This is a genomic window from Polaromonas sp. P1_F6 (assembly GCF_056405695.1).
Window position 1 is genome coordinate 57,672 of the sequence record NZ_JBFUBQ010000005.1, and the last position, 57,070, is coordinate 114,741.

Here is a 57,070-nt window from a genome sequence, read left to right on the forward strand (position 1 = left end):
TCGACGTGCTGACGGCGTTTGTGCCTTACTTCAAAAGCGGGCAGCTGGTGCCGCTGGCCGTGACGTCGGCCAGCCGCTCACCGCTGGTGCCGGATGTGCCCAGCGTGGTGGAGTTTGGCTACCGCAAGCTGGTTCTGGACAACTTCTTTGGCCTGAGCGGCCCGGCGCACATGCCGGCCGACGTCGTGGCACGGCTGAGCAGCGCCTGCAACGAAATACTGGCAACGGCAGAGATCAAAAAGAAGATGCTGGAGCTGGGCATCACCACCCAGCCCATGAGCCCGGCGGCGTTCACCGGCTTCGTCAAGGAGCAGGTAGCCGTACTGTCGCCCGCCGTCAAAGGAGCAGGGGTTAAGCTCTGACCGCATCCGCCCCGAGCAAGACCCCGTCTTTACCAGCTGAAGCCGCGGTCTGGCTTTGCCAGCCGCAAGGCGGGCAGCCCCGTACGAGAGAAAAGGGGCAGCGCGCCGCAGGCTCGAAGTGGGGAAGCGTGGGGGCTCAGCGAACCACGCTGAGGTAAGCGTAGGCGGCGCTGCGCAGTTCCTGGGCCTGCAGCGGATTGCGGCCGGCGCGTGCTTCGGCGCGTTCCATCAGGTTGTGGGCCACACCGTTTACAGGGGCCACGCGGGTTGCGGCGGGCAGGAAACGGGCGATCTGGGAAATCAGGCTGTACATGTCAGGGTCACCTTCATGGGGTGAAAAAGTTGCGGTGAATGAAGAATAAGGGTTTTCCCTAGGGTTTCAAGCCTAACCGAGGCCCAAACCCATGCAAAAAATGCATGTGATGCCCCGCGGCGACACATGCGGGTGATTTCTACGTGATTTCCGGGAAAAATTTCACGGAGCCGGCGGCTATGCTTGGGCTGTGGCCCATCCCCCAAATCCCTCCTCTTCCCTGCCCACGGCTGAGACCCCTGCTTCATCGCCGGACGGGGCGCTGGCGCTGCTGCGGCAGATCGCCTCAAATATTGACGCCATGCTCTGGTCCTGGGACCCGCAAACTGGCCGCATCACCTATACCAACCCGGCGTTCGAGGCGTTCTGGGGCCTGTCGGCCGACACCCTGGCAGACCGGCCCTGGCAATGGCTGGAGCATGTGGACCCGATAGACCGCGAGCGGGTGCTGAGCCTGCAGACCAGCCCCCTCAAGCGCAGCGAAGAGTACAGGGTCATACGGCCGCAGGGCGGCAACGCCCGGCTGAGCCAGCGCGCACTGCCCATGCACAGCCCTTCGGGGCAGTTGCTGCGCGTCATCCACCTGGCCAACAACATCACCTGGCAGCTCGACACCTCCAAGCAGCTGCGTGTGGAGATCGGCCGGCGCAACGACTCCGAGGCCAAGTACCGCGCGGTGGTGGAAAACGTCAGCGAGGGCATTCTTGTCACGGCGGCCGGGCGCATCCTGTATGCCAACCCCAAGGCGCTGGAGCTGACCTCGCTGGACGAGGAAACCGCCAAGTCCCGGCCCTTCATCGAATTCATCCACCCCGACGACCGCGAGAAGGTGCTGAGCAACCACATGAAGCGCCTGCGCGGCGAGCCGGTGGAGAACTACTACCAGTTTCGCGTGCAACACAGCCGCAGCGCCATACGCTGGCTGGAGATCAGCGCGGTGATGTTTGAATGGCAGGGCGCGCCCGCCACGCTCAACTTCCTGACCGATGTCACGCGCAAGCGCCAGGCAGAGGAAGACATGCGCAAGGCGCTGGCGCACGAGCGCGAGCTGTCGGAGCTGAAGTCACGGTTTGTCGCCGTGACATCGCACGAGTTCCGCACACCGCTGGCCGCCATCCTGTCGTCCGTGGAGCTGCTGGACGCCTACGGCGCCAGCTTTCCGGCCAGCGAACGCCGGGAGCTTCTGGGGCAAATCAAGACGGCGGTGGCCCGCATGAACAGCATGGTCGAGCAGGTGCTGTTGACCAGCCGCCTGGAGCTGGGCAAGTTCCAGTTCGAAGCCGCACCGCTGGCAGTGCCCGACTGGCTGGTGCAGGTGATGGGTGAGCTGGAGCGCGGCAACCCGCAGGCCGCGCGCGTGTCGCTGACCTGCGACGGCCTGGACGCGCCGCGCACGGCGGACCAGCAGTTGCTGCGGCACATCGTGGTCAACCTGCTGGGCAATGCACTGAAATATTCGGACCCGGACACGCCGGTGCAGTTTGCCGTTCGCGGCGTGGGCGACCAGATCCACCTGCGCATCACCGACCACGGCATCGGCATCCCGGAAGCCGACCTGCCGCGGCTTTTCGGCAGCTTTCACCGCGGCACCAATGTCGGCAATATTTCCGGCACCGGCATCGGCCTGCACATCGTGAAGGAATGCGTTGACCTGCACCAGGGGCAGATTGAAGTCACCAGCCGGCCCGGACAGGGCACGACATTCACCGTGCGCCTGCTGGCGCCGCTGGCCTGACGCACCCCGCCCGGCGCCGGCGGTTTTGCCGTTTCAGGGGCCTTTTTTCCGGTGGTAGGTCAGCGCTGCCTGAATGCAGAACGACAAGGCATCCCGCGGCAGTGGATCGGCCGCATCGAGCACGATGGCCCGGTTGCCCTCATAACGCAGCTCGCCCGGAAACAAGGTGCGGAAGGTGTCCACCAGCGTGGTGTTGCAATTGAAGTACAGGGCGTACTGCGACGGGCTGGACTTGACCGGCCCCAGGCGGACGGTGCTGCCGCTTTTGCTGACTGACGTGAGGTAGGCCGGCTCGCCCCACTTGAGGGTTTCCTCCAGCTCGCCCACGCCGGGTGTGGCCGATGCCGTGTCCAGGATCAGCGTGCGCAGGGCCAGCAGCTTGCGCCGCAGCGCCGGTGGGTAGGCCGCGAAGGTCTGCGCGACGGCTGCGTTTTCGATCTGCTTCACAAGCGGCTCCGGTTCATCTGCTGATGCCATGCGCAATCTAGCGCATGGGCGCAAGGCCGCGCAAGCTAAAACTCCAGCAAGGAAGAGATCGAAACATCTTCCCGCACAATGGGCGGGTGAACATCCAGCTCCTTTCCGATCTGCACCTTGAATCCAATCCCCACTTCACAGCGCAGCCCGTGCCCGGTGCCGACCTGCTGGTGCTGGCGGGCGACATCGGCTCCTACCAGAAGGGCTCGTTGCTGGACGAATTGAATATCGGCGACTTTGGCCTGGCGCGGTTTTCACCGTTGCCGGCAGAGCGCGGCGGCGCCGGCTGGCCGACGCCGGTGCTGTTTGTCCCGGGCAACCACGAATACGACGGCCTGGACTTTGATGAAACCCATGTGCGGCTGCGCGAAACCTGCGAGCGCCTGGGCATGGTCTGGCTTGAGCGTGAAACCGTGGTGCTGCAGGGTGTGCGTTTTGTGGGCAGCACGCTGTGGACCGACTTTGACGCCCTGAGCGCAGGCCAGGCCCAGGCATCGGACATTACGCCGGGCGAGCAATTGAAAGCTCGCGAAAAAGCATTCCGCGCCGCCAACTTTTACCTCCAAAAAAACCATTCCTTTCGCGATGGCCAGCCACTGCTGGCGGCCGATGTGCGCGAAGAGGGCCTCAAAAGCCAGGCCTGGTTGCGGCAGGCACTGGCCGTACCCTTTGAAGGGCCTACCGTGGCCGTGACGCATTTCGCCCCCAGCTTGCTGAGCGCCGACCCGCGCTATGGCCTGGTGCCGGGTACAGCGGGCTTTTGTAATGCGCTGGATGACCTGCTACCGCTGGCCGACCTGTGGCTGCATGGGCATCTGCATTGCGTAATTAATTACATCAGCCGCGGCTGCCGCGTAGTGGCGAACCCGCTGGGTTATGCACGCAAGCATGAACAGGACGGGTTTTTACCCGACTTGCTGATCCGCGTCGGCCAATAGCACTCAAGCACTCAGTCGTCCTCTTATGTGCGTGGTGCCGGCGTGCCGCTGGTGACTAAAGTCGTAGCGCCGCAGCGCACACGGCGGCGGCATTTTTTTGAACTTCCTGCGCATCGCGTAACCCAACCACGACCGGCAACGCGGAACCCAAGGGTCAGCACGAAGGTGATAACACTTTGTTCCAATTGTTGGTTTGCGCACTGTTCGGCTTGCATGTATCTTGCATGAAGGGTTCATGCAGGACTTCCTGTACCGCACCCGCATTGGGGAGAGCACCATGAAAAGCAACGTGTCCTATCTTGGCGCCTGGCTGGTTGCCGTCGGCCTTGCGTTTGCGTTTGCGTTCGCGTCGCCCAATGAGGCCAGCGTGATGGGGCACATGCCGGCCTTCATGGCGCAAACACTGCTGCGCCAGCCGGTCAACGTACCGGATGGCTTGCCCTCTGACCGCACCCTTGCACTGATCACCTTCCAGCGCGGCCAGCACGTCCAGGCCGAGAGCTGGATCCAGGGGCTGAACCTGCGTAACGACTCGTCCATCGCGTGGATGCGCATGCCGATCGTCAATGACCCCGGCACACCGACGGGGCGCAGCGCCGTCGAAAACAGGTTGCTCAAGCACTACACGGCCGACACCGAGCGCGCCAGGCTGGTGCCGGTGTTCACCGACCGGGCCAGTTTTGTGCGCGCGGCCGGCCTCAACGGCACGGACCAGGTCTACGCCGTGGTGGTCAACCGCCAGGGTGAAGTGCTGGCGCGGGTTGAAGGTCAGTTCGACGCAGATAAAGCGCAGACGCTGCGCGAAACTCTGCGCTCGCAGAGTTTCTAGACTAGCCCCCACGGTCGCTCACTTCGTGTAGCTCCCTGCCCCCCGAGGGGGCCGCCCGCCTGCGGCCCGGCAAAGCCGGTTCCGCGGCTCATGCTGGCTTGAAGATTCGGTGAATACGGCCAGTGATGGAGGTATTTCACCAATGGGGGCCGAGGGCCCGGCTTCGCCGGCCCCAGGCGCCGCCCCCTTGAGGGGGGAACAGGCTACACGCAGTGAGCCTGGACGGGGGTACTACAAAGTCCTCTCACCCAACGTGAAATAGAACGTGGCGCCCTGCCCCAGTGCTGACTGGGCCCAGACCTTCCCGCCATGCCGTGCCACGATGCGGTGCACCGTGGCCAGCCCAATGCCGGTGCCGGCGAACTCCGACAGCGAATGCAGGCGCTGGAACGCGCCAAACAGCTTCTCCGCATAGGCCATGTCAAAGCCGGCGCCCTTGTCCTGGACAAAATAAACCGTCTCTCCGTCTTCCCCGATCTCATGGCCGAAGGTGATTTCGGTGCGCTCCTGGTTGGCGCTGAATTTCCAGGCGTTGCCCAGCAGGTTGTCCAGCAACTGCATGAGCAGGCGCGGGTCACCCTGCCCCGTCAAACCCGCTTCAACATGGAGATCCACCGGCCTTTCGGGCTCGCGTTCACGGTAGCCATCAAGGATGCCCTGGACCAGCGCGCTGAGGTCGACCGGCTCCCAGCGCAGGCTTGAGCGCGACACCTGTGCCAGCGTCAACATCGCATCGATCAACTCCCCCATTTGCCCCACCCCGGCCCGTATGCGCGCCAGGTAATGCCGGCTGCGCTCCGACAGCGGTGTGCTGTCGGACTTGTTCATGGCACGCTGCAACAGGTCGCTGAATCCGTCGATGGCACTCAGCGGGCTGCGCAGGTCATGGGACACGGAATAGGAAAACGCTTCCAGTTGTTTGTTGGCAAATTCGAGCTGCGCGGTGCGCTGCTGCACGCGCTCTTCCAGGCTGGCGTTGAGCCGCAAAATTTCTTCACGCGCACGCCGGCGTTCTCGGATATCGGTGTTGATGCCGAGCACCCCGTTGACCTTGCCTTCTTCGTCGCGCACCACCGTCCAGCGTGCTTCGATGGCCACCGTTGAACCATCTCTGGCGTGCTGCTCCAGTTCACCGGTCCAGTCCCCTTCATTGGCCAGCGTGCGGGCCATGGCGTCCACAAGCACCTGGGGATCCTCGTACATGAACTCTTCCATCGATTTTCCCAGCACTTCTTCGGCCGTCCAGCCGTAAAGGCGTTCGGCACTCTTGTTCCAGAAACGTATGGTCCGGTCCAGGTTGCGGACCATGATGGCATCCTGGGCCCTGTCCAGCAGCGAGGCCTGTTCGCGCAGTTTGACTGCGGCCTGGCGCGCCGCCTCCTGGCTGCGCTGGCGCTCCAGCCGTTCTCTCAAGCTGACGATGCCGAATGCCAGGTTGTCGGCAAGCTCCTGCAGAAGCTTGATTTCTTCAGGGGTGAAGTGCTGCGCTTCGGCCGAATAAAGGCACAGCACACCAAAACTGCGGCCCCCTTCGCGCAAGGGCAGGCAGACCGCGCTCCGGTAGCCTCGCTTCATCGCGTCGGCATGYCAGTAGAAGTGATTTTCAGCCTGACCGATGTCGCCACTTTGCTGGGGCAGCCCCGTGCGAATGGCCTGGCCCGCGGGGCCCTGGCCCGTGACCTGGTCATCGCGCCAGGTCAAGCGGATCACCGTCAGGTAGCCACCCTCGTTACCGGCGTGCACCATGGGCTGTATGGTGCGCGCTTCGTCGTTCTGCGCATACCCGACCCATGCCATGCGGTAGCTGCCCACGTCGACGGCGACACGGCAGACCTCGGCCAACAGGGCCTCCTCGTCTTCGATCCGGTTGATGGCGATGCTGGACTGGCTCAGCATCTGCAGGGCCCGGTTGGTGTTTGCGAGCGCCAGGTCGGCAAGCTTGCGGTCGGTAATGTCGCGCGCGGTGCCCACCACACGTTCGAGCACGCCCGACGCATCGAGCACCGGATAGGAGTGGTCGTGTATCCACCGGAGCTTGCCGTCCGTGGACAGGATGCGGTATTCGATGTCGGAGGATTCGCCGGTTCGGTTGCGCTTCCTGGCGAGCTTCAGCAAAGGCTGATCCTCCGGCAGCGCCGCGTCGGCATATGACAGGGGGTTGGCATACAGGCTCTCGCGGCTGCGCCCCCACACCTTCTCATAGCCGGGGCTGATATAGAGAAGCTGGCCCGAGCGGGGATCCACGTTGTAAAAAACGTCGTTGATGTTTTCTGCAAGCTCACGAAAGCGCGCTTCGCTGCTGACCAGCGCCGCCTCGGCGCGGGCACGTACCAGCGCAATGCCGGCCAGCCGCGCCGCGGTGGCGATCAGCTCCAGGTCGTGCGCCTGGGGGGCACACGGATAGCGGTGGTAGATGGCAAACGTCGCCAGCGGCTCGCCAGTGGTAGACACCACGGGATGCGACCAACAGGCGCGCAGGTTGTGCGTGGCCAGGAGTTCGCGATAGTCTTTCATCAACGGATCCAGCTGGGTGTCTTCCACCACGACCATCTCGTTGCGAAACGCCGCGGTACCGCAGGCGCCCACCCCTTCACCAACCGGCAAGCCTTCAATGGCCTGGTTGTAGCTGTCCGGCAGGCTGGGCGCTGCACCCAGGCGCAGGTGCTGGCCATCCAGCAGCAGGATCGAGCACAGGCTGTCCGGGGAACTCGTCTCAATTAATTGCACCACGGCTTCGAGCGAGCGCTGCAGGGGCGCGCTCCCGGCAATCAGTGCCAGCACCTGTTCCTGTGCCTTCGCGAATTCTTCGGCGGCCTTGGCTTTGGTGATGTCGTTGAACACCGCGACGCCACCCACCAGCGTGCCGTCGTCACCGCGTAAGGGCCGGGTGCTCATGCGGAGCACCCGGTCTTCGGCGCCGGGCCTGCGAAATAGCAGGTCCCAGTTGTCGGTACTGACGCCGCGGGCAGCGCGTGTCAGCGGCCGTTCAGCTTCCGGCAAGTGGGTTTTGCCGTCAAGCATCAGTAGCTCATGGCTGCGCCGCCATTCCTCGACCCGCATGCCAGGGCCCGGTGTAGCCGCATTGAAGAGCTTGCGGGCCGTCGCGTTGAACACCAGGAAGCGGCCTTCGGTGTCCGCTGCGATTACACCCTCACTCATGCTGTTGAGAATGAGGTCGAGCAGGGAGCGCTCCTTGTCCACACGGCTGAGCGCGGCATCAAGCTCTTCCTGCCGCGCCTGAAGCGAGCCGGCCATGCGATTGAAAGTCTGCCCGATATCGCCAAGCTCCCCTTGGTACAACGGACCCAGCCTGACACGCGCCCCGAGATTGCCCTCTGCAACCTCATTAGCTTCTTTCAGAATCGCCTTGGCCGGGTTGACGATCAGGCGGTTGCCCATCCACCACGCACAGGCTGCGCTTGCCACGGCCACGGCGAGCAAGGCCGCCAGCTCCGAAAGCAGGTTGTCGCGGCTTTCCGCGCCGATGATTTCCTGCGGGACACTGACCGCCACAAATAGCCCATCGCGGCCTTCGACGGGAACCGGCGCAAAAGCGTAGACCCGCTGGCTTCCCTGCGCATCAGGCGCATGCAGTACGCCCAAGTGGCGAGTTTGCACTCCCTGGCGTACGGCGGAATCCGGGTGCTGCCGGCCCAGCCAGGAAGGCGCCTGCGGGGAAACAGCCAGAACCACGCCATCCCGGTCAAGCACCGTCAGCCTTGCACCCGGCATCATGGACGCGGTGGTCAAGGGTTCTGCGAGCGCCTTCAGGCCCAGGGAGGCAAAGGCCACGCCGCCCATGGCGCCGGAATCGGTGTGGACCGGTATGGCGAAGATCAGGCCCGGCAGGCCACTGCTGCGGCCAATGCCGTAAGTCCCGATGGCAAAACGCTGCCCGGCCATGATTTGCAGGAAAAATGGCCGGTCGTCTTCCTGGATACTGCCGGGAAGAAGGCCCAGTGAGCTGCAGACCAGCCGGCCGTCCGGCGCAGCAACGCCCACATGGGTGAACTCGGGGTGCTCCCGATGGATATTTTTAAGCTGTTGCCCGCACAGTCCGGGCTCGCGGCTTTTGATATGAGGCGCACTGGCCAGGCCGTTGAGAAGCTCATGGACCTTGTCCACCGTGCGCTGCTGGTGTGTGGCGAGCAGCGCGACCTGGGCCTGCAGGTCAACCTGCGCATGTTCCAGCGCAGTCCGGTGACCTTGTTCGGCGTAATACGCGAGCAAGCCGAACAGCGGGAGCAGCGCGAGCAGCACCAGCAAAACCAGACGGGTACGCAGCCCCAGCCATCCCAGCATTCGTTACCTCGTGCCTTTCACTGCAATGCAGCGCCAAGCGCGCATCAGGTCACAGTGTGCGGAAGCCGCTGCCTTTTGTAAATGGGATTACTCCCCTGCCTGTCTTTGTCAGCGAGTGAAACAGCGACACCGTACGGCCGCCCTGATGTCCCCGTCGGCCAGTCATGCGCGGCCATCACGCAATGCTCGCCTCGTGTGATCAGGTCACCAACGACTGCGCTGCAGACTGCTTGAGTGCGGCGGTGAGCGCGTCCAGCACTTCAGACTCGAGGTTCCAGCAATGCCAGTAGAGCTGGATGGGCAAGGTGTAGCTGGACGCCACGTTGACGAGCTGGCCTGTATCAATCAGTCCTTGCGCCAGCAGGCGCGGCACCACGCTGACGCCCCAGCCCGCCAGCACCGCCCTGACCATGCCTTCCGATGACGGCACAAAGAGCTGGTTGAGGGTGACGCGCTTGAGCCCGAAAGCTTTGCCGACGAAATCGACCGGCAGTTCGTCTTTGCGGTTGAACGCGATAAAAGGCACATCGCGAAAGTTGTACTGCGTCAGGGCGGCTGCATCCTGCTTCCCGCCCAGGCCAAGCCGCCTTTGCGCAAACTCCGGCGTGGCCACCGCGATGTACTGCATCGCGCCCAGCGGTTCCACCTTGCAGCCGCGCAGCGCCTGCTTGAGCGTGGTGACGCAGCCCAGCACCTGGCCTTCACGCAGCCACTCGTGGGTGAAGTTCTGGTCGTCATGGATGATCTCCATGGGCAGGCCCTGCTGCGCCAGGTCGGTCAGCGCCGGCAGGGCCCAAGTGGCAATGCTGTCGGCATTGATGGCGATGGAAATGCGCTCTTCCTCACGCGCACCACCAAGCGAGCTGGGCGCCAGCTCTTTCAGGTCGCGCTCAAGGTCGGCACGCAACAGGCGCAGCATCTTGGTGTGTTTCAGCAGCAGCTGACCGGCTGAAGTAGGTTTGAGCGGCCTGCTGCGCACGATCAGCACGGTGCCGACCTGGGCCTCCAGTGCACGCAGGCGCTGCGACACCGCCGACTGCGTGATCGACAGGCGCTGGGCCGCCCGCTCAAAGCCGCCCTCTTCCACGATGGCTGCCAGGCATTCGAGCGCATCCGGATCAAAAGTGCTCATGCAGAGCCTCCTTTGTATTAGTTGTTCTGATGTTTTCACTGATAGTTTAATTTTTCTATTAATTGAAAGCAACATCCTTCACACTTGAAAGCTGTAAAGGGGCTTGTATGAAAGTAGTGGTTTTGGGAGCGGGAATCATCGGCGTCAGCACTGCCTGGCACCTGCTGGAGCGCGGCCATGAGGTAACTGTGGTGGACCGGCAGCCCGGAGCCGCCCTGGAAACCAGTTTTGGCAATGCCGCACAGATTTCGGTCAGCTATTGCGAACCCTGGGCCAACAAGGACGCCCCCCTGAAGGCCCTGAAATGGATGTTTCGCAACGATGCGCCCCTGCTGTTCCGGCCGCAATTGCCCTTCGGCGATGGCTGGCAGCAATGGCGCTGGGGCCTGCAGTTTCTGTCGCAATGCAACGACGCCGCGTTTGAGCGCAACGTGCAGCAGCTGGTGGCCCTCGGCGCTTACAGCCATATCGCGCTCAAGGAGGTGGTCAGGGCCACCGGCATTGAATACAACCGGCTGGAGCGCGGCATCGCGCACTACTACACCGACCAGAAGTCGTTCGATACCGCCGGTGAAGCGGCGGCGCTGATGCAGAAGTACGGCGTGGCGCGCCGCGTGGTGAGCACGGCCGAGTTGCTGGGCATAGAGCCGGCCTTCAAGGCATTTGCGCACCGCATCGTGGGAGGCACTTATACCGCCAGCGACGAAAGCGGCGACGCGCGCGTCTTCACCCAGGCGCTGGCACAGCGCTGCGCCGACAAGGGCGTACGCTTTCTCTACGAACACAACATCGAAGGACTGGAAAAGTCCGGTGGAGCGGTCCAGTCGGTCGCCGTCCGGGCACGCACCGTGCCGGGCAGCAGTGAGAGTCCCGTCATGAAACTCAAGGCCGACGAGATCGTGGTGGCTTGCGGTTCGTACACGGCGCCGCTGTTGCGCTCGGTGGGCGTTGACCTGCCGATCTATCCGGGCAAAGGCTACAGCGCCACCTTCAAGCTGCTCAAGCCGGAACTTGCGCCCTTCGTCAGCACCATTGACGACGAGGTCAAATGCGCCATGAGCCGCCTCGGCGATCACTTGCGCGTGGCCGGCACCATCGAAGTCGGCGGCTACGACCTTTCGCTGGACACACCGCTGGCCAGGGCGCGCTGCAAAATGCTGGCCGACCGCATCGAAGAAGTGCTGCCGGGCGTGTGCGACACCCGCCTTGAAGAACAGGGCGGTACGCCGAATTTCTGGACCGGCCTGCGTCCCGCCACGCCCACCAACATTCCCTACATCGGCAAGACCAAAGTCGGCCGCCTGTGGGTGAATGCCGGACATGGCACACTGGGCTGGACGCACGGCGCCGGGTCGGGCAAGGCCATGGCCGAGCTGATCTGCAGGGAGGTTCCGGCCATGGATTTCGGTTTTTATGGGCTGGCCCGAGCGCGCGGCAGCCTGGAACCTGAAACCGCCTGATCCGCACCTGCCTGTTCAGGCCGCATGCTGGTCCAGCGTGCGTTGTGCGTGGTCGCGCAGCGCGGTGCGCAGCGCAGGTGGCTCCTGGATTTCGAAAGCAAATGGCAACCGCGAAAGCTGTCTGGCGAACCACGGGATGTGGTCGGTCTGGCTGTGCAGCAGCACGCCTTCGTCACTGGGCTGGAACACGCCAATGCTGTCGGGGAGTTCCATTTGCGCCGTCTGCAAATCGGTGTGCAGCAACAGGCGCACGGTGTTTGTGCGCGGCATGGTGGCCAGCCCCAGGACGAGATGCTGCGCGGCGTTGAAATCTGCCGGCGGCGTAAACACCACATTGAGCGGCCGGACTTCCTGCACACGGTCCAGGCGGAATGAGCGCAGCGCCCCGCGCAGATGGCACCAGCCCACCACGTACCAGCGGCCGCGGCGAAATGCCAGGCCGTAGGCGTCAAAGTCTCGCTCGGTGACATCGTCGTCGGCTGAACGGTACGCCATGTGCACACGCTGCCAGCCATGCGCTGCGGTGCTCAAGGCCAGCAACGCCGTGTTGTCGCCGGGGGCCACCGCATGGCGCATGTCCAGCGTCACGGTTTCACCAAGCGCACGGACGCGGTTTTTCAGCTGGTACGGCATCACGCGTTCCAGCTTGGCCTGCGCGCTTTCCGCGGCAGGCGCTGCCTCAGCCAGCCCCAGGCCGCGCGCGGCGAGCAGGCCCAGCGACAGGGCCAGCGCTTCGTCGTCGGTGAACATCATCGGCGGCAGCTTGAAGCCGGCGATCAGGCCGTAGCACCCGTAGCGGCCACGCTCAGCCACCACCGGGATGCCCAGGTCTTCCAGCTTGGCGATGTAGCGGCGCAGGGTACGGCCATCCACCTGCAGCCGCCGCGCCAGCTCGGCACCGCTCAGCCGGCCGTGGGACTGCAGCAGTTCCAGGACGGTGAGCACGCGCGTGGTGGGGGAATACATGGTGAAAAGTCTACCGCTTAATTAGGGCCGAAACAGCCCTATTACCTTTTTAGACTGGTTTTCACATATCCACTGCGGTGCCACAAGCACTTCAAGCCATGACCACCACCCTGACTCATACACCGGACCTTGCCGAGCTCGCCGACGGGCGCCACGATTTCAATTTCATCACCGGGCGCTGGCTGGTCAGCAACAAGCGTCTGCGCCGGCGACTGGAGGGCTGTACCGACTGGGAAAGTTTCGAAGCCGTGCAGGACGGCGCGCTGCTGCTGGGCGGGCTCGGCAACATGAACGACCTTGTCACCGAAAACAAGGAAACCATCGGCATGGCCTTGCGGTTTTTCAATCCGCAAACGCGGTTGTGGAGCATTTACTGGGTCAGCCACAACAACGGCCTGCTGCAGCCGCCGGTGACCGGTTCGTTTGCCGACGGCGTAGGCCGGTTTGAGGGAAACGACAGCCATGAAGGCCGGCCCGTGCGGGTTCGCTTCACCTGGTCCGGCATCACACCTACCCACGCCCGCTGGGAACAGGCCTTTTCGGAAGACGGCGGCCGCCACTGGGAAACCAATTGGGTGATGAGCCTGTCACGCCCCGCTTACCACGCGGTACACCGCTAGAAACAAACAGGCTCATTGATGGACCACTTCGCACACCTCTGGCTGTTTTTCCTCATGGTGCTGGGCATCATCATCCTGCCCGGCATGGACATGGCGTTCGTCATGGCCAGCTCATTGACCGGCGGGCGCAGGGCCGGCCTCTTCGCCGTCGCGGGCATTGTGGCGGGCGGTATTTGCCACGTCGTGGCAGGCGCGCTGGGGCTGGGCATTCTGCTGCAACTGGTTCCGGGCATGGTCAATGTCATGCTGGTGGCGGGCAGCCTGTATATCGCCTGGATCGGGTGGTCACTGATGCGCAGCACGTCTGTTTTCGGCGCTTTGCCCGACATCGAGCCGCCGTCCCCGTGGCGCACCTTCCGGCAAGCCGCACTCACCTGCCTGCTCAACCCGAAAGCCTACCTTTTCATGCTGGCCATCTTTCCGCAGTTTTTGCGGCTGGAATACGGCTCGCTCTGGGTTCAGGCTGTGGCGCTTGGATTGATCATCGCCATTACCCAAAGCGGCGTATACGGTTCGCTGGCGCTGGCTGCCGCGGGTACCCGGCGATGGCTGGCGCAGCGGCCGGGCGCCAGTGTTGCCATGGCGCGCGCCGTGGGTGCCGTGCTGATCGCCGGCGCATGCTTCACGGCGTGGCAGGGCTGGCGGCAGTTTTAGGGTTGGCGCCCTCGGGCCATGCCGGCCCCTTGAGTTCCACAGTGTTGCCTTCGGGGTCGTTGAGATAAATCGAAGGCCCTTCGCCCTCGGCGCCATAGCGCGACTCCACCTTGCCTGCCTCAACGCCGTGGGCCGCCAGGTGGCGGCGAATGGCCTCCGCGTCGAAGGGCTCGACACGAAAGCACACATGGTCGACGTTGCGGCCCTCCTTGCCTGGAGCCGCGCCGCCGGCCCGGCCCAGCGTGCCATCCACCGGCACCAGATCCACCAGCGAACGCCCGGCACGCAGTTGCACCAGGCCGATTTCGTCCTGCCGGCGTTCCAGGCTGCAGCCCAGCACCTGCTGGTAAAAGCGCAGCATGCCCTGCAGATCTGTGACCCGAAGGACGATGTGGTCGATGTCGCGAATATGGATCATGGCGAGGAAGGCTCCAGTGAGGCTGCGTTTTATCGCTTTATTCTGGCACGCGGTACCCAGACCCTGTACAAGCAAAGGCCTGCATCAGCCAGTACCATGGCCGCCATGAATCCGAACCCCCGATTTCTTTTTCTTGCCACCTCCACACGCGAGCCCGGTGCGTTGGGCAACACCGAGTGGCTGGCGCAGCAAGCCGCCGCCGCACTGCCGGCCGGCACGCCCCAGGCCTGGCATCACCTGTCCCGCATGCGGATGCCGCTGTTTGTCGATCAGCGCCACACCACGGGTCAGTACGCCATGCCGGAAGGCGACATGAAGATGCTGCTGGACGCCACGATGGACGCCACCGACATTGTGTTTGTGGCCCCGGTGTACTGGTACAGCATTCCGGCGCCGCTGAAGATTTACCTCGACCACTGGAGCGCCTGGATGCGCGTGCCCGGCCTGCCCTTCAAGGACGAGATGGCGAAAAAAACCTTGTGGCTGATTACCACCAGCGGCGACCGCGCCAAAGCGCAGCCCATGGTGGACTCAATCAGGCTCTGCGCGCAGTTCATGGCCATGAACTACGGCGGCGAACTGTGGGGCAAAGGCGGGCCACCCGACGCCGTCAAAGCCGATGCCGCCGCCACGGCACAAGCCGCGACGTTCCTGGCCGCTTGAGCCGCGCGGGCTTCGCGCAGGCAAGGTGGCCGTTTCCTACAAACGCTGCCTTTTCGGGCTGACAGCCCTGCCGGGGGGCGGGGCCGACAGTAGGTGCCATGACATCTTCCAAATCCGCTGCCGCACGGCAAAACACCCTGGAGCAACCCGTCTCGGGCAAGGGCATGCCGGCGAAAACTCCGCGCGTCCAGAGCTCACGTCCTGAGCAGGCGGGTTCGCCCAAAGACACCTCCGTCGAGGCCAGCCTGGGACTGCCTCACGAGCGCGACCAGTCCGTTGACATGACGGGCGGGCAATCCAGTGCCGAAGTCGAACAAGCAGGGCGCGATCTGCGGCGGGGGTTGAAAGACACCAGCAAGGGCCCTGAAATGGGCCGCGCCTACAAGAAGCTCAAGTCCTAGCGCAAGCCCAGATGGCCCTCCCGGTGGCGGCCCTCACCCGGGCGCATCGCTGCTTCCCAACTCACAGTCACCCTTTAGTGCTATTGTTTTAATAGCTGCTTGCGCATGACCCATGGGCGCCGCAAGCCCTATTGACTTAAACAATGACGTACTGAACCGCATCAGCCTTCCGGCGCCGAAGCCTGAAACCCCGCGCCACGACACGGCCCTCATCGCCCCCCTACAACGCATCACAGTGCCTGAATTTGATTTGAAATGATCAAAAATTTCGTTATCATGAATTGTTTTGTAAATTTATATACATCCAGTTTTACTTCCAATCCTGATGGCGACATTCCCTGGCAACCCTTCAATGGCACAGCGTATTGGGCGTTTGTTGCCAACGCTGACCCGCTCGCACCGGCAAATGGCCGACTATGTGCTGGCCCACCCTTTGCAAGCGGCCACCATGCCCATCGACGAGCTGGCCGCCACGCTGGGGGTTTCGGTGGCCACCGCCAACCGGTTCGCCCGGGCGCTGGAATTTGACGGCTATCCGCAGTTCCGCGCCGCGCTGGTGCTGGGCTTCGAAGCCACGCTGGCCCCGGTGGAGAAGCTGCGCAACAAGCTGGAGCATTCCGCCACKGTGGCCGACGTGTTTTCATCCGCCCTGGCGCAAAGCCTGCACAACATCGACCTGACACGGCAGTCGCTGGATGCCCAGAGCTGCGAGCAGGCGGTGGCGGCGATCCTGAAGGCACGGCGCATTTACATTGCCGGCTTTGGCAGCAGCAGCTGGCTGGGCGGGCTGCTGCAGCGCTCGCTGGACCCTTACTGCGACAACGTCCAGCTCCTGGCCAGCATCGAGAGCTCGTCCTACGGCGCGCGCGTGCTGGCGCGCCTCAAGCCCGAGGACCTGCTGATCGCCATTGCCTACCCGCGCTATTTCGGCGACACCATCTTGCTGGCGCGCCGCGCACGCGATGCCGGTGTGCCGGTGCTGGCGCTGACGGACCGCGTAACGTCGCCGCTGGCGCCGCTGGCCACCGTCGCGCTGTACGCCCATACCGAGAGCCAGTATTTTGCGAACTCCGAAGCCACCGTCCTGGCCTTGATCGAAGCTTTGTGCAGCGCGGTCGCCCACAGCGCCAAAGGCTCGCTCAAGGCGGCAACGCAACTGGCCGAGTCGGTGCTGCCCTGGCTGCACGGCAACCATGCCGAACGGCTGCGCCCTGATGCCGATGCTGCAGCGCCCGCCCTCCGCAAGGCCCGCACCCCACCGAAATTGCCAAAGGCTTCCAAGTGACACTGTCCAGGCCTCTTCCCCTTATTGCCATCCACGGCGGCGCCGGCACGATGAGCCGCAGCCACATCAGTGCAGAGCAAAACGCGGCTTATCACGCCGCCCTGCAGGGCATCCTGCGGCCCGCGCAGCAATTGCTGGCCGGCGGCGGCGGCGCACTGGATGCGGTCAGCCTCGCGGTGGAGCTCCTCGAAGACTGCCCGCTCTTCAATGCCGGGCATGGCGCTGTCTTCACCCACGACGAGACCCATGAACTGGACGCTGCGGTGATGGACGGCGCTACCTTGCGCGCCGGTGCGGTGGCCTGCGTTGGCCGTGTACGCCGACCGGTGCGCGCAGCGCGTGCCGTGATGGAGTGCAGCGAGCATGTGCTGCTGGTTGCGGCCGGCGCCGAAGCCTTTGCCGAAGAGCAGGGGCTGGAGATGGTTTCACCCGATTATTTTTCTACCGATGCACGCCGCGAGCAGCTGCGGCGCGCGCTCGCCACCGATAAAGCGGTGCTGGATCACGACGGTGCGGCGCTGGTGTTCCGCTCGCCCGCAGCCGGCGCTGCGCCCCTGGACGAAGGCCGCAAATTCGGCACTGTGGGCGCCGTGGCCCTGGATGCGCTTGGCAACCTGGCCGCCGCCACCTCCACCGGCGGCATGACCAACAAACGCGCCGGCCGGGTGGGCGACACGCCCCTGATAGGTGCCGGCACCTATGCCGACAACCGCACGGCCGCCATTTCCTGCACCGGCTCGGGCGAAATGTTCATACGCGCCGCAGCGGCCTATGACATCTGCGCGCGCATGGCTTATGCCGGCATGCCGCTGGATGCGGCAGCCCGGGAGGTGGTCATGAACGTGCTGCCGGCCCTAGGCGGGCGGGGTGGCCTGATTGCCGTCGATGCACAGGGCAACCTGAGCCTTCCCTTCAACACCGAAGGCATGTACCGCGGCTGGGCCCGCGTGGGCGAAGCGCCGGTGAGCGCCATTTACGCAGGCGAAGCCGACGAAAGCGCCGCATGACTGCTTTGCCCGGACTCCTGGATGACATGACGCGCGCCGGTACGGTGCCCTGCGCACAGGGCACGCCCACTGCCGGCCGCCAGCGCGTGATCGAGGTCAATGACCTCAGCGTGAGCTTTGCCAGCGAACAGCGCACCGTGCATGCGGTGCGGCGCCTCAGCTTTCACGTCGACGCCGGGGAAACGCTCGCCATCGTGGGTGAATCAGGCTCCGGCAAATCGGTGTCATCGCTAGCCCTCATGCGCCTGGTGGAGCAAGGCGGTGGCCGCCTGGGCAACGGCAGCATGTGGCTGACGCGCCGCAACGGCGAGCGCCTTGACCTGGCGCAGGCCTCGCAATCGCAGATGCGCAGCCTGCGCGGCGCCGACCTCGCCATGGTGTTCCAGGAGCCCATGACCTCGCTCAACCCGGTGTTCACGGTGGGCGAGCAGATCGCCGAATCGATACGCCTGCACCAGGGGCTTTCACGCAAGGCAGCGCTGGCCGAAGCGCTGCGCATGCTTGACCTGGTTCGCATTCCGGAAGCCAAAAACGTGCTGGGACGCCATCCGCACCAGCTGTCGGGCGGCATGCGCCAGCGCGTGGTGATTGCGATGGCGCTGGCCTGCAAGCCCACGCTGCTGATCGCCGACGAACCCACCACGGCGCTGGACGTGACCATCCAGGCGCAGATCCTCGCGCTGATCCAGCAGCTGCAGCGTGAGCTGGCGATGGCGGTGATCTTCATCACCCACGACATGGGCGTGGTGGCCGAAATTGCCGACCGCCTGCTCGTGATGTACCGCGGCGACAAGGTCGAAGAAGGCGACTGCGCCGGCCTCTTTGCCAGGCCGCAACAACCCTACACCCAGGCCCTGCTGGCAGCGGTGCCCCGGCTGGGCGCTATGCACGGGCAGGACCTGCCGGCGCGCTTTGCGGTGCCGGGTGCGCCGCAGCGCAAAGATGACGAAGGCGGCCAACCCTTCAGCGCCGCAAGCACCGTGCGCCATGACTTGCCGCCTGTCCTCAAGGTGCAGGACCTGGTCACGCGTTTTCCGCTGGCGGGCGGCCTGCTCGGGCGCGTGCGCCGGCAGGTATATGCAGTGGAGCAGCTCAGCTTCGAACTCAAGGCCGGTGAAACGCTGTCGCTGGTGGGCGAATCAGGTTGCGGAAAGTCCACCACGGGCCGCTCGCTGGCGCGGTTGCTGGAATTCAACAGCGGGCAGGTTGAGGTCGCGGGGCGCGACATCTCGGCGCTCAAGGGCCGGGCCCTGCAGGCGCTGCGCCGTGATATCCAGTTCGTGTTCCAGGACCCCTTTGCATCGCTTGACCCCCGGCTGACGGTCGGCTATTCGGTCATGGAACCCATGCTGATACACAAGCTCGCATCACCCCAGGAGGCGCAGGAACGCGTGCGCTGGCTGCTGGGCAAGGTGGGCTTGCCGGCCGAAGCGGCCCATCGCTATCCGCACGAATTCTCCGGCGGGCAACGCCAGCGCGTGGCGATTGCGCGGGCACTGGCGCTCAACCCCAAGGTGGTGATCGCCGACGAAGCGGTGTCGGCGCTGGACGTGTCGATCCGCGCGCAGATCATCAACCTGATGCTGGACCTGCAGCAGGAATTCGGCGTCGCCTTCCTGTTCATCTCGCACGACATGGCGGTGGTCGAGCGTATCAGCCACCGCGTGGCCGTGATGTACCTGGGCCAGATCGTGGAAATCGGCCCGCGCCGCGCCGTTTTCGAGAACCCGCAACACGCCTACACCCGGCGCCTGCTGGCCGCCGTGCCGGTTGCCGACCCGGCCCGCCGCAGCGCCGTGCGCGAACTCATGGCCGACGAGATTCCCAGCCCCATACGCGCCGTGGGCGACGCGCCGCAAGTGGCGCCGCTGCACCAGGTGGCGCCGGGGCATTTCGTGGCTCGGCATTCGGTGGGAGGCCCCTATTGACCCCACCCGTTGCACCGCCGCCTCTCCGTTTTGTCTTCTCGTCCCTCTTGCTTACCCCTCGTTTCCTTTCAAGGAGTTTTTCATGAACAAGCGTCTTTCCACCCTCACTGCCGCGCTGGCCGGTCTGATCGGCCTGGCAGGTCTTGCCGCCGCGCCGGCCCATGCCGCCAAAGACGTGGTCGTGGCCGTCCAGTCCAATTTCACGAGCACCGATCCGTATGACTCCAACGACACGCTGTCGCAGGCCGTGGCCAAATCTTTCTATCAGGGCCTCTACGGCTTCGACAAGGACATGAAGATGGTGCCGGTGCTGGCCGACAGCCACACGGTGAGCAAGGACGGGCTGGTCTACACCTTCAAGCTCAAGTCCGGCATCAAGTTTCATGACGGCACGCCTTTCAATGCAGAGGCCGTGAAAGTCACTTTCGAACGCGTGACCAATCCCGACAACAAGCTCAAACGCTACAACCTCTACAAGAACATTGCCAAGGTCGAGGCCGTGGACTCCACCACCGCGCGCTTTACCCTCAGGGAGCCGTTCTCGCCCTTCATCAATACGCTGGCCCACCCCTCAGGCGTGATCATTTCGCCCGCGGCATTGGCCAAGTACGGCAGCAAGGGCATTGCGCAGAACCCCGTGGGCACAGGCCCCTTCAAGTTCGTCGAATGGAAGGCCACCGACTACCTGAAAGTTGCCAAGTGGGAAGGCTACTGGAAAAAGGGCTACCCCAAGGTGGACAGCATCACCTGGCGCCCTGTGGTCGACAACAACACGCGTGCGGCCATGATGCAGACCAACGAAGCGCACTTCGCCTTCCCGATGCCGCCCGAAACGGTGGAAAGCCTGTCGAAGAAGCCGAGCCTGGAGGTGACGAGCGCGCCGTCCATCATCCATCGCTACCTCTCGATGAACACGCAGCAAAAGCCTTTCGACAACCCGAAGGTGCGTGAAGCCATCAACTACGCCATCAACAAGGAGGCGCTGGTCAAGGTGGTGTTCTCGGGCTATGCGATTCCCGCCGAAGGCGTGGTACCCCACGGTGTGGAATACGCCGCCAAGCTGGGCCCCTGGCCTTACAACCCGGCCAAGGCGCGCGAGCTGCTGAAGGAAGCCGGCTACCCCAACGGTTTCGAAAGCACCCTGTGGTCAGCCTACAACTACACCACCGCGCAGAAGGTGATCCAGTTCGTGCAGCAGCAGCTGGCCCAGGTCGGCGTCAAGGTACAGGTGCAGGCGCTGGAAGCCGGTCAGCGCGTGGAGCGCGTGGAGAGCGCGCAGGACCCCGCAACGGCTCCGGTGCGCATGTACTACGTGGGCTGGTCGTCATCCACCGGCGAAGCCGATTGGGCACTGCGCCCACTGCTGGCCTCCGAGTCCCTGCCGCCCAAGATGTTCAACACCGCCTACTACAAGAACCCTGAAGTAGACGCCGACATCGCCAGGGCGCTGGTCACCACCAGCGGCGCTGAAAAGGCGAAGCTGTACACCGACGCCCAGCAGCGCATCTGGAAAGACGCACCCTGGGCCTTCCTGGTGACGGAGAAACTGCTGTCAGTGCGTGCGCGCAACCTGGCCGGCTTTTATGTGATTCCGGACGGCAGCTTCAACTTCGACGACGTGGAACTGAAGTAACCCCGGCCGCAGCAACAGCAATCTGAAGAAACCCGCTCCTGCATGACCCTCTATCTCCTCAAGCGCCTGCTGGGCCTGCTGCCGACGCTGCTGATCGTGGCCGTGCTGGTGTTCCTGTTCGTGCACCTGCTGCCCGGCGACCCGGCACGCCTGGCCGCCGGACCCGATGCCGGCCCCGAAACCGTGGAGCTGGTAAGGCGCGACCTGGGGCTGGACCTGCCGATGCCGCAGCAGTTTGTGCGCTTTTTCAGCCACGCGCTGCAGGGTGACTTCGGTCTGTCCATCCGCACCAAGCGGCCCGTGGCCACCGAGATCTCCGAGCGTTTCGCACCCACCTTCTGGCTCACCATTGCGGCCATGAGCTGGTCGGTGCTGCTGGGGTTGGTGCTGGGCATGGTATCGGCCGTGTGGCGCAACCGCTGGCCCGACCGGCTGGGCATGTCGCTGGCGGTCTCGGGCATCTCGTTTCCGTCGTTCGCGCTGGGCATGTTGCTCATGCAACTCTTTTCGGTGCAGCTGGGCTGGCTGCCCACCGTCGGGGCCGACTCGTGGCGGCACTACATCCTGCCGTCCCTCACGCTGGGCGCGGGTGTGGCGGCCGTGATGGCGCGCTTCACGCGCAGTTCCTTCATCGACATCCTCAAGGAAGACTATGTGCGCACGGCACGCGCCAAGGGCCTGTCCGAAACCGTGGTGGTGGTCAAGCACGCGCTGCGCAATGCGCTGATCCCGGTGGTCACCATGATGGGCCTGCAGTTCGGTTTCCTGCTGGGCGGTTCCATCGTCGTCGAGGTCGTGTTCAACTGGCCCGGCATGGGCCGGCTGTTGGTGGACGCGGTAGAGATGCGGGACTACCCCGTGATCCAGGCGCTGGTGCTGTTGTTCTCGCTCGAATTCATCCTGATCAACCTGGTGGTGGACCTGCTCTACGCCATCATCAACCCGACCATCCGCTTCAAGTGACTACCACCGAACACCCACACGCTGCCATCGCAAGTGAACCTCTGCCTCCGGAAAGCGCACCTCTCGCCATGGAGCAACCCGGCGCAGAAACCGGCGTACCCATGGCCGCCCTTGCCGTGCGCACGCCTGCCTCCGAGTTCTGGCGGAAATTCAAGAACCAGCGCGTTGCCCTGGTGGCCGGCGGTTTCGTGCTGCTGCTGGTGCTGGTAGCCGTGTTCGCACCCTGGCTGACGCCTTTTGATGCGGAGAACTTCTTCGACTACGACGCGCTGAACACGCCGCCATCAGCCAAGCACTGGTTCGGCGTGGATGCGCTGGGGCGCGACATCTTCAGCCGCATCCTGATGGGCGCGCGCATCTCCCTGGCCGCGGGCCTGGTCTCGGTGGCCGTAGGCGCCGTGATCGGCACGCTGCTGGGCTTGCTGGCCGGTTACTACGAAGGCTGGTGGGACCGCATCGTCATGCGCATGTCCGACGTGCTGTTTGCCTTTCCCGGCATCTTGCTGGCCATCGGGATCGTCGCGATCCTGGGCAACGGCATGATCAACGTGATCATGGCTGTGGCTGTGTTCAGCGTGCCGGCGTTTGCGCGCCTGGTGCGCGGCAATGTGCTCTCGCTCAAGCACCAGACCTACATCGAGGCGGTGCGCTCCATAGGCGCGCCCGACTCGGTCATCATGCTGCGCCATCTGCTGCCGGGCACGGTGTCTTCGGTAGTGGTGTACCTCACCATGCGCATCGGCACCTCCATCATCACGGCGGCCAGCCTGTCTTTCCTGGGCCTGGGCGCGCAGCCGCCCACGCCGGAATGGGGCGCCATGCTCAATGAGGCGCGCGCCGACATGCTCAATGCGCCGCATATCGCGCTGTTTCCCAGCCTGGCCATTTTCCTGACCGTGCTGGCCTTCAACCTGCTGGGCGACGGCCTGCGCGATGCGCTGGACCCCAAACTTGACCGCCAGTAACCGGGGCAAGGCCGCGTCGTGACACCCCGCCATCTGCTGCCCCACATCGGCAGCCTGCCGCACGGGCAGCGCAACGCCATCACCGATGTAGCCGGCGTCACCGTGGGCCATTGCACGCTGGACGCGAACGAGGTGCAAACGGGTGTGACGGTGGTACGCCCCCATGCAGGCGACCTGTTCCGTGACCGGGTCCCGGCAGCGGCTGTCGTGCTCAACGGTTTCGGCAAGAGCGTGGGCCTGATGCAGGTCGAGGAGCTCGGCGTGCTGGAAACGCCGATTGCGCTCACCAATACCTTTTCGGCCGCCGCCGTGGCCACGGCGCAGATCCACCAGTGCGTTGCTGCCAACCCCGAAACGGGGCGCAGCCTGCCAACGGTCAACCCGCTGGTGTTTGAATGCAACGACGGCTTTCTCAACGACATCCAGCGCATGGCTGTCACCGGACAGCACTACCTGCAGGCCTGCGAACAGGCAGGTGTGGAGGTGGAGGAAGGTTCGGTCGGCGCCGGTCGCGGCATGTCGAGCTTCGGTCTCAAGGGCGGCATAGGCACGGCTTCGCGCCGCGTAGCGGCCCTTGGGGGCGGCGAGCACACCGTCGGCGCGCTGGTGCTGGCCAACTACGGCCAGCTGCCGCAACTGATTCTGGCGGGCCAGACCCTTGGCGCCCGGCTGGTGGCACATCGGGCGCAAGCGGCAGAGCCCGAAAAAGGCTCCATCATCCTGCTGATTGCTACCGACGCACCGCTTGACGCGCGCCAGCTGCGCCGGCTGGCGTTGCGCGCCGGCGCCGGGCTGGCCCGCACCGGCTCGGTGTTCGGCCACGGCAGCGGCGACATCGCCCTGGCTTTTTCCACTGCCTACACCGTGCCGCAGCAAACCGCCAGGCCCATGCCGGGCGTGGCGATGCTGCATGACGGCCTGATTGACCCGCTGTTTCAGGCCGTTGCCGACAGCACCGAGCAGGCCATCATCCATGCCCTGTGGCAGGCCCGCGCCGTGACCGGCCGCAACGGCCACCACCGGAGCGCGCTGGCCGACCTGCTGCCCGGCTGGCCCGCTTCATCCTCATTTTCATTTCCACCTTCAGCGGATCCCCCATGAAAGTCCTGATCTCCACCGACATCGAAGGCGTTGCCGGCGTTTTTCACCACGAACAGGTGCGCGCCGGCAACCCCGAGTACGAACGCGCCCGCCTGCTGATGACGCACGAGGCCAACGCCGCCATCGCCGGCGCCTTCGATGCAGGCGCCACCGAGGTGCTGGTCAACGATTCACACGGAAGTTTTCGCAACATGCCGCCCGACCTGCTGGACGCACGCGCCCAGGCCGTCATGGGCAAGCCGCGCTACCTGAGCATGATGGCCGGCGTCGAGGACGGCGTGAACGCCGTCTGCATGATCGGCTACCACTCGCGCGCGCAAGGCCGCGGCATTCTGGCGCACACCATCAACAGCTTTGCCTTTGCACGCGTGTACTTCAACGGCCTTGAACTGGGCGAAGCCGGAATTTACGGCGCGCTGGCCGGCGAGTACGGCGTGCCGGTGGTGATGGCCAGCGGCGACGATGTGTTCATCGAAGAACACCGCCCACTGTTTCCGCACGCCACCTTCGTGCAAACCAAGCGGGCAACCGGCCAGACCAGCGGCATCAGCCTTTCCCCGGCCCAGGCCTGCAGCGCCATCCGCGTTGGCGTTGCCACGGCCTTGGCGCAATACGGCTCAGCCCGCCCTTATGTGCTGAAAGGCCCTGTCGCTGTACGCATCCAGACCCAGTCGCCGGCGCTGGCGGACCTGTTTTGCCAGTGGCCGGCGCTGCAGCGGCTGGACGGGGATGAAGTCGGCTTTGACGCGCCCACGGTGGAGACCGCGGTGCGCATGGTCAACAGCCTGTCGGCCATGTCGAGCATGCTGCGCTAGGAAGCTGTTCGCGGCCCAAACGGGTTCTAAGGCACGCGCGGCGCGTGTTCCGCGCCCTGCCCCACGGCCCGCTCACTCATCCAGCGCAGCAGGTCCAGCCACATCTGGCGCATCTCGGCATCCAGCGGCGTGCGGGTGGAATTGGGCAGTTCGATGGTGACCACCGGCACGCCCTTGTGCACACCGCCATAGTTGCCCAGTGAGCCGGGAAAGATGCCCACCTGGTCAAGGTACAGGCGCCCCAGCCTGGAGGGCGGTACTGAGGGGCCGTCAAAGTCGAGCACGCCGTAAGGCGCATGAATGCTGACGATCAGGTTGGGTTTGAAGCTTTGCATCTGCTCATGCAAAAACCGCGACTCGGGCTCGGACAGCGGCTTGGGCCCAGGCCAGCGGCGCGGGTCCTTGCCGGTGCGCTTTTCCCAGTAAACCTTCGCGTCGCGCTCCCAATTGGGGGTGGGAAAGTTGCGGTTCAAATCCACACCATGTGCGTTGGTACGGCGAGGCGGCCTGGAAAGCACGCCGTCCGGATTGAGGACAGGAACGAATCGCCAGTGGATCGCCTGGGGCGAGTCCAGCGGCGGCTGGGAAGCCAGCCTGATCCAGTGCAGCGCCACGGCCCCTGAGGACAACTCGTCGCCGTGAATCGCACCGACGACCAGCACACGCAAGCCGGGCTGCTCGGGCTTGACGTCACGCACCCAGAGCACCCGGCCGTCAACCGAACGCGTCCCCGAAGCTTGCAGTTCTGCCGCCTCACACAGCTCACGCTTCACATTCGGGAGTTTGGAAGAGTAATCGGCGCAAGGTGAATCTGCACGAGCGCCAGCAGCTATTAAATAGATAGCAAAAAAACAGGCTGCAGAACGAAAAAATGGCATGGCACCCAGTTTAACTGCCGGGCCGCCAGTCCCTCGCAAGATGCGGCCTAAACCCTGACGCGGGTACGCCTGTACCGCTTCGGTTAAATTACCCTTCTATGCTGACCCCTGCCATCCCCCGCAAAGCGAGCAGCCCCAGCTTCTCCCAGCGGGAGTTCCGGGCTTCGCTGGCCATGTTTGCCACCGGGGTCACCATCGTCACCGCACGGACGCCGCAAGGCGCCTTGGTCGGGCTGACCGCCAACTCCTTCAACTCGGTATCGCTGCAGCCGCCCCTGGTGCTCTGGAGCCTGGCGCAGGCGGCCGGATCGATGGCCGCGCTCAGCACCGGATCACACTACGCCATCAGCATCCTCGCGGCTGACCAGAAAGAGCTGGCCGAGCGCTTTGCCAGCCGGCGCGAAGACCGCTGGAAAGGCGTGCTGTTTACGGAGGGTGTCGGCGGCGCGCCGTTGCTGACAGGCGCAGCCGCCACTTTCGAGTGCTTCAACCGCAGCCGGTACGAAGAAGGGGACCACGTGATCTTCGTGGGCGAAGTGGAGCGCTGCACCCACCGCGCGGGAGCCGCGCCGTTGCTGTTTCACGGCGGCAAGTTTTATACCGAGCATCCGCTGTAAACCGCACCTGCGCAGGCCGTGTTCAGCCCAGCCGGCCCAGCCGCACGGTCGTCACACCGGGCCGCAACTGCCGCACCGACGGCATGACCAGCACACAGTCGTCGTAGGGTGTCACCACCGGTTCGCCCGCATCATGCGCAATCGGCGTGCCGGCATGGCGTATGGTTTCGCCGCCGCAAAAGTCCTGCACAAAGGCAAAGTCCATTGATCGCGCAACCACGCGATGCGTCACCGTCACGGGCGGCGGCGGCGGCGCATCGGGCAGCAACCAGCCAGGCGGCACATCGCCGCGGTCAATCACACCCGCACACACCAGAAACCGCATGAGCACGTTGCGCGCCGCCTGCAGCGACGCCAGTTCCCAGTGCTGGCCGGCCTCCAGCAGCAGGGCAATGCGGTCGCCGTTTTCGTCGCCAAGCGGGCCGTAGTCCCGCATACGGACACCATCGGCGTGACCGGCATCAACGACCACCTGGCCCGAGGTACCCAGGCTTTGCGCAAAAGCAATATTGCGCGGCAGCATGCCCGTCACCAGCAAAGCGCCACCGGGCTCATGCATGGAATGCAGATCCAGCAGATGGGTGGCCCGGTCCACAAACGGCCGGATTTCGCGCGCGCGCAGCAGCTCGGTACTGCGCCGGGGGCCATCCAGAAGATCAGCGGACCACACGCGGTTGAAATCCTCGTCAACAAAACGGGAGGCGTCGGGCTTACGGGTGTCAAACCGCATGAAGGCCTCGGTGTTGCAGAACACGGCGGTGATGCGCCCCCGCCGCGGTTGCAGCCCGCTGAGAAGGAACGCGTCCAGCGCCCAGGCGCCCGAATATTCGTTGCCATGCACCAGCGCCGTCACCAGCACTTCCGGGCCGGCTTCGGTTGAAGTGCGCTCCTGCACATGCGCCACCCCTGTGGAAGAGGCCGCCCAGAATGACAACCCGGGCGGCTGAAGCTGCACCGCATGGGCTTTCCTGATCACTTCGCCAGACTTCGCTTGATCGCTTCCTGATCGTTTCATGTGTCAGTACCGCCAGAAGATTTTCTGCAACTCTTTGGTGTCCCTTGTCTTCGTCAAGGCCAAGGCCAGAAGAATTCGGGCCTTCTGGGGATTCTGGTCGTCAACAACGAGCCAGTCATTGACGTCATCCTTCACCGAATTGTTCCGAATCACTACACCGCTGCCGGTGCGGGTTGCCCGAACGACAAACACCCCCTTGGCGCGAATCTCGTTAAGCGGGCCAGCTATGTACTCAGGAACGCTTCCCGCGCCGACACCCGCATGAATGATGCCCTTGGCCCCGGATGCGACCAACGCGTCGTATGCCGCACGGTTCATGTTCTGATAGCCATAAGCAATGTCGACCTGCGGCAGAGTCTGTATCTTGTCAATGTCGAATTCACTCTGCACCGTATGAGGGCGAATCAGCGCACGGTAGAACCTGGCCTGACCTTCGATCACGAGACCGAGCGGACCGTAGGGAGATTTAAAGGTGTCAACCCGGGTGGCATTGGTTTTAGTGACATCGCGAGCGCTGTGAATCTCGTCATTCATGACCACCAAAGTCCCTTTTCCCACCGCTTCTTTACTCCCGGCGACCGCCACCGCGTTGTAGAGGTTAAGCGGCCCATCTGCGCTGAGCGCCGTGCCGGGCCGCATGGACCCGAGCATCACGACCGGCTTGCTGCTTTTGACGGTGAGGTTGAGAAAGTACGAGGTCTCTTCCAGGGTATCGGTGCCATGGGTGATCACGATGCCATCAACCTCGTCCGACCGAAGGAGTTCAGACACCCGCCGGGCCAGTTGGAGCAGGCGGTCGTTGGTGAGGTTGTGTGAGCCGACCTGAAAGATCTGCTCGCCCTTGACGTTGGCAATAGTCTGGATTTCCGGCACGGCGGCCATGATCTTGTCGACAGCAACCACAGCGGCCTGATAGGCGCCGATGTTGGTGCTCGATGCTCCGACGCCGGCAATCGTGCCGCCGGTGGCGATGAGCACCACGTTAGGTTTCTTCACTTCCTGGGCCAGCGCCGAAGCCGAAACAGCAAGCGGCAATAGCAGACCGCAGGCGAGCCCGCGCAACATTGATATGACAGATAAGTGCATGACAATTCCCTCCGTGTCGGGCTAAAAATATTGCTCGGCGTGCAGAGCCCCGCCAGTGCTCCGGAGGGGCCTGGCCAGCACGCTTCGCGATTAACAAATACAGATCATGGCGAGCCAGGGTCTTCTGTGGGCCTGCCGCCGTTGTCCCGGCCCGGCCCCCGCGGCTTCAGCTTCAACGGCACCGCATGGGTTTGGGTGAATTCCCGCTTACGACTTACGAGGTAGCGCCGGTCGCCACTGCCTTGTTGACCACGTTGCGCACGCGCTGGGTTTCAGCCCGGATAAAGGCCGTGAGCGCCTGTGGCGTGCCGCCGTCATTGGAGATGCCGGCTTTTTGGAGCTTTTGCCAAACGGCTTCTTCGCGCAGGATTTCGTTGAGCTCCTTGTTCAGGCGCGCCACCATGGGCGCCGGCAGCTTGGCGGGCCCGAAGAGGCCGAACCAGACGTTCATGTCGTAACCCTTGAGCTTGGGGTTCTCGCCGAGTGCAGGGATTTGTGGTGCAGCCCGCGAACGCGTCGGCGTGGTGACGCCCAAGGGGATCATCTTGCCGGACTCGATGTGTGGCAGCGCGGAGGAAAGCACAGAGACACTGAACTCGATATTGCCGCCCAGCAAGTCCTGCAGCTGCTGTCCTGCGCCGCGATACGGCACATGGCGGAAGGTGGTGCCAGCCATCAGGTTGATCAGCTCTCCCGACACATGCAGCGGCGTGCCTATGCCCGAAGAGGCAAAGCTCAGCTGGTTGCGTTCGCGTTTGGATTTGGCAATCGCTTCCTCCATGGTTTTGACGCCGGTCTTGGTGTTGGTCACAAAGACCATGGGCGTGACGCCTATCAGCCCGACCGGGCTCAAGTCGGTTTCACCGTTGTACTTGACCGCAGCGTTGAACAGTTTGGCAATCGAGATTTCGCTGCCCGAACCCAGCAGCAGCGTATAGCCGTCGGGCGCGGCACTGACCACTTTTTGGGCGCCTATGGTTCCACCGGCGCCGCCGATATTCTCGATCACCACGGGTGTGCCCAGGCGCTTGGCCAGCGGTTCGGCGATGATGCGCGCCACCAGGTCCACGCTTCCGCCGGCAGGGTAGCCCACCACCAGCGAAATGGGCTTGCCGGCAGGCCAGGCCTGGCCCCAGGCAGCCGGCAAACCCAACAGCCCTGCGGCGGCAAGGCAAAGTGTGCGGCTCACGCCGCGGCGATTGAGGGTAAACATTCCTGGCATGGCGCGCTCCTTGTTGATGGCGCCAGTCTAGGAGCCGCCCCTGCGCGGCCCATGCGTATCACGCATGGGCGCATGCGACCTGGATTCAGGAAGCAGCCGGCGTGCTGGCGGACCAGATGCGCTGCACCAATTCATTGCGCGGGCTGCGCGGCCGGTACAGGCGGATCTCAAACCGGACCGTCACGCCCTTGCCGTCCGCCTCGACCAGCCTTCCGCTGCGCAGGTCGCCTTCGACCAGTCCGCGCGGCAGCCAGGCCAGTCCCACGCCCTGCAAGGCCTGCTCATGCAGCGACTCGGCGAAGTCAGACTCGATCACGGTGTGCAGATGCAGCTCGCGCGCGCTGCGGCTGAGCCCGTCCTGAAGGATCTGGCCAAGCGCGAGCGTAGGCGCATAACCCAGTACCGGCACCGGCCTGCGGGCCGTACCGGGCAGGGCATGCTGCGGCTGGCCATCGGCGCGCGGTGCGCTGACGGCCACCAGTTCGTCGGTGCCCAGCGCGAGTCCTTCGAACGTCTGTTCGTCCAGCAACAGCGGCAGCCGCGGATGCGTGAACGACAGCAGGAAATCAGCAGCCCCCTGCTCCAGGGCCGTGGCGCCTTCATGGATGGAGCCTGTGAGAATGCGCAAGCGAAACTCCCCGGCCCCGCGCTTGGCGCGTGCGAGCCAGTCAGGTACGGCGCTGCGTGAGAGCGTGCGGCCTGTTGCCAACGTGACCCAGTCCAGCCCGCCCCGTGCATGGCGGATGCGGGAGCGCGCATCGTTAAGGCCCGCCGCTGCGCGGCGCGCCACCGGCAGCAGCTCTTCCCCGGCGGCCGTCAGGGCCAGAGGCATCACCGCGCGATTGATCAGGTCGGCGCCCACCCACAACTCCAGCGCGCGGATACGGCGCGAAAACTGCGGCTGCGTCACATGGCGAAGCTCTGCCGCTCTAGAAAAACTGCGTTCTCGCGCCAGTGCAATGAAATCTTCCAGCCATTTATGGTCCACAGCAGCACCTTGTCCAGGGATTTAATGCAATGGTATTCCTTGTTACCCCGGCCAGCGAGCTGCCAGGGGTCGGGCTACCATCAAGGCATGACGAAAGCCCGCAAAGCCAATCTCGATCTCCTCGCCATGTCCCTCCTGCTGGGCTGCTGCCTGTTCTGGGGCCTGCAGCAGGTCTTGATCAAGGCCACGATCAGCGAAATACCGCCGATGTTCCAGGCCTCGCTGCGGCTGGTTGGCGCCACGGCGTTGCTCTGGCTCTGGTGCCTGTGGCGCAAGATCCCTCTCTTCAGCCGCGACGATTCGCTGAAGGCCGGCCTGCTGGCGGGCGCGCTGTTCGGCGCAGAGTTCGCCTGCATTTATGTAGGCTTGCAATACACCAGCGCTTCCCGCCTCACGGTGTTTCTGTACACCTCGCCTTTCTGGGTCGCTCTGCTGGTACCGCTGTGGGTGCAGTCCGAACGCCTGCGCGGCGTGCAATGGCTGGGCCTGTTGTGCGCCTTCGCCGCCGTGGTGTTCGCGCTGCGTGAAGGTTTCACCGGTGATCATGCGTCGACGGCGCGGGGCGATCTGCTGGCACTGGCCGCCGGCATGCTGTGGGGCCTGACCACGGTGGTGATACGTGCCACCAAACTGGTCAGCATCTCCGCTGAAAAACTCCTGTTCTACCAACTGGCCGTTAGCGCCGCAGTGTTCCCGGCCCTGTCGCTCTACCTGGGCGAGCAATGGTCGTGGCATTTCAGCCCGTTTGCCATTACTTCCCTGCTGCTGCAGACCGTCATAGGCGCATTCGCCAGCTACCTGGCCTGGATGTGGATGCTGGGGCGCTACCCGGCAACCAAGATTTCGGTGTTCGTGTTTTTCACGCCGCTGTTCGCGCTGCTGTTCGGCGCGCTGTGGCTGAAAGAAAATATCACCACCGGCCTGCTGGTGGCGCTGGCCACGGTCGCGGCGGGCATTGTGCTGGTCAATCGCAAGCCGGCAGGCGCATAATTTTTCAGCATGACGCCTCATAAACGAATCCCCGGCCATCGCTTCCTCCATTCACCTGGCCCCACGCGGGTGCCTGACGAGGTCATGGATGCGATGCGGCGCCAGCCCATGGACCTGGCCGACCCGCGGCTTGATCGTGTGATCCAGGCCTGCGAGACCGGGCTCAAGGCGCTGCTGCAAACCACCGCGGCCGACGTCTTCCTGTATGCCTGCAACGGCCACGGCGCCTGGGAGGCCGTGATCGCCAACCTGCTGGCGCCCGGGCAGCAGGTGCTGATCGCCGGAACGGGGCACTTCTCCGAATCCTGGGCCATACAGGCCGAGGCCATGGGCGCAGCAGTCATCCGCACGCCCTGGCGCGAGGGTTACCCGATTGACGTGCCGGCCATAGAAGCCGCGCTGCGCGCCGACACTGCGCATGCCATCGTGGCGGTGTTTGTGGTTCATACCGACACTGCGAGCGGCATGACCAGTGACCCGGGCAAAGTCCGGCGGGTGCTGGAAGCCACGGCCCACCCCGCGCTACTGGTGGTAGATGTGGTCGCGTCGCTGGGCGCGTCGCCCTTTGCCATGGATGCGCTGGGCGCCAACGTCGTGCTGGGCGCCTCGCAAAAAGGCTTGATGGTGCCGCCCGGTCTGGCCTTTGTGGCTGCGGATGCCGCAGCGATGAAGGTAGCCGCTGCCAATCCCTCGCCGCGCTTTTACTGGGACTGGGCGCGGCGGCAAAACCCGCTCAGCTACCGCAAGTTCTGCGGCACGCCGCCGCAAAGCCTGCTGTTCGGCCTGGAGGCTGCACTGGGGCTGATCTTTCATGAGGGCGTCGAAGAGGTCATCGCCCGCCACCAGCTGATCGCCAATGCGGTGCACGCCGCTGTCGATGCCTGGAGTGAAGGCGGTGCTCTGGGCCTTTTTGTGCGCGAGCCTGCGGCGCGCTCGGTCTCCGTCACGACGGTGTCTGTCACTGCGGGCATTGATCCCGAAGCCTTGCGCACTGTTGCGCGCGAACGGTTTCAGGTGGCGATTGCAGGCGGTTTGGGCCCGCTGGCAGGAAGAACCTTTCGCATCGGCCACCTGGGTGACATGAACCCGGCCATGATCCTGGGTTGCCTGGCCGGCCTGGAAGCGGCCATGCAGGTGCAGGGCATTCCCATCGGCGGCGGCGTGCAGCATGCCGTTGCAGCCTTGGCAGGTAAACGCTAGTACCTACTGCGAGGCAGTGATGCCGCCGTCGAGGTAAAGCACCTGCCCGGTCACAAAGCGGGATGCGGGCGCCGCAAAAAAAACGGCCGCACCCGCCACGTCCTGCGGGTCGGCCACGCGACCCAGCGGAATGCGTTCCAGCACCTGCTTGCGCGTCTCAGGATTTTCGAGCCAGTGGCGCGCCATCTCCGTCTGCACCACCGTAGGTGCGATGCCGTTGACAGTGATGCCGTAGGGCGCCAGTTCACTCGCATGCTGGCGAATCAGCATGACCAGGCCGCCCTTGCTGCTGCTGTAGGCCGAATAACCACGGCCGCGCAAACCGAGCTGCGCGCGCACCGACAGCAGATGCACCTGAGCGCCGCCCCTGCCGCCTTCAATCTGTTTTTTTGCCGCAGCCTGCGCAAGAAACATGGCGGCCTTGAGGTTGACCTGCAGCACCTCGTCAAAGGCTTCTTCCGTCACCTCCAGCAAGACCTGCTCACGCTGCATGCCGACACAGTTCATCAAGATGTCGAGGGCGCCCCATTGCGCCGCCACCGCATCAACGGAAGCCTGCATCTGCGGCACCGAATGCGCGTCCATGGCCAGACCCATGGCCTCGTGCCCTGCCGCACGCAACGCGGAGGCAACGGCCTCGGCCTTGGCTTCGTCGCGCCCCGAAACTGCCACCCGTGCGCCGGCCATCGCCAGGCCCCACGCAACGGCCTCGCCAATACCACCATAGCCGCCGGGCACGTAAGCGGTTTTGCCGCGCAGGTCAAAAAGGCCTGAAAGCGCAGTGTTGAAATCAATCCGGGGTGTGATGCTCATGGATGGCGAAATTGTGGGCGCAAAGCCGGCTAGCGGCGAAAGGGCTTTCCCTCAGTCCATCAATAGCCCGCCGTTCAGGTCGATGATCTCGCCCGTGATAAAGCCCGACAGCGGCGAGGCCAGGAAGCGCACCACGTGGGCGAACTCCTCGGGCTCGCAGAAGCGGCCGACCGGGATGTCCTTGAGCAGCTTCTGGCGTTGCTCTTCATTGAGCTGTTCGGTGATCATGGGCGTTTTAACGTAAGCGGGCGCGACGGCATTGGCCGTGACGCCAAAGGGCGCGAGTTCGCGCGCCAGTGAAAAGGTCAGCGAACTCATCGCGCCCTTGGACACCGAATAGGCCGTGCCTGCTGTCAATCCACCTGTCTTGGCCGCCAGGGAGCTGGTGTTGATGATGCGGCCGAAGCGCCGCGCCTTCATTGCCGGCACCACCTGCTGCGCAAGGTAAAACGCGCCGTCGAGGTTGGCGCCCATCACGCGCCGCCATTCACCCGCTTCGGTGGCCTCGATCTTGTTGTTGGACAGGATGCCCGCGTTGTTGACCAGGATGTCGACTGGCCCGAAGGCCTTGACTATGAGCGCATGGCCGTCGCTCACGGCGGCCGCATCGCTGATGTCAAACGAGAACGGCAGGACACGCGAGCCCAACTCATGTGCGAGCGCACGGTTGCGTTCATGGCTGACATCCACCATCGCGACCTTGCAGCCGTCTTCGAGCAAGGCCTTGACAACGGCCAGGCCCATAGTCCCTGCCGCGCCGGTGACCAGCGCGACTTTGTCTTGAAGCGGTTTCATTACTTAACTTTCCATAGCGAACCAAAGAATGACTAAACCAGTAACAGCGCGGAACTGGCTTTGCCAGGCCGCAGCTGTTGCCCCCTGCAAGGGGGGATCCGGCTACACGAAGTGAGCCGAGACGGGGATGTACCAAATGTCAAGCGTCCAGGACGCTCTTCTTGCCAAACAATCCACGTGAGCGGAATGTCACGACGGCAATGAACAAGAGGTACATGGACATCAACGACCATTCGGACGCATACGAACCCGTGAGCCCGACGACCATGCCGACCATCAGCCCGGCGATCACTGCACCCCAGAGCGAACCGACGCCGCCCAGCACAATGATCAGGAATGCCGGCACCACTGCGTCTACGCCCACATGCGGGCGAATACCCCAGATCGGCGCCATGACCACGCCGGCGATGGCGGCCAACGCCACGCCCAGACCAAACACAAACAGGCGCAGGCGCGACAGGTTGATGCCCAGCGCGCGCACCATTTCGCTGTCATGCGCGCCGGCCTTGATGATGGCGCCGTACGGTGTTTTCTGCAAAAACACCCACAGCAGCACAATCATGAGGATGGCGAATCCGCTGGCGAAGAAGCGATACTTTGAATAAACCAGGTCGCCCATCAGGAAGGCGCCGGAGATGACCTCGGGCAGCATCAACTGCTTTTCCGAGGAGCCCCACACCAGGCGTATGGTTTCCTCAATGACCAGCGCCGCACCGAAGGTCAGCAGCAGGCCATAGAGCGGGTCACGGCCATAAGTGCGCCGCATGCACAGCTCCAGCAACATGCCGAAAATACCCACCAGGATGGGCGCAAGAATGAGTGCCACCAGGTAACGCGTTCCCAGCGGCAAACTCATGTACCAGGCCTGCAGATTCGGAAACATGCCCAGCTGCGGTGCGATCAGGAAAAGCGCGAAGTACATGCCCAGCGCAAACAGCGAACCGTGCGCCAGGTTGATGGTTTCCATCACCCCCACGATGAGCATGAAGCCCAGCGCGATGAGCGCGAACAACAAGCCCAGCGAGATGCCGTTGACGAGGTGCGGAATAAGCTGAAGCAAGAAGTCCATTGCGGTCTTTGGAGCTTGAAGTAAATCAGACTTCGTAGCTAGGTGTCGCGTCGTAGCTCTCAAGCTTGCAGGCGCCGCCGGCATCCTTGTCCGCCACATCCTTGGGATCGGCCTGTGTGAGGATCTTGAAGATGTCGTCCTTCTCGGCGGGCTGGTCGTTGTAGGTCGCCATGTAAATCGTCTGCTGGCACTGGTGGGTGACGGGATCCATCCACGCGTCGTAGTGCTGCAGGCGGTCGGCCGCGCTCATCTTGCGACCTTCGAGTTTTTTGATCACGGCAATGTTGTTGGTGGTGCCGGCCTCTTCCACGCAACGCAGAAGTTCGCGCGTGGCCATATAGCCGTTGTGATACACATTGCCCGGCACGCGAATCGCCATGCCAGGGAACTGCTTCTGGTAGGCCGCCACAAACTCTTTGACGCCCGGCAGGCCCAGGCGCCAGTACCAGGTGGTGCCAAAGACGCCGAAGATGGCTTCAGGGCCCAGACCGTAGACATCTGGCCAGTCCTGCTGGTTGTTGATCCACGCCATGGACTGGTTCATCTTGAGCTGCACAACTTGCTGGCGCAGCGCCTTGATGTCGTCACCGCCCACCGCCGTGGCCACCACATTGGGCTTGAGCTGTTGCAGCTTGAGCAGGTAGGACGAGAAGTCGCGGGTGTTTTGCGGCACCAGCAGCTCCTCAACGATGCGCCCGCCGTTGGCTTCCACGATCGCGCGTGTCGCCTTGGAGGTGGTGTGGCCCCACACATAGTCGTTGGTCAGCAGCACCCAGTTCTTGCCGCTGGCCTTGATGGCGTTCTTGACGATCGCGTTGGAAAAGTTGGTGCCGTTGCCGTCCCAGACGAACTTGGTGCGGTGGCAGTCCTTGCCGGCCTCGGTCGGGCTGCTGGAGTTGGTGTTAAAAAATACCGTGCCGTATTTTTGCGCAACCTGCGAGATGGCATTGGAGACGCCTGAGTGCACTGCACCGATCAGGAAGGAGGCCTCATTGCGCGTGATCATGCGTTCGGCCACGCGCGAACCGGTGGCCGGCGTCGTTTCCGTGTCGATATGGATGGCCTCAATGCGTCGGCCCAGCACACCGCCCTTGTCGTTAAATTCCTTGATGGCCATCATGGCGCCCAGGCGCTCTTCGGCGCCCGAGGCTGCGTACAGGCCCGAAGCGTCCATGGTCAGGCCAATGGTCAGCGGTTTCTTCTGGCCGGTCTGCGCCCAGGCGTGGTTGTGCTTCCACGGCCCCATGAAGGGCGCCGCGCCGTACAGGCCCGCGCCCACCAGCGCCAGGCTTGAGTGCTTGAGCAGCGCGCGGCGCGAGGTGGCCTTGCTGTCGGATTGGGATTCAGGTGTTGCGTGGTTGTTCTTGATGTCGCTCATGGTTTTGTCTCCTGCGTGTAAATGGGTCAAACGGGTTGGCTTAACGGGGAACGATCTTGACGTCGTTGAGTTTTTCCTGTGCTTCGAAAAGGGAGGCGATCAGCTTGTCGCCGAAACCGGCGTTGCTGGCCTGGATCAGGCTTTGGTGCGTGGCCTCACCCATGAAGCTGGTGACGGGCAGCATCTCGGCCAGATGGGTGTAGTAGCGCAAATCTTTTTGCGCATTGGCGATGCCGAATTTGAAGCCGGTGACGTCGCCTTCCTTGAGCGTTTTCGTTGCCATCATCTGGAAGATGCCGCAGTTCACGCCGCCGGCCGAGATCACGTCATAGAGGCGGTTGAGGTCCAGCCCGCTTTTGGCCGCCACCGCAAAGGCCTCGGCAATCGAGGCCGCAAAGCTCATGGCCATCATGTTGTTGACCAGCTTGAGCACGTGGCCGTGGCCGGGCGGGCCGACGTGGAAGATGTTTTCGCAAAAAGCCTTGAGCACGGGCTCTAGCGTTGCGAAGTCTTCGGGCTCCGCGCCCACCATGGTGTTGAGCCGGCCTTCCTCGGCTTCCTTGGGCGTGCGAGCCAGTGGCGCATCGACCAGCTTGATGCCTTTGGCCGCAAGGTCGTTGCGGATACGGGTGCTGGAGGCAGGCTCGGCCGTGGAGGTGTCAACCACGATGAGGTCTTTGCGGCCGCTGTCCAGCAGGCCATCCTTGCCGTAAACGATGTCTTCGACCTGGGGCGAACCCGTCACGCAGATGAAAACGATGTCGCTGGCCTGTGCGCATTCGGCATTGGTCCTGGCCTCTTTCGCGCCGGCGGCAATCAGGTCGGCCAGGTTGTCCCTGTTGCGGTTGACCTTGAAGGTGAGGGCGAAGCCCTTGGCCAGCAGATTCTTGGCCATGCCGTGGCCCATCATGCCGATGCCGATGAATCCGATTTTGGGTATTGTCATGTTTGTCTCCGTTTTCTTTCCCGTTGTAGCTTGTCTGTTCTGTCTGTTGCGTTTGGCGGCTTAGTTCACGGCCTCAGTGGCGGCGGCCGAAACAGTGGCCCCTGCGCCCGCCCTCGCCTGGTCCCACAGCGAGATCAGCCGCGCATAGCGCTCGGCAATGGCCTTGACCACCGCCGCGTCGTCCATGGCGCCTGAGAACCAGCCAGTTGCGGCATCGGCAAAGATCGAGCGCCCCACGGCAAAGCCGCGGCAGATGGCGTGCGGCGCTGCGATTCGAAAGCTCTGATCCAGTTTTTCCTCGCTGGCCTCCAGGCCCAGCACCAGCACACCGCGGCAATGCGGGTCGTGCTGCGCCACCACGGCCGCGATCTTTTCCCAGGCAGCCGCACTATCGGCTGGCGGCAGCTTCCACCAGTCGGGGAAGATGCCGGCCTGGTAGATTTGTTCGAGCGCCATCGGTACGGTGTCGCCATCCGCGGGCATGTCCTTGGGTGGGATCACCTCGATGAGGAACTCGTGAAAGCTGTCCACGCTGGCTCGCTGCAGGTCGGCCAATTTGGCCAGCTGGCTGTCGCGCAAGGCCGGCTTGTCATGCGGGTGGTAATACACCAGGCATTTGGCGACGTGCTCGCCGGGCCAGGTTCGCATGACCGCGCCCAGGCCGGCGCCGGCTTCGAACTGCAGCGGTCGTGAACCCGGCAGCTCGACCGGCCTTGCGACCCACCAGCCTTTGCCGGTCACCGTTGGAAGTACCTCTTCACCAAAACGTCCGTCAACGATCACACCGACGCCACCGCGCTGGCCGGCTCCGAGCCGCGCACCTTCGGCGATCAGGGATTTGAAAAGGGGGATGCGTTCGCCAGGCGCGCCATGGCGTGCCGCCACCTCTTCCAGCTGCATGCGGTGGTCGAACGCCAGGATGACCAGTTCTTCCCAGCGGCGCGTGCGCGTGCTGACACGGTGCAGGTGTTCGAGCTTCGCGTCTTCGCGCAGGCGCCGAGTGGCCGAGCCATGCACTAAAAAAAACTGCAGCTCTTCCCAGCTCGCCATGGCTGGCGCACAGCCATGGCGCGACACCACCAGAGCGCCGCAGGCGTTGGCATAGGCGCAGCAGCGCGTGAGCGGCTCCCCCGGGATCCAGCCGCGCAGAAACCCCGACATGAACGCATCGCCGGCGCCCAATACGTTGTAGACGTCCACCGGAAAGCCGGGGCCTTGCAAACCTTTTTCCAGTGAATCGGGAATCGCGCCATCGAACACCACGCAGCCCATGGGCCCGCGTTTGACCACCAGCGTGGCCTGCGTCAACTCGCGCAAGCGGCGCAGGGCTGCGAGCGTGTCGGTGCTGCCCCCCGCGATATGAACTTCTTCTTCAGTACCGACCACCAGATCGCAGTGACCGACGACGGTTTGCAGATGCGCGCTGACTTCGCCCGAAGGCACAAAGCGCTGCTCGCCCATGCCGGGACTGGTCAGGCCCCACAGCACGGGACGGTAATCAATATCGAGCACCACGCGCGTGCCCGCGGCTTTGGCCATCATCATGGCACGCTTGCAGCTTTCATAGGTGAGCGGCTGCGACAAGTGCGTGCCCGAAATCAGGAGTGCCTTGGCCGAAGCAATGAAGGCCGCATCGAAGTCGTCCGGACTGATCGCCATGTCGGCGCAGTTGTCGCGGTAGAACACCAGCGGAAAAGTGTCGCGGTCCTGGATTCCCAGAAACACCAGTGCCGTCAGGCGCTTGGGATCGGTGGCGACATGGCTCACGTCCACGCCTTCGGCCGCCAGGGTTTCGCGCACAAAACGGCCGTTATGCTCGTCACCCACACGGGTCAGCATGGCGGGCTTCAGACCCAGGCGCGCCACGCCCACCGCGGTGTTGGCCGGCGAGCCACCCAAATATTTGGTGAAGCTCTGCATGTCTTCAAGACGGCCGCCGATTTGCTCGCCATACAGGTCCACTGCGGCGCGGCCGACACAGATCAGATCCAGCGGGCGGCTCATACGGCCCCCTTGCGAGTTGGCTTGGCTGCGGCCTTGCTGTTCCTGGTTTTGGCTTTTGCTGCGCCCTGCTCAGCCAGTTGATGACCGGTGCTGACCACCAGTGCCTGTGCCAGGCACAGCGGTGCGACCAGCGAGCGGAACGGCTTGGAGGAATCGTCGGCCAGCTCCAGGCAAACCTTGGCATGCGCCTTGAGCGGCGAGAGCGGGCCGTCGGTAATGGCAATTACCAACGCTCCCAGTTTGGCGGCCTCTGCTGCAGCCGCGATGACTTCGGGCGAATAGTTGCGAAAGCTGGCGGCGATCAACACATCGCCGGGCGCAATGGAGCGCAGGCTTTCGCGCAGCATGCCGCCCGTTCCGTCGAGCAGGTGGGTGCGCAGTTCGAGCTGGCTCAGCGCATAAGCGAGGTAGCCCGCCACCGGGAAAGCGCGGCGCTGGGCCAGCACATGGATGCGCGGCGCCGAGGCCATGAGCTTGACGGCCGCTTTCAGGTCGGCCTGGGCGATGCTTTCCTCGAGGTGGCCGAGTTCGGCCACCGATTCGCCCACCAACTGGTGCAGTACACCGGCCGGTGCTCGCTCGCCGTTGAGCTGCTTGCGGCGCATCTGGTCTATGCGTTCGCGGTAGCTGTCGGAACGCTCCAGCAGGTGGCCGCGGAACACCTGCTGCATTTCGGAAAAACCGCCGTAACCCAGCGCGTTGGCGAAGCGGATCATGGCCGAAGGCTGCACTTCGGTGGCCTCGGCCACCGTCGCCACCGTGCCCAGCGCCAGGTCGTTGGGCTGCTCGAGCGCGAAGCGCGCGATGCGCTGCAGCTGCTTGGACATGTCCGGATAAGTCCGGCCAATCAGCGCCTTGAGTTCTTCGTAAGTCGTTGCAGAGTCCATATGTCGTTGCCGCCTCGGGAATGCGATGGACGGGCCGGGCCTGCGTCGCATCAAATTAGAATAAATATTCTTGCTTATTTAAATAATAGAACGTATATTCTGTTGTGTCCAGCCCTTTTTCAGCACTTATTTTTCAAGCTCCACTCATTCACCCAGAAAAACCGAAGAGACAAGGTCCCCATGCAACTCGCTTCCGGCCGCGCGCCGCTGATCCCTCTGCCGATGCTCGCCACATTGCTGGTGCTGCTGTCCACGCCGCTGTGGGTGGGCCGCGTCGGGCTGTACCAATACCTGGCCCTGGAAATCATGATCTGGGTGTTGTTTGCGATGGGCTACAACCTGCTCCTGGGTTTCACCGGCCTGCCCTCCTTCGGGCACGGTGCATTCTTTGGCACGGGCGCCTACGCCTTCGGCCTGCTGCAACTCAAGGTCTGGCCCAACCTGTGGTTCGACCTGGCCGGCGCGGTGCTGGTCACAGCCGCGCTCGGCGCGCTGGTGGCGCTGTTCATCTCGCACAGGCGCGGCATTTATTACGCATTGCTCACCATCGCATTCGGGCAGGTGTTCTGGTTCATCGCCAACAAATGGCATACCGTCACGGGCGGTGAAGACGGGCTGCTGAACATCAAGCGCCTGCCGGCCGATTTTGGTTTTGTGTCTTTCAATCTCTCCGGCAACAACGCCCTCTTCTTCTTTTGCCTCGTGCTGTTCGGGTTGGTGCTGCTGGCGCTGTGGCGGCTGATCCATTCGCCATTGGGTCGCATCTTCAGTGCCATCAAGCAGAACGAGACCCGCGCCGCCTTTGTGGGCTACAACGTGTGGCTTTACAAGTGGCTGGCCTTCACGATCTCCACCGCGGTGGCGGGCCTGGCCGGTGCGCTGTTCGCCATGGCGCAGCAGTCGGCCTACCCCAACGTCATGAGCCTGCACAACTCGGGATTCGTCGTGATGATGGTGCTGATAGGCGGCGGCCTCGTAAGCTTTTGGGGCCCCATCATCGGCGCCACTTTCTTTATTCTGGCGCGTGACCTGTTGGGCGCCTACACCGAGACCTGGCTGCTCTGGTATGGCCTCGTCTTCATGGCGATGGTGCTGTTCAAGCCCGAAGGCATTGCCGGCGCGTGGCAGGCCTGGAAGGCACGGCCGCGGCGCACTGTGGTGGCCAAACCCGTGACAACCCCCGCCGGAGGTGCACTGTGAAGCTCTTCGAGGCCAGCGGCCTGTCCAAACGCTTTGGTGCCCAGGTGGTGCTGCAAGATATCACCCTCAGCTTCAGGGAAGGTGAGCTCAATGGCATCATGGGCCCCAACGGCGCGGGCAAAACCACCTGCTTCAATGTGCTGACCGGCCGCTACAAGCCCGACCGCGGCCGTGTGACCTTTGCCGGCGAGGACATCACCGGCCTCTCGCCGCGGGAGATTGCCCGCAAGGGCGTGTCGCGCTCCTTTCAGATCATGAACCTCTTCGACAGCTACACCGCGCTTGACAACGTGCTGGTGGCCACGCCGCACGTGCGCAGACAGGGCTTCAACCCCTGGCGCGATCTGGGCGCCGACAGCACGGCGCAACAACTGGCCGCGGCCATCCTCGAGCGCGTCGGCCTCAAGGGCAAGGAGCACGTGCTGGCCAGCAGCCTGTCTTACGGCGAGCGCCGCGCGCTGGAGATCGGTGTGGCACTCGCAGCCGAGCCACGCATGCTCTTCCTCGACGAACCCACCGCCGGCCTGGGCGCCGAAGGCACGGCGCGCCTGATGGAGCTGGTGAAAGAACTCAAGCGTCAGCTCACGATTGTGATCATCGAACACGACATGAATTTCCTTTTCAAGCTCGCCGACCAGATCTCCGTCATCCACTGGGGCCAGGTCATCAGCCAGGGCACACCTGACCAGTTGCGTGAAAACGAATGGGTGCGCCGGTCCAACCTGGGGGCGCTGGCATGAGCGCGGTCCTGAAGTCCGTCATCAAAACCGTGTCGCCGCAGGCCGACATGCTGGCGGTGAACCGCATAGACACCTACTACGGCGAAACGCAGGTGCTGTTCGACGTGTCGCTGAAAGTCGGCGCCGGCGAAGTGGTGGCACTGCTGGGCCCCAACGGCGCAGGCAAGACCACGCTGCTTCGCTCCGTGCTCGGCCTCACGCCGCCACGCAAGGGCAGCATTGCCTTCGACGCGTGCGACATCACCCGTATGCCCACGCACGAGATCGCCAAGGCCGGCATGGGCTGGGTGCCGGATGACCGCCGCATCTTCCCGACGCTGACGGTAGCGCGCAATCTGGCTATCGCCCGCAAGACCACGCGCTTTCGCCCCTGGCAGGAGAAGGAGTGTTTTGAAATCTTCAGCGCGCTCGAATACCTGATGCACCGCGAGTGCGAAAACCTCTCGGGCGGCGAAATGCAGATGGTCGCAATCTCGCGTGCGCTGCTGGGCTCGCCCGGCCTGGTGCTCTTCGACGAACCCAGCCAGGGCCTGGCGCCCAAGGTGGTGCAGGACGTGATGAAAACCATCAGCCGGCTCAAGGCCGAGGGCATTGCGGTGCTGGTGGTCGAGCAAAACGTGCAGAGCGCGCTGCAGGTGGCCGACCGCGCCTATGTGATGAACCAGGGCGTGATCGTCCACGAGGGCCCTGCGGCCGAATTGCGCAACGATGCCGCCTTGTGCCGGCAACTTTTGGGAGTCTGACCCGCATGAGCCATCCACTCCATCCACTGCTACGCGTCGAGAACGTCGCCAAGCAATACCAGCGCGGCGTCTTCCGCAAGACCACGACCTTTTCATTGACCGCCGATTTCGAAGTGCACAAGCCCTGCGTGGTCGGTGTCATGGGCCCTAACGGCTCGGGCAAGACCACGCTGTTCGAGTTGATCACCGGCAGCAACCTGCCGAGCGCGGGCCGTGTGCTGGTCAACGGCCAAGACATCCACCAGGTACGCACGCGCGAGCGGGATCGCCTCGCCATTCACTACCACCAGTCCTACCAGGTGCGGTCTTTCCAGAAAACCAAACCCGACTTCATGTTGGAACACGCACAGAACGACTCGCCGCTGGTGCATCTGTTCGACGAGCCGCAGTTCAATACGCAGGACGGCTACATCGGCTTCATGCTGGACTTCTTCGCCAAACTCAGGGCCAACGGCCGCCTGGTGTTTTTATGCCTGCATCCCAACGAGCCCTACCACGTCGACATCCTGCGGCAATGCTGCGAGCGTTTCATCTTTGTACAAAAAGGTGCGGTCAGCGAAGCGCCTGACTTCGACACGCTGGCGCGCGACGAGAAGGTCAGGGCCTACCTGGGGGCGCTGGCGCCGGCAGCTTGATCCACGGCGCCGCACGCGGTTCAAATCAGGCTGTGTTTTCTGGCGCGGTAAGCCAGCTTCGCCCGCGTGGTGTTGAGCCGCCGCGCCGCCGCTGAGAGATTGCCCTGGCAGGCCGAGATGGCGCGTTCCAGCATGTCGCGCTCGGTTTGCTCCAGGGACCGCTGCGAAGCGGCGGTCCCTGCCGGCACGGGATGCGCGCCGGCCGGCGCCCCCTCGAAGTTCAAGGTGCCTGAACTGCCCTGCATCCGCAAGGTCATGACCTCGGTGCTCAAGGTCTCGCCGCCGGTGAACAGGTGGTGCACGTCGATCAAGCCGTCGGCATCGGCCATGATCACGGCGCGCTCGATCAGGTTTTGCAGTTCGCGGATGTTGCCGGGGAAGTCGTAGTTCAGCAGCGTGCGCACCGAGGCCTGCGTGAAGCCGCCGGTGTTGCAACCGTGTTTGCGCCGGTAGTGGTTCAGAAAATGGTTCATCAGCAGGGGAATGTCGTCGCGCCGCTCGCGCAGCGGCGGCAGGTGGATGGGGAACACATTGAGCCGGAAGAACAGGTCTTCGCGGAATCGGCCTTCACGCACGGCCTGGCGCAAGTCTTCATTGGTGGCGGCCACCACGCGCACGTCGACCGCGATGCCGCGCGTGCCGCCCACGCGTTCGACCTCGCCCTCCTGCAGGGCGCGTAGCAGCTTGCCCTGGGCCACAAAACTCAGCATGCCGATTTCGTCCAGGAACAGGGTGCCGCCGCTGGCCCGCTCAAAGCGGCCTGGCCGCGAATGGCTGGCCCCGGTGTAGGCGCCGCGCTCCACCCCGAACAGCTCGGACTCGATCAGGGTTTCCGGGATGGCCGCGCAGTTCACCGCGATAAACGGCAGCTCTTTGCGCGGGCTGATCCTGTGCAGCATGCTGGCAAACTTTTCTTTGCCCACGCCCGACTCGCCCGTGAACAGCACGGTGGCTGTCGTGCGCGCCACCCGGCTCAATTGATGGCAGGCCGCGTTAAAGGCCGATGAGGCCCCCACCATCGCGTCGCCGGCCGGCACGTCGCCGGTCGCCAGGTCGGCCGGGCCCGCTTCGCTGCGCGCATAGGCCGCGGTGTCGACAAACTCCCTGGCGTTCAGGTAGCGCATGTCTTCTTCGATGTTGTCCCACTTGTCGGCGGACTTGCCGACCACGCGGCATTGCGCCTGGCCCATGGACCGGCACATGGTTTCCCGGAAAACGATGAGGCGGCCGAACAGCGTGCTGACATAGCCCGTGGCGTAACCCACCTGCATCCAGCAGGCCGGGGAGCCGCCTATGCCGTAGGCGGCGATGTGTTCATCGTCTTCGCTGGAGTTGTGCCAGATGAATTCGCCTTCATAGCCGCTGGTGTCCGGGTCGTAGGTCACGCTGACCAGTTCGACCTTCACCACGCCCTCCAGCGCGTGCAGGCGCGTGCCGGCCATGGCTGCAGCCGGCGGGTCGGCGTCGGGCCAGTGCTTGCGCACCAGCTGGGCATCGCGGGCGCCGCTGACATAACCGGCGCGGGTGAACAGGCCGCGGGCTTTTTCGATGCCCAGGCTGTCAATCATTTCGCGGCGCATGGAGCCCAGCGCCTCGGTGTGCAGCAGCACCATGCGCTGGTCCTGCAGCCAGATGCGCCCGTCGCCCGGCGAGAAGAACAGGCATTCGCTGATGTCAGCGATCGTCGGGTGCGTGTCACCGCCGATGTGCGTGCTGGCAAACCCGCCCATGGCTTTGGCCACCGACGCGCTGTCGAAGCTGCCCAGCGCGACACCGGTGGCCCGGGCCACCTCGGCCAGGGAAATGCGATCGGATACGCGCATGGCTTGCTCCTCAATTTGATCAATTGGTGAAATTTGATTCAACTTTATAACCATTTGATCAGAAAAGTATGGGTGATTTCCATGTGCTGCACCGCAGCAAACATACCTAGGGTATGTCCCGGGTTTCCCAGTGAAAAAACTTTGGGTGCAGCGCAGCAAGCGGACTCTTTCGCGCGGCGCTGGTACATGCATTGCGATACAGGAGCACGACGCGCCGATGTGGCGAGCTGATCAAACAACCGTAAGGACAAAAGCAAATGGGTGTATCCGACGCGATGGCATTTCTGGATTTTTCCGCGCTGACGCAAGCGCCGCTAGGCGGCGGGAAGCGCGACGTGGTCGAGCCGGCGACCGGGAAAGTGATGTGCACGGTGGGCATCGCCAATGCGGCGGACGTGGCCGCGGCCACGCGGGCGGCGGCCAACGTGCAAAAGCCCTGGGCCGCCCTGCCCCCGCGCGAGAGGGCCGACGTCTTCCGCCGCGCCGGCGCGCTGTTCCAGCAGCACTTTGATGAACTCGCTCTGTATGCCACGCGTGAGACGGGCGGCATCCTGCCCAAGGGGCAGCATGAGATTCGCGAAGCCATCACCATCTGCCACCTGGCCGCCGCCATGCCGCTGCAGCCCCAGGGCCATGTGCTGCCCAGCGTACCGGGGCGCACCAGCATCGCCCGCCGCGTGCCGCACGGCGTGGTGGGTGTCATCTCGCCCTTCAACTTTCCGCTGATCCTGACGCTGCGCGCGGTGGCCCCGGCGCTGGCCGCGGGCAACGCCGTGGTGATCAAGCCCGACACCCGCACGCCGGTGACCGGCGGCCTGATGATCGCGCGCATTTTTGCGGAGGCCGGCCTGCCCAGGGATTTGCTGCATGTGCTGCCCGGCGACGCCGAAGCCGGCGAAGCTTTGGTCACCGACCCGCTGGTGCCCATGATCGCCTTCACCGGCTCGCCCGCGGTGGGCCGGCGCATCGGCGAGCTCGCGGGCAAGCACCTGAAGAAAGTGTCGCTGGAACTCGGCGGCGCGAACTCGCTGATCATCCTGGACGACGCCGACCTGGACATCGCCGCGAGCAACGCCGCCTGGGCCGCCTACCTGCACCAGGGCCAGATCTGTATGGCCGCCAACCGCATCCTCGTTCACCAGAGCATCGCGGCCCCGCTGCTGCAGCGCCTGGTCGCCAAGGCCACGCACCTGCCGGTCGGCGACGGCGCCACAGGCCAGGTTGCGCTCGGGCCGCTGATCGATGCGCGCCAGCGCGATCGCGTGCATGCCATCGTGCAGGACAGCATCAAGGCCGGCGCGAAGCTGGAAGCCGGCGGAAGCTACGACGGCCTGTTCTACAAGCCGACGGTGCTGTCCGGCGTCAAGCCCGGCATGCGCGTGTTCGATGAAGAGACCTTCGGCCCGGTGGCCAACATCGTCACTTTCGGCAGTGACGAGGAAGCGGTCGCGCTGGCCAACAACAACAGCGGCAGCCTGGCCTGCGCCGTCATCTCCCGCTCCGTGGGCCGCGCCATGGCCGTGGGGCAGCAGCTCAAGGCCGGCATGGTTCACATCAACGACCAGACCGTCAACGACGACTGCGTCAACCCTTTCGGCGGCCCCGGCATCGCGGGCAACGGCACCAGCGTGGGCGGCCCGTCCGACTGGGAGGAATACACGCAGTGGCAGTGGATGACCGTCAAGGACACCGCGCCCATGTTCCCGTTCTAACGGAACGCTTCGACTTTTCGGCTTTTTCGATTTTTTTGGCTCACCACATCAAGGAGACCTTCATGAATCCGCATACCCGGGAGGCTTTATGAGCCTGCAAGGCAAAACCATTGTCATCACCGGCACCTCGTCCGGCATCGGCGCCGAGGTGGCCAGGCTGGCGCGCTTCCAGGGCGCCACGGTCATCGGCATGGACCGCAACGATCCCAGCCTGACGCTGGGCGGCTTCATCAAGGCCGACCTCGGCACCGCCGCGGCCATCGATGCCGCCGTGGCCCAGTTGCCGGCGCAGGTTGACGCGCTGTGCAACATCGCCGGCGTACCCGGCACGGCTGACGGCGAGCTGGTGGCCCGCGTGAACTACCTGGGCCTGCGGCATCTGACGGAAAAGGTGCTGGCGCGCATGCCGCGCGGCGGCAGCATCGTCAACGTGGCGTCCATCCTGGGCGCCGAATGGCCGCAGCGGCTGGCCCTGCACAAGGAGCTGGCGGCAGCCAAAGGATTTGAAGCCGGCGCCGCATGGCTGCGCGGCCACCCGGTGCCGCAGGCGACCTGCTACCAGTACTTCAAGGAAGCCCTGATCGTCTGGAACGCCACGCAGTCGCAGGAGTGGTTCCTGGGCAAAGGCGTGCGCATGAACTGCGTGGCGCCCGGCCCGGTGTTCACACCCATCCTGGGCGACTTCGTGGCAATGCTGGGCCAGGAGCGCGTTCAAGCCGATGCGCATCGCATGCTGCGCCCTGGCTTTGCCGACGAAATCGCACCCGTCATCGCCTGGTTATGCAGCGACGCCGCGCGCTGGGTCAGCGGCGCCAACATTCCCGTTGATGGCGGCCTGGCCTCTACCTATATCTAACTACATCTAACGCTGACACGCCACGGGTGCGAGGGCACCCATCCCCCATTCACGTAACAACGACACATAACGAGGAGACATTCGATGAACAAGGTATTCACCCCCTTCAGGCCAGCCACGCTGGCCTTGGCCTGCGGCCTGGCTTGCGCACTGCCGGTCCACGCCCTGGAATTGGACAACGGCGACCCCGACACCAAAATCCGGCTGGACTTCACACCCAAGTACAGCCTGGCCTGGCGGCTGAAGGACCCGTCCGCACTGCTCACCTCGCCGGCCGCCCGCGGCGATGGCGGTGTGACCAATGAAAACGACGGCGACCTCAACTTCAAGAAGGGCCTGATCTCCAACCGCGCCGACCTGTTGACCGAATTTGACTACAGCCGCAGCAACTGGGGCCTGCGCATCAGTCACTCCGCCTGGTACGACTCGCAGTACCTTCGCGCCAATGCCAATGACGGCACGGCCGGCGTCAGCAACTTCGCCGGCCAGGCCGCCAACCAGTTCGTCCCGGCAACCCGGGAGCAGCATGGCCGTGGAGACGAATTCCTCGACGCCTTCGTCTGGGGCAAGGGATCCATCGGCAGCATGCCAGCCTCGATCCGCGTCGGCAAGCACGCGCTGCAGTATGGCGAGAGCGTGTTCTTCGGCCAGAACGGCATTGCCAACGCGCAAGGCCCGGTGGACATCGCAAAAATCGTCTCGGTGCCGAACTGGCAATTCAAGGAAGTACTGCTGCCGGTGGAGCAGATTTCCGGCACGCTGCAGGTGGCCGATGGCGTGACGCTGGGCGGCTACTACCAGCTCAAGTGGCGGCCCAGCAAGATTCCCGGGGTCGGCAGCTATTTTTCGAACCAGGACTACATAGGCGGCGGCCGTGTCTATCTCGGCGGGCCGGTGCTGCCCACCGACACCAGCCGCGACCAGAAGCCGGGCGACAGCGGCCAGTTCGGCGCCCAGTTGCGTTGGGCGCCGGCCGGCGGCAACTATGAGTTCGGCGTGTACGCGGCACGCTACAACGACAAGACCCCGGCCGTTCCGGTGTTCGACCTGATCAACGGCAATGTGCACAACGTCTACGCCAAGGGCATCAAGACTTTTGGTGCCAGCGTCACTTCGTCGATAGGACAGCTCAACTGGGCGTTGGAGGGCTCGGTGCGCACCGACGCGCCATTGGCCAGCGATCCCGCCGTGCTGGGCGGCGCACCCTTCATGCCACCAGTCAACTGCGACGGCTCGCCCTCCAACCCGTGCTATGCAACCGGCAAGACGGCGCACCTGAATCTGTCGGGCATTTACGTACTCAACAAGTCCAGCCTGTGGGACGGCGGCGCCCTGGTGGCCGAACTGGCCTGGAACCGGCTCATGAGCGTGACAAAAAACCCCAGCGCCGTTGGCTTTGGCGGGCTGGACCCGAACGCAACGCGGAACGCCGCGGCGTTCCGCATGATCTTTGAGCCGCAGTACTTCCAGGTGCTGCCGGGCCTGGACCTGTCCATCCCGCTGGGCCTGGGCTACAACTTCGGCGGCCGTTCCGCAGCCGTTATCAACTTTGCTGGCGGGGCCAGCCAAGCGGGCGACGTGAGCATAGGCATCAAGGGCAAATACCAGAACGTCTGGAACTTCGCCCTGAACTACACCGCCTTCTTCGGCAAGGAAAACACCCTGACCGTCACGGACCCCAGAACCCCCACCCGCATGCTGTCTTATGGGCAAACACTGAAAGACCGCAACTACGTTTCCTTCACCGCTTCCCGCACTTTCTGAAAAACATTACAGAGACAACCATCATGATGCAGACCGCAAAACTTTCATTGCTCGTGGCCGCCCTGCTGGCCGGCGCCATGTCCGCCCAGGCCGCTGTCACCGCCGAAGAGGCCGCCAAACTCAAATCCTCGCTGACGCCCATGGGCGCCGAGAAAGCCGGCAACAAGGAAGGCACCATTCCGCCGTGGGAAGGGGGCCTCGCCAAGGCCACCCCGGGCTACAAGAACGGCGACGCGCGGCCCGACCTCTACCCCAACGAAAAACCCATCCTGTCGATCAACGCCAAAAACATGGCGCAGCACGCCGACAAGCTGACCGACGGCGTGCAGGCCCTGATGAAGAAGTACCCCGACTTCCGCGTCGACGTGTACCCCACGCACCGCACCGCGGCGGCGCCGCAGTCGGTGTACGACAACACCTTCAGGAACGCCACCCGGGCCAAGACCATTGAAGGTGGCTACGGCATGGAAGGCGCTTTTGGCGGCACACCATTTCCGATTCCCAAAGACGGCTATGAAGCCATGTGGAACCAGCGCACAGCCTGGCGCGGCGGCAACTTTTCCATGCCGATGCGCGTGTGGGTGGTGACGTCCGATGGCAAGCGCACCATGGCCTCCGGCGGCACGCAAACCATACGCCAGGCCTTCTACGACAAGGACGGCACCGCCGAGAAGTTCGACGGCTATTACCAGTACGGCAAGCTGGTGGTCAACGCGCCGGGCTCCAAGGCGGGCGAAGCCATTCTCGCGCTCGACGGTGTTTCGGATGCCGCGCCGCGCGGCCTGTGGCAGTACCTGGTGGGCCAGCGCCGCGTGCGCAAAGCGCCTTCCGTGGCCTACGACACACCCGACTCGGTGACCTCCGGCATCGGTCTGTTCGACGAGGCCTTCACGCTGTTTGGCCCGATCGACAAGCACGAATTCAAGCTGGTGGGCAAGAAGGAAATCTACATTCCCTATAACAACAACCGCGCCGCCTCGGCCAAGATCGAAGACCTGGTGACGCCCAACACGCTGAACCCTGCGCAGGTACGCTGGGAGCTGCACCGGGTATGGGAAGTGGAAGCCACACTGGCTGCCGGCAAGCGCCACGTGGTGCCCAAGCGCAAGTACTACATCGACGAAGACTCCTGGCAGATCGCGCTGTTCGACGGCTGGGACGCCAAAGGCCAGCTCTGGCGCACCAACTACGCACTGATGCTGACGGCACCGGACATTCCGGCCGTGACCAACGTCGTGCTGTGGGGCGGCTATGACATGCAGACCGGCGCCTATTACCTGAACATGGCTTCCAACGAGCTGCCCAAGCAGTACGAAGTGCAGCCGCCGATTCCGCGCTCCTTCTTCAGCGCTGAATCGCTCGCCAGCGAAGGCGCTCGCTGATGACCGGAAGTGCCCAGCCTCGCGCTGCGCGGCGGGCAGCCCTGATGGGGCTGCTCGGCTGGGTGGCCTCCGCTGCACTCCCCGCGTGGGCTGCCAACGGGCCCGCCGTGTTGTCACAGCCGGCGCTGGTCACGCCCAAGGCGTCAGGCGCGGCCACATTGGCCGTGACACGGGCCGGCACCCGGCTCGTGGCGGTGGGAGAGCGCGGCACGGTGTTGCTGTCGGATGACCATGGCGCCACCTGGCGACAGGCGCAGGTGCCTGTGCAAGCCACCTTGACGGCCGTGTGTTTCGCCGATGAACGCACCGGCTGGGCCGCAGGACACCTGGGCGTGATTTTGCGCAGCGTCGACGGCGGGGCCACCTGGGAAAAGCAGCTCGATGGCATCCAGGCGGCCGAGCTGGTGAAGCAGGCTGCGCAGCGCAGTGGCGACAGCCAGGCCATGGCGCAGGCAGAGCATCTGGTTGAAGAAGGTGCAGACAAACCATTTTTTGACCTGGAATTTGTGGATGCCCGGCGCGGCTTTGCCGTCGGTGCTTACAACCTGATTTTTGCTACCGAAGACGGCGGCAAGACATGGACCGCGTGGGGGCCGCGGCTGCCCAACCCGAAAGCCCTGCATCTGTACGGCGTGCGCGCCCACGGCCGCACGCTGGTGATCGCCGGTGAGCAGGGCTTGCTGCTGCGCTCAAGTGACGGCGGGGCCAGCTTTACCGCGTTGCAGTCACCGTACAAGGGCAGCTTTTTCGGCCTGCTGCGCACCCGAGGCGGCGCGCTGGTGGCCTACGGCCTGCGCGGCTCAGCCTATCGCTCGACAGACGAGGGCGTGCACTGGGACAAGCTCGACACCGGCGTGCCCATGGCGGTGGGAGCCGGCATGGCTTTGCCGGACGGCGGTTTTGTGCTGATGAGCCAGGCGGGCGACGCCCTGATGGGCACCGCAGGCGGGCCCGGCCTGCGGCGCATCCCGGCACGCGAGCCGGTTCCGGTTTCCGGCGTTGCCCTGGCGGCCGACGGCAGCCTGGTGCTGGCAAGCCTGCGTGGCATGCGGCACTTGCCCGCACTGCCGGCTAACTGAAAACAACGAAGAGACATACGCCGCCAACAGCGAAACTTTATGCACGCCGATTCCTCCTCCTCCGCTTCCTCTTCAGATACCCAGCCCGTCGTCGCGCGGCTTGAAGACTTTGACACGCGTTCGGGCACGCTGCTTGAGCGCGCTTTTTTCAATCACCGGCCCTGGGTCATGGCGGTGTGCCTGCTGCTGACCCTCGTGCTGGGCTGGCAGGCCACCAAGCTGCAGCTCAACGCCAGTTTTGAAAAAACCATTCCGACGGGCCACCCCTACATCGTCAACTACCTGGCCCACAAGGCCGATCTCGGCGGCCAGGCCAATGCGCTGCGGCTGGTGGTGGAGGCCCGGCAGGGCACGATCTTCGACAAGGCCTACCTCGATGCGCTGCAGAAGATCAACGACGAAATCTTCCTGCTGCCCGGCGTGGACCGGCCTTTCATGAAGTCGCTGTGGACATCCAACACCCGCTGGGTGGCCGTGACCGAAGAAGGCCTGGACGGCGGGCCGGTGATCCCCGATGCCTACGACGGCTCGCCTGCCAGCCTGGCCGGGCTGCGCGCCAACGTCGAGCGCTCGGGGGAAATCGGCCAGCTGGTGGCGGGCGACTTCAAGTCCAGCATCGTGTTTGTTCCCTTGCTGGACCGCAACCCGGACACCGGCAAGGCACTGGACTATGGCGATTTGTCACGCCAGATCGAAGTCCTGCGCGCCAAGCACGGCAGCGATGCGCTGCAGATCCGCGTCACCGGTTTCGCCAAGGTGGCTGGTGACCTGATCGAGGGCCTGCATCAGGTGTTGCTATTCTTCCTGCTGGCACTTGCCATCACCACCGCGGTTCTTTTTGCCTACACCCGCTGCGCCCGCAGCACCGCGCTGGTGGTGGCGTGTTCGGTGGTGGCGGTAGTCTGGCAGTTCGGCTTGCTGGCATTGCTGGGCTATGAGCTTGACCCCTATTCGGTTCTGGTGCCCTTCCTGGTGTTTGCCATCGGCATGAGCCACGGCGCACAAAAGATGAATGGCATCATGCAGGACATAGGCCGCGGCACGCACCGTGTGGTGGCGGCCCGCTATACCTTCCGGCGCCTGTTCGTCGCAGGCCTGACCGCCCTGCTCTGCGATGCTGTGGGCTTCGCGGTGCTGGTCATCATCCAGATCAAGGTCATCCAGGACCTGGCCCTGATTGCCAGCATCGGCGTGGCGGTTCTGATCTTCACCAACCTCGTGCTGCTGCCCATCCTGTTGTCTTATGCGGGTGTGGCCCCTGCTGCGGCGGCGCGCAGCCTGCGCCAGGAAGCATCACAGGGGGCGCAACGTTCATGGCTATGGGCCTTGCTGGACCATTTCACGCAAAAGCGCTGGGCCACGGCAGCAGTGGTCGTTGCGGCGCTCATGGCCGCAGGCGGCTATGCCATCAGCCTGCACTTGAAAATCGGCGACCTCGACCCCGGCGCGTCCGAGCTGCGGCCCTGCTCGCGCTACAACCAGGACAACGCCTACCAGATCGCCCACTACGCGGCCAGCGCCGACATCCTGACTGTGATGGTGACCACACCCGCGGATAAATGCACGGCCTACGGCACGCTGGCCAAGGTGGACGCCCTGGCCTGGCAGCTTGAACAATTGCCCGGGGTGGAGTCCACCAACTCGATGGCCGCGCTGTCCAAGCTGGCCATGGTGGGCTACAACGAAGGCAACTTCAAGTGGTTTGAGCTGCTCCCCAATGAAGGCGCCCTGGGCGGGGTGCAGACGCGCGCGCCGCGCGAACTCTTTAACCAGAGCTGCTCATTCCTCGCGCTGTACGTCTACCTGAAGGACCACAAGGCCGAAACCCTGGCGCGCGTGGTGGCCGATGTGGACCGCTTCGCTGCGATCAACAACACGCAGGACGTCACCTTCAAGCTGGCCGCGGGCAGCGCCGGCATTGATGCGGCGACCAATATCGTGGTGGGCAAGGCCATGCGCGAGATGCTGCTGTGGGTGTATGCAGCGGTGGTGATTTTGTGCTGGGTCACCTTTCGCTCCTGGCGTGCGGTGGTGGTGGCGGTACTGCCGCTGGTGCTGACCTCGATCCTTTGCGAGGCGCTGATGGTGGGCTTGGGCATGGGGGTGAAAGTTGCCACGCTGCCGGTGATTGCGCTGGGCGTGGGCATCGGCGTGGACTATGCCCTCTATGTGCTCAGCATCACGCTGGCCCGCATGCGGGAAGGCGCCAGCCTGTCCGAGGCCTACCACCACGCGCTGCAGTTCACCGGCCGCGTGGTCCTGCTCACCGGCATCACGCTGGCGCTAGCCGTTGGCACCTGGGCTTTTTCGCCCATCAAGTTCCAGGCCGACATGGGCATTTTGCTGGCCTTCATGTTTGTGTGGAACATGGTGGGGGCGCTGGTCCTGCTGCCCGCGCTGGGCTACTTCCTGCTGCGGCCGGCGGTGGCCCTGCCCATGCCGGTCAATGCACGAGTGCCGGTATGAGCCGGCGTAGCGACACACTGACCCGCCGCACGCGCAGGCTTCTTGGCACGGCGATGCTGCTGGGCGCGGCCGCGGCAAGCCATGCCGCGCCCGACACCCTGGTCGTCGGCCAGTCTCTGCCGCTCACCGGTGCGGGCTTTCCGGTCGCCAACCGCGTGCTGGCCGGCGCCCGCGCGCATGTGGAGCGCGTCAACGCGTCGGGCGGAATTGCCGGGCGACGCGTTGAACTGGTGACGCTGGATGACGGCGGTGACCCACGGCGTGTGGCGGCCAACCTGCGCATCCTGGTGGGCCAGCACAAGGCGGTGCTGATTGCCAATTGCCTCGGTGAACGGGCCTGCCTTGAGGCTGCCCAGGCCACGCGCGAACTTCGCGTGCCGCTGGTCGGCCCGATGTCGGGCGCGTCGGCTTTGCGTTCCCCCGATGTCCGCCATGTTTTCAGCCTGCGACCGGATGATGCGCGCGAGGCCGATGCACTGGTGCGCCAGCTGGCATCCATCGGCGTCACCCGGGTGGCGGTGCTGGCCGACGGTTCCGAACCGGCGCGCACCGAGGCGCTGGTGGCAGCCTTGCAACGCGACGGCCGGCAGGTCACACGCATCACCGCCGACGCGCGGCTGGCGTCCATCGAAGCGGCATTCCGCGACGTGGCCAAGGCCGCGCCGCAGGCCCTGGTCCTCAACCTGGGCAACGAGGTGCTGGATGCGCTGGGGCGGCTTCCGGCCTCAGCCTATGACAGCGTGCCGTCCACCGTCGCCACTTTGTCGACGGCGGGGCTGACGCAGCTGACACGGCTGTTCCGCAACCGGCTGGTGGGCTACACCAGCGTGGTGCCGAATCCCGAGGTGGCCCGCCTGCCCATCGTGCGCGAGCTCGAGCGCGATGCAGACGATTTCATCGGCCCCGAAGCTATGACCTTCGAAGGCCTGGAGTCCTACCTGAATCTGCGTGTCTGCACGGAGGCACTGCGCCGCGCCGGGCCCCGCGCCGACGGGCTGCGCCTCGGCGAGGCGATTGAAAGCCTTGGAGCACTGGACCTGGGCGGCTTCAGGCTCTCGTTCGGCCGGGAGCGGCACCACGCCTCGGACCATGTCGAGATCGGCATGCGCGCCCGCGACGGCAAATTGTTGCGATGAACACGTTACCCACCCATGAGGAGACTCTCGAATGAATGCTGTTGTGAAGCCGGTGCTGGAGACGGCCGATATGGACCCTGGCCTGGCCGGCTTTCTGGCCCAGGCCGCCGCGCAAGGCAATCCGCCGCTGGAAAGCCTGCCACCTGCCATCGCACGGCAGGTTTACCGCGAGCTGGCCGACACATTGGGTTTGCCGGCCCCGGCCATCGGGAAAGTGGATGACACCAGCTTTCCCGGTCCGGGCGGCCCCGTGCGCCTGCGCGTGTACAGCCCCGACACCATCGGCCCCTGGCCTGTGCTGCTGTATGCGCATGGCGGTGGTTTTGTAATCGGCGACCTGGAGACCCATGACAAGGTCTGCCGCACGCTGTGCCACCACACCGGCATGCTGGTCGTGGCGGTGGATTACCGGCTGGCGCCGGAGCACCCCTTCCCCGCCGCACCTGACGACGTCGAGGCCGCCTTGCGCTGGGTACTGGCAAATGCCTCTGCGTTGGGCGGCGACGCAAACCGTATCGCGGTGGCCGGCGACAGCGCCGGCGCACAGCTGGCACTGGTGGCATCACGGCGCGTGAACGCAAAAGCCGTTCGCGCGCTCGGCCTGATCTATCCGGTGGCACAACACCCCAGCCAGCCCAGTGCCTCCTACCCGGAGAACGAAGGCAAATTTCTCAGCATG

The 57,070-nt window shown here is 64.2% G+C and carries 51 protein-coding genes (2 of these 51 only partly in view); 32 read left to right on the top strand and 19 right to left on the bottom strand.

Features of this window, described 5'->3' with window-relative positions:
* Window positions 1-362: the final stretch of a Bug family tripartite tricarboxylate transporter substrate binding protein gene (locus AC1DY9_RS15670; RefSeq protein ID WP_457281777.1), read on the top strand. Its footprint begins 640 nt before the window's first position; only the last 362 of its 1,002 coding nucleotides appear in the window; the start codon falls outside the window, past its left edge; it ends in the stop codon at window positions 360-362.
* Window positions 363-498: 136 nt separating this feature from the next.
* On the opposite strand, the gene AC1DY9_RS15675 is transcribed toward AC1DY9_RS15670, so the two are convergent.
* Window positions 499-675, bottom strand: coding sequence for a hypothetical protein (locus AC1DY9_RS15675; protein WP_431099058.1), 177 nt, complete (start codon window positions 673-675; stop codon window positions 499-501).
* Window positions 676-865: 190 nt separating this feature from the next.
* On the opposite strand from AC1DY9_RS15675, the gene AC1DY9_RS15680 reads away from it, so the two are divergent.
* Window positions 866-2,410: a sensor histidine kinase gene (locus tag AC1DY9_RS15680; protein ID WP_477666998.1), complete on the top strand. Its 1,545-nt coding sequence runs from the start codon at window positions 866-868 to the stop codon at window positions 2,408-2,410.
* 33 nt (window positions 2,411-2,443) lie between these two features.
* Here AC1DY9_RS15680 and AC1DY9_RS15685 read toward each other — a convergent pair whose 3' ends face one another.
* Entirely contained in the window at window positions 2,444-2,857 is a 414-nt protein-coding gene (locus AC1DY9_RS15685) for a DUF1801 domain-containing protein (protein ID WP_457281779.1), read from the bottom strand.
* 116 nt (window positions 2,858-2,973) lie between these two features.
* Here AC1DY9_RS15685 and AC1DY9_RS15690 point away from each other — a divergent pair, with 116 nt between their 5' ends.
* Both AC1DY9_RS15690 and AC1DY9_RS15695 read left to right on the top strand, forming a co-directional pair.
* A complete protein-coding gene (locus tag AC1DY9_RS15690) occupies window positions 2,974-3,825 on the top strand; it encodes a metallophosphoesterase (RefSeq protein ID WP_457281780.1) in 852 nt (283 codons plus the stop codon).
* A gap of 277 nt (window positions 3,826-4,102) precedes the next feature.
* Window positions 4,103-4,654 (top strand): hypothetical protein, encoded by a 552-nt coding sequence (locus AC1DY9_RS15695; protein ID WP_457281781.1) that lies wholly within the window; start codon window positions 4,103-4,105, stop codon window positions 4,652-4,654.
* A gap of 231 nt (window positions 4,655-4,885) precedes the next feature.
* Here the strand turns inward: AC1DY9_RS15695 and AC1DY9_RS15700 are convergent, their stop codons facing one another.
* Both AC1DY9_RS15700 and AC1DY9_RS15705 read right to left on the bottom strand, forming a co-directional pair.
* Window positions 4,886-8,956 carry a PAS domain S-box protein gene (locus tag AC1DY9_RS15700; RefSeq protein ID WP_477666999.1) on the bottom strand — a complete coding sequence of 1,357 codons (4,071 nt, stop codon included), beginning with the start codon at window positions 8,954-8,956 and terminating at the stop codon, window positions 4,886-4,888.
* A 199-nt stretch (window positions 8,957-9,155) separates the two neighbouring features.
* On the bottom strand, window positions 9,156-10,088 hold the full coding sequence (locus tag AC1DY9_RS15705) for a LysR family transcriptional regulator ArgP (protein ID WP_457281783.1): 933 nt from the start codon (window positions 10,086-10,088) through the stop codon (window positions 9,156-9,158).
* Window positions 10,089-10,195: 107 nt separating this feature from the next.
* Here AC1DY9_RS15705 and AC1DY9_RS15710 point away from each other — a divergent pair, with 107 nt between their 5' ends.
* Window positions 10,196-11,548 carry a D-amino acid dehydrogenase gene (locus AC1DY9_RS15710; RefSeq protein ID WP_477667000.1) on the top strand — a complete coding sequence of 451 codons (1,353 nt, stop codon included), beginning with the start codon at window positions 10,196-10,198 and terminating at the stop codon, window positions 11,546-11,548.
* 15 nt (window positions 11,549-11,563) lie between these two features.
* On the opposite strand, the gene AC1DY9_RS15715 is transcribed toward AC1DY9_RS15710, so the two are convergent.
* Complete coding sequence (locus AC1DY9_RS15715) at window positions 11,564-12,514, bottom strand: helix-turn-helix transcriptional regulator (protein ID WP_457281785.1); 951 nt, start codon at window positions 12,512-12,514, stop codon at window positions 11,564-11,566.
* A 98-nt stretch (window positions 12,515-12,612) separates the two neighbouring features.
* Between AC1DY9_RS15715 and AC1DY9_RS15720 the strand changes: the two genes are divergently transcribed.
* Window positions 12,613-13,134, top strand: coding sequence for a hypothetical protein (locus tag AC1DY9_RS15720; RefSeq protein ID WP_457281786.1), 522 nt, complete (start codon window positions 12,613-12,615; stop codon window positions 13,132-13,134).
* Window positions 13,135-13,152: 18 nt separating this feature from the next.
* Complete coding sequence (locus AC1DY9_RS15725; RefSeq protein ID WP_457281787.1) at window positions 13,153-13,788, top strand: LysE family translocator; 636 nt, start codon at window positions 13,153-13,155, stop codon at window positions 13,786-13,788.
* Here AC1DY9_RS15725 and AC1DY9_RS15730 read toward each other — a convergent pair.
* Complete coding sequence (locus AC1DY9_RS15730; protein ID WP_457281788.1) at window positions 13,757-14,206, bottom strand: VOC family protein; 450 nt, start codon at window positions 14,204-14,206, stop codon at window positions 13,757-13,759. The genes AC1DY9_RS15725 and AC1DY9_RS15730 overlap by 32 nt on opposite strands.
* A 96-nt stretch (window positions 14,207-14,302) precedes the next feature.
* On the opposite strand from AC1DY9_RS15730, the gene AC1DY9_RS15735 reads away from it, so the two are divergent.
* The 10 genes from AC1DY9_RS15735 to AC1DY9_RS15780 all read left to right on the top strand — a co-directional run bounded on the left by AC1DY9_RS15735 (window position 14,303) and on the right by AC1DY9_RS15780 (window position 24,967).
* Entirely contained in the window at window positions 14,303-14,869 is a 567-nt protein-coding gene (locus AC1DY9_RS15735; RefSeq protein WP_457281789.1) for a flavodoxin family protein, read from the top strand.
* Between the two features lie 98 nt (window positions 14,870-14,967).
* On the top strand, window positions 14,968-15,270 hold the full coding sequence (locus AC1DY9_RS15740) for a hypothetical protein (protein WP_457281790.1): 303 nt from the start codon (window positions 14,968-14,970) through the stop codon (window positions 15,268-15,270).
* A gap of 325 nt (window positions 15,271-15,595) precedes the next feature.
* The gene (locus tag AC1DY9_RS15745; protein ID WP_457281791.1) at window positions 15,596-16,555 is read left to right on the top strand and encodes a MurR/RpiR family transcriptional regulator; all 960 of its coding nucleotides are present in this window, start codon (window positions 15,596-15,598) and stop codon (window positions 16,553-16,555) included.
* The gene (locus AC1DY9_RS15750; protein ID WP_457281792.1) at window positions 16,552-17,562 is read left to right on the top strand and encodes an isoaspartyl peptidase/L-asparaginase family protein; all 1,011 of its coding nucleotides are present in this window, start codon (window positions 16,552-16,554) and stop codon (window positions 17,560-17,562) included. Before AC1DY9_RS15745 ends, AC1DY9_RS15750 begins: the two co-directional genes overlap by 4 nt.
* Window positions 17,563-17,588: 26 nt before the next feature.
* On the top strand, window positions 17,589-19,490 hold the full coding sequence (locus AC1DY9_RS15755; RefSeq protein WP_457282081.1) for a dipeptide ABC transporter ATP-binding protein: 1,902 nt from the start codon (window positions 17,589-17,591) through the stop codon (window positions 19,488-19,490).
* Window positions 19,491-19,572: 82 nt separating this feature from the next.
* Entirely contained in the window at window positions 19,573-21,123 is a 1,551-nt protein-coding gene (gene gsiB / locus AC1DY9_RS15760; protein ID WP_457281793.1) for a glutathione ABC transporter substrate-binding protein GsiB, read from the top strand.
* Window positions 21,124-21,165: 42 nt separating this feature from the next.
* Window positions 21,166-22,086, top strand: coding sequence for a glutathione ABC transporter permease GsiC (gene gsiC, locus AC1DY9_RS15765; RefSeq protein ID WP_457281794.1), 921 nt, complete (start codon window positions 21,166-21,168; stop codon window positions 22,084-22,086).
* 68 nt (window positions 22,087-22,154) lie between these two features.
* The gene (gene gsiD, locus AC1DY9_RS15770; RefSeq protein ID WP_457282082.1) at window positions 22,155-23,051 is read left to right on the top strand and encodes a glutathione ABC transporter permease GsiD; all 897 of its coding nucleotides are present in this window, start codon (window positions 22,155-22,157) and stop codon (window positions 23,049-23,051) included.
* 18 nt (window positions 23,052-23,069) lie between these two features.
* A complete protein-coding gene (locus tag AC1DY9_RS15775; RefSeq protein WP_457281795.1) occupies window positions 23,070-24,152 on the top strand; it encodes a DmpA family aminopeptidase in 1,083 nt (360 codons plus the stop codon).
* Window positions 24,149-24,967, top strand: a complete 819-nt coding sequence (locus AC1DY9_RS15780) for a M55 family metallopeptidase (protein ID WP_457281796.1) — start codon at window positions 24,149-24,151, stop codon at window positions 24,965-24,967. The genes AC1DY9_RS15775 and AC1DY9_RS15780 overlap by 4 nt, the downstream gene beginning before the upstream one ends.
* Window positions 24,968-24,993: 26 nt before the next feature.
* On the opposite strand, the gene AC1DY9_RS15785 is transcribed toward AC1DY9_RS15780, so the two are convergent.
* On the bottom strand, window positions 24,994-25,740 hold the full coding sequence (locus tag AC1DY9_RS15785) for a M14 family zinc carboxypeptidase (protein WP_457281797.1): 747 nt from the start codon (window positions 25,738-25,740) through the stop codon (window positions 24,994-24,996).
* A gap of 203 nt (window positions 25,741-25,943) precedes the next feature.
* Between AC1DY9_RS15785 and AC1DY9_RS15790 the strand changes: the two genes are divergently transcribed.
* Window positions 25,944-26,462, top strand: coding sequence for a flavin reductase family protein (locus tag AC1DY9_RS15790; RefSeq protein ID WP_457281798.1), 519 nt, complete (start codon window positions 25,944-25,946; stop codon window positions 26,460-26,462).
* Between the two features lie 22 nt (window positions 26,463-26,484).
* On the opposite strand, the gene AC1DY9_RS15795 is transcribed toward AC1DY9_RS15790, so the two are convergent.
* The 4 genes from AC1DY9_RS15795 to AC1DY9_RS15810 all read right to left on the bottom strand — a co-directional run bounded on the left by AC1DY9_RS15795 (window position 26,485) and on the right by AC1DY9_RS15810 (window position 30,773).
* On the bottom strand, window positions 26,485-27,477 hold the full coding sequence (locus AC1DY9_RS15795; protein WP_457281799.1) for a M14 family metallopeptidase: 993 nt from the start codon (window positions 27,475-27,477) through the stop codon (window positions 26,485-26,487).
* Window positions 27,478-27,480: 3 nt separating this feature from the next.
* Window positions 27,481-28,563, bottom strand: a complete 1,083-nt coding sequence (locus AC1DY9_RS15800) for an asparaginase (RefSeq protein ID WP_457281800.1) — start codon at window positions 28,561-28,563, stop codon at window positions 27,481-27,483.
* Window positions 28,564-28,777: 214 nt separating this feature from the next.
* Entirely contained in the window at window positions 28,778-29,785 is a 1,008-nt protein-coding gene (locus AC1DY9_RS15805) for a Bug family tripartite tricarboxylate transporter substrate binding protein (protein WP_457281801.1), read from the bottom strand.
* A gap of 85 nt (window positions 29,786-29,870) precedes the next feature.
* A complete protein-coding gene (locus AC1DY9_RS15810) occupies window positions 29,871-30,773 on the bottom strand; it encodes a LysR substrate-binding domain-containing protein (protein WP_457281802.1) in 903 nt (300 codons plus the stop codon).
* Between the two features lie 87 nt (window positions 30,774-30,860).
* On the opposite strand from AC1DY9_RS15810, the gene AC1DY9_RS15815 reads away from it, so the two are divergent.
* Together AC1DY9_RS15815 and AC1DY9_RS15820 are read left to right on the top strand one after the other, a co-directional pair.
* On the top strand, window positions 30,861-31,763 hold the full coding sequence (locus tag AC1DY9_RS15815) for a DMT family transporter (RefSeq protein WP_457281803.1): 903 nt from the start codon (window positions 30,861-30,863) through the stop codon (window positions 31,761-31,763).
* 9 nt (window positions 31,764-31,772) lie between these two features.
* Complete coding sequence (locus AC1DY9_RS15820; protein WP_457281804.1) at window positions 31,773-32,963, top strand: pyridoxal-phosphate-dependent aminotransferase family protein; 1,191 nt, start codon at window positions 31,773-31,775, stop codon at window positions 32,961-32,963.
* Between the two features lie 3 nt (window positions 32,964-32,966).
* Here AC1DY9_RS15820 and AC1DY9_RS15825 read toward each other — a convergent pair whose 3' ends face one another.
* From AC1DY9_RS15825 to AC1DY9_RS15855, 7 genes are all read right to left on the bottom strand, one after another.
* A complete protein-coding gene (locus AC1DY9_RS15825) occupies window positions 32,967-33,776 on the bottom strand; it encodes an SDR family NAD(P)-dependent oxidoreductase (RefSeq protein ID WP_477667001.1) in 810 nt (269 codons plus the stop codon).
* Between the two features lie 51 nt (window positions 33,777-33,827).
* Window positions 33,828-34,571, bottom strand: coding sequence for an SDR family NAD(P)-dependent oxidoreductase (locus tag AC1DY9_RS15830; protein ID WP_457281806.1), 744 nt, complete (start codon window positions 34,569-34,571; stop codon window positions 33,828-33,830).
* Window positions 34,572-34,710: 139 nt separating this feature from the next.
* Entirely contained in the window at window positions 34,711-35,640 is a 930-nt protein-coding gene (locus AC1DY9_RS15835; protein WP_457281807.1) for a branched-chain amino acid ABC transporter permease, read from the bottom strand.
* Window positions 35,641-35,665: 25 nt separating this feature from the next.
* Window positions 35,666-37,018, bottom strand: a complete 1,353-nt coding sequence (locus AC1DY9_RS15840) for an ABC transporter substrate-binding protein (RefSeq protein ID WP_457281808.1) — start codon at window positions 37,016-37,018, stop codon at window positions 35,666-35,668.
* A gap of 40 nt (window positions 37,019-37,058) precedes the next feature.
* Window positions 37,059-37,964 (bottom strand): NAD(P)-dependent oxidoreductase, encoded by a 906-nt coding sequence (locus AC1DY9_RS15845; RefSeq protein ID WP_457281809.1) that lies wholly within the window; start codon window positions 37,962-37,964, stop codon window positions 37,059-37,061.
* 60 nt (window positions 37,965-38,024) lie between these two features.
* Entirely contained in the window at window positions 38,025-39,968 is a 1,944-nt protein-coding gene (locus tag AC1DY9_RS15850) for a bifunctional 5-dehydro-2-deoxygluconokinase/5-dehydro-2-deoxyphosphogluconate aldolase (RefSeq protein WP_477667002.1), read from the bottom strand.
* On the bottom strand, window positions 39,965-40,855 hold the full coding sequence (locus AC1DY9_RS15855) for a MurR/RpiR family transcriptional regulator (protein ID WP_457281811.1): 891 nt from the start codon (window positions 40,853-40,855) through the stop codon (window positions 39,965-39,967). Before AC1DY9_RS15855 ends, AC1DY9_RS15850 begins: the two co-directional genes overlap by 4 nt.
* Window positions 40,856-41,035: 180 nt before the next feature.
* Between AC1DY9_RS15855 and AC1DY9_RS15860 the strand changes: the two genes are divergently transcribed.
* From AC1DY9_RS15860 to AC1DY9_RS15875, 4 genes are read left to right on the top strand one after another with little or no spacing between them, the layout of a single operon-like run.
* Window positions 41,036-42,055, top strand: a complete 1,020-nt coding sequence (locus AC1DY9_RS15860) for a branched-chain amino acid ABC transporter permease (protein WP_457281812.1) — start codon at window positions 41,036-41,038, stop codon at window positions 42,053-42,055.
* The gene (locus AC1DY9_RS15865) at window positions 42,052-42,795 is read left to right on the top strand and encodes an ABC transporter ATP-binding protein (RefSeq protein WP_457281813.1); all 744 of its coding nucleotides are present in this window, start codon (window positions 42,052-42,054) and stop codon (window positions 42,793-42,795) included. The genes AC1DY9_RS15860 and AC1DY9_RS15865 overlap by 4 nt, the downstream gene beginning before the upstream one ends.
* Complete coding sequence (locus AC1DY9_RS15870; RefSeq protein WP_477667003.1) at window positions 42,792-43,538, top strand: ABC transporter ATP-binding protein; 747 nt, start codon at window positions 42,792-42,794, stop codon at window positions 43,536-43,538. The genes AC1DY9_RS15865 and AC1DY9_RS15870 overlap by 4 nt, the downstream gene beginning before the upstream one ends.
* 5 nt (window positions 43,539-43,543) lie before the next feature.
* Window positions 43,544-44,173 carry an ATP-binding cassette domain-containing protein gene (locus AC1DY9_RS15875; RefSeq protein ID WP_477667004.1) on the top strand — a complete coding sequence of 210 codons (630 nt, stop codon included), beginning with the start codon at window positions 43,544-43,546 and terminating at the stop codon, window positions 44,171-44,173.
* A gap of 20 nt (window positions 44,174-44,193) precedes the next feature.
* Here AC1DY9_RS15875 and AC1DY9_RS15880 read toward each other — a convergent pair whose 3' ends face one another.
* Window positions 44,194-45,996, bottom strand: coding sequence for a sigma 54-interacting transcriptional regulator (locus tag AC1DY9_RS15880; RefSeq protein ID WP_477667005.1), 1,803 nt, complete (start codon window positions 45,994-45,996; stop codon window positions 44,194-44,196).
* 257 nt (window positions 45,997-46,253) lie between these two features.
* Here AC1DY9_RS15880 and AC1DY9_RS15885 point away from each other — a divergent pair, with 257 nt between their 5' ends.
* The 8 genes from AC1DY9_RS15885 to AC1DY9_RS15920 form a co-directional block, all read left to right on the top strand.
* Window positions 46,254-47,708, top strand: coding sequence for a benzaldehyde dehydrogenase (locus tag AC1DY9_RS15885; protein ID WP_477667006.1), 1,455 nt, complete (start codon window positions 46,254-46,256; stop codon window positions 47,706-47,708).
* Window positions 47,709-47,796: 88 nt separating this feature from the next.
* Entirely contained in the window at window positions 47,797-48,564 is a 768-nt protein-coding gene (locus AC1DY9_RS15890) for a coniferyl-alcohol dehydrogenase (RefSeq protein WP_477667007.1), read from the top strand.
* 84 nt (window positions 48,565-48,648) lie between these two features.
* The gene (locus AC1DY9_RS15895; protein WP_457281819.1) at window positions 48,649-50,328 is read left to right on the top strand and encodes a DUF1302 domain-containing protein; all 1,680 of its coding nucleotides are present in this window, start codon (window positions 48,649-48,651) and stop codon (window positions 50,326-50,328) included.
* A gap of 23 nt (window positions 50,329-50,351) precedes the next feature.
* Window positions 50,352-51,710 (top strand): DUF1329 domain-containing protein, encoded by a 1,359-nt coding sequence (locus tag AC1DY9_RS15900; RefSeq protein ID WP_457281820.1) that lies wholly within the window; start codon window positions 50,352-50,354, stop codon window positions 51,708-51,710.
* Window positions 51,710-52,789: a WD40/YVTN/BNR-like repeat-containing protein gene (locus AC1DY9_RS15905; RefSeq protein WP_477667008.1), complete on the top strand. Its 1,080-nt coding sequence runs from the start codon at window positions 51,710-51,712 to the stop codon at window positions 52,787-52,789. Before AC1DY9_RS15900 ends, AC1DY9_RS15905 begins: the two co-directional genes overlap by 1 nt.
* Before the next feature lie 39 nt (window positions 52,790-52,828).
* Window positions 52,829-55,255 carry an efflux RND transporter permease subunit gene (locus tag AC1DY9_RS15910; protein WP_477667009.1) on the top strand — a complete coding sequence of 809 codons (2,427 nt, stop codon included), beginning with the start codon at window positions 52,829-52,831 and terminating at the stop codon, window positions 55,253-55,255.
* Window positions 55,252-56,391 carry an ABC transporter substrate-binding protein gene (locus tag AC1DY9_RS15915; RefSeq protein WP_457281823.1) on the top strand — a complete coding sequence of 380 codons (1,140 nt, stop codon included), beginning with the start codon at window positions 55,252-55,254 and terminating at the stop codon, window positions 56,389-56,391. The genes AC1DY9_RS15910 and AC1DY9_RS15915 overlap by 4 nt, the downstream gene beginning before the upstream one ends.
* 31 nt (window positions 56,392-56,422) lie before the next feature.
* A protein-coding gene (locus AC1DY9_RS15920) for an alpha/beta hydrolase (RefSeq protein WP_477667010.1) crosses the window boundary here: on the top strand, window positions 56,423-57,070 show its 5' portion. It continues 309 nt past the right edge of the window; the window shows 648 of its 957 coding nt (coding positions 1-648); its start codon is at window positions 56,423-56,425; the stop codon falls past the right edge of the window.

Coding starts and splice junctions, on each gene's coding strand:
- AC1DY9_RS15675 (WP_431099058.1), bottom strand. CDS start 675: ATGTACAGCCTGATTTCCCAGATCGCCCGTTTCCTGCCCGCCGCAACC.
- AC1DY9_RS15695 (WP_457281781.1), top strand. CDS start 4,103: ATGAAAAGCAACGTGTCCTATCTTGGCGCCTGGCTGGTTGCCGTCGGC.
- AC1DY9_RS15705 (WP_457281783.1), bottom strand. CDS start 10,088: ATGAGCACTTTTGATCCGGATGCGCTCGAATGCCTGGCAGCCATCGTG.
- AC1DY9_RS15710 (WP_477667000.1), top strand. CDS start 10,196: ATGAAAGTAGTGGTTTTGGGAGCGGGAATCATCGGCGTCAGCACTGCC.
- AC1DY9_RS15715 (WP_457281785.1), bottom strand. CDS start 12,514: ATGTATTCCCCCACCACGCGCGTGCTCACCGTCCTGGAACTGCTGCAG.
- AC1DY9_RS15720 (WP_457281786.1), top strand. CDS start 12,613: ATGACCACCACCCTGACTCATACACCGGACCTTGCCGAGCTCGCCGAC.
- AC1DY9_RS15725 (WP_457281787.1), top strand. CDS start 13,153: ATGGACCACTTCGCACACCTCTGGCTGTTTTTCCTCATGGTGCTGGGC.
- AC1DY9_RS15730 (WP_457281788.1), bottom strand. CDS start 14,206: ATGATCCATATTCGCGACATCGACCACATCGTCCTTCGGGTCACAGAT.
- AC1DY9_RS15735 (WP_457281789.1), top strand. CDS start 14,303: ATGGCCGCCATGAATCCGAACCCCCGATTTCTTTTTCTTGCCACCTCC.
- AC1DY9_RS15740 (WP_457281790.1), top strand. CDS start 14,968: ATGACATCTTCCAAATCCGCTGCCGCACGGCAAAACACCCTGGAGCAA.
- AC1DY9_RS15755 (WP_457282081.1), top strand. CDS start 17,589: ATGACGCGCGCCGGTACGGTGCCCTGCGCACAGGGCACGCCCACTGCC.
- gsiB (WP_457281793.1), top strand. CDS start 19,573: ATGAACAAGCGTCTTTCCACCCTCACTGCCGCGCTGGCCGGTCTGATC.
- gsiC (WP_457281794.1), top strand. CDS start 21,166: ATGACCCTCTATCTCCTCAAGCGCCTGCTGGGCCTGCTGCCGACGCTG.
- gsiD (WP_457282082.1), top strand. CDS start 22,155: ATGGAGCAACCCGGCGCAGAAACCGGCGTACCCATGGCCGCCCTTGCC.
- AC1DY9_RS15780 (WP_457281796.1), top strand. CDS start 24,149: ATGAAAGTCCTGATCTCCACCGACATCGAAGGCGTTGCCGGCGTTTTT.
- AC1DY9_RS15790 (WP_457281798.1), top strand. CDS start 25,944: ATGCTGACCCCTGCCATCCCCCGCAAAGCGAGCAGCCCCAGCTTCTCC.
- AC1DY9_RS15795 (WP_457281799.1), bottom strand. CDS start 27,477: ATGAAACGATCAGGAAGCGATCAAGCGAAGTCTGGCGAAGTGATCAGG.
- AC1DY9_RS15800 (WP_457281800.1), bottom strand. CDS start 28,563: ATGCACTTATCTGTCATATCAATGTTGCGCGGGCTCGCCTGCGGTCTG.
- AC1DY9_RS15805 (WP_457281801.1), bottom strand. CDS start 29,785: ATGCCAGGAATGTTTACCCTCAATCGCCGCGGCGTGAGCCGCACACTT.
- AC1DY9_RS15815 (WP_457281803.1), top strand. CDS start 30,861: ATGACGAAAGCCCGCAAAGCCAATCTCGATCTCCTCGCCATGTCCCTC.
- AC1DY9_RS15820 (WP_457281804.1), top strand. CDS start 31,773: ATGACGCCTCATAAACGAATCCCCGGCCATCGCTTCCTCCATTCACCT.
- AC1DY9_RS15825 (WP_477667001.1), bottom strand. CDS start 33,776: ATGAGCATCACACCCCGGATTGATTTCAACACTGCGCTTTCAGGCCTT.
- AC1DY9_RS15830 (WP_457281806.1), bottom strand. CDS start 34,571: ATGAAACCGCTTCAAGACAAAGTCGCGCTGGTCACCGGCGCGGCAGGG.
- AC1DY9_RS15835 (WP_457281807.1), bottom strand. CDS start 35,640: ATGGACTTCTTGCTTCAGCTTATTCCGCACCTCGTCAACGGCATCTCG.
- AC1DY9_RS15840 (WP_457281808.1), bottom strand. CDS start 37,018: ATGAGCGACATCAAGAACAACCACGCAACACCTGAATCCCAATCCGAC.
- AC1DY9_RS15845 (WP_457281809.1), bottom strand. CDS start 37,964: ATGACAATACCCAAAATCGGATTCATCGGCATCGGCATGATGGGCCAC.
- AC1DY9_RS15850 (WP_477667002.1), bottom strand. CDS start 39,968: ATGAGCCGCCCGCTGGATCTGATCTGTGTCGGCCGCGCCGCAGTGGAC.
- AC1DY9_RS15855 (WP_457281811.1), bottom strand. CDS start 40,855: ATGGACTCTGCAACGACTTACGAAGAACTCAAGGCGCTGATTGGCCGG.
- AC1DY9_RS15860 (WP_457281812.1), top strand. CDS start 41,036: ATGCAACTCGCTTCCGGCCGCGCGCCGCTGATCCCTCTGCCGATGCTC.
- AC1DY9_RS15870 (WP_477667003.1), top strand. CDS start 42,792: ATGAGCGCGGTCCTGAAGTCCGTCATCAAAACCGTGTCGCCGCAGGCC.
- AC1DY9_RS15875 (WP_477667004.1), top strand. CDS start 43,544: ATGAGCCATCCACTCCATCCACTGCTACGCGTCGAGAACGTCGCCAAG.
- AC1DY9_RS15880 (WP_477667005.1), bottom strand. CDS start 45,996: ATGCGCGTATCCGATCGCATTTCCCTGGCCGAGGTGGCCCGGGCCACC.
- AC1DY9_RS15885 (WP_477667006.1), top strand. CDS start 46,254: ATGGGTGTATCCGACGCGATGGCATTTCTGGATTTTTCCGCGCTGACG.
- AC1DY9_RS15890 (WP_477667007.1), top strand. CDS start 47,797: ATGAGCCTGCAAGGCAAAACCATTGTCATCACCGGCACCTCGTCCGGC.
- AC1DY9_RS15895 (WP_457281819.1), top strand. CDS start 48,649: ATGAACAAGGTATTCACCCCCTTCAGGCCAGCCACGCTGGCCTTGGCC.
- AC1DY9_RS15900 (WP_457281820.1), top strand. CDS start 50,352: ATGATGCAGACCGCAAAACTTTCATTGCTCGTGGCCGCCCTGCTGGCC.
- AC1DY9_RS15905 (WP_477667008.1), top strand. CDS start 51,710: ATGACCGGAAGTGCCCAGCCTCGCGCTGCGCGGCGGGCAGCCCTGATG.
- AC1DY9_RS15910 (WP_477667009.1), top strand. CDS start 52,829: ATGCACGCCGATTCCTCCTCCTCCGCTTCCTCTTCAGATACCCAGCCC.
- AC1DY9_RS15915 (WP_457281823.1), top strand. CDS start 55,252: ATGAGCCGGCGTAGCGACACACTGACCCGCCGCACGCGCAGGCTTCTT.